Annotated in this window: 53 protein-coding genes and 2 pseudogenes (1 of these 55 running past the window's edge); 28 read left to right on the top strand and 27 right to left on the bottom strand. The window is 55.5% G+C overall.

The window, feature by feature from the left end:
• Nucleotides 1-13 precede the first annotated feature (13 nt).
• From ABLV76_RS12620 to ABLV76_RS12610, 3 genes are all read left to right on the top strand, one after another.
• A complete protein-coding gene (locus tag ABLV76_RS12620; RefSeq protein ID WP_004204497.1) occupies nt 14-235 on the top strand; it encodes a hypothetical protein in 222 nt (73 codons plus the stop codon).
• A 127-nt stretch (nt 236-362) separates the two neighbouring features.
• Nucleotides 363-959: an NAD(P)H:quinone oxidoreductase gene (gene wrbA / locus ABLV76_RS12615; protein WP_002898704.1), complete on the top strand. Its 597-nt coding sequence runs from the start codon at nt 363-365 to the stop codon at nt 957-959.
• Between the two features lie 20 nt (nt 960-979).
• Nucleotides 980-1,207 (top strand): YccJ family protein, encoded by a 228-nt coding sequence (locus tag ABLV76_RS12610; RefSeq protein WP_008805934.1) that lies wholly within the window; start codon nt 980-982, stop codon nt 1,205-1,207.
• Between the two features lie 65 nt (nt 1,208-1,272).
• Here the strand turns inward: ABLV76_RS12610 and agp are convergent, their stop codons facing one another.
• On the bottom strand, nt 1,273-2,520 hold the full coding sequence (agp, locus tag ABLV76_RS12605) for a bifunctional glucose-1-phosphatase/inositol phosphatase (RefSeq protein WP_023317888.1): 1,248 nt from the start codon (nt 2,518-2,520) through the stop codon (nt 1,273-1,275).
• A 152-nt stretch (nt 2,521-2,672) separates the two neighbouring features.
• Here agp and ABLV76_RS12600 point away from each other — a divergent pair, with 152 nt between their 5' ends.
• Both ABLV76_RS12600 and ABLV76_RS12595 read left to right on the top strand, forming a co-directional pair.
• A complete protein-coding gene (locus ABLV76_RS12600) occupies nt 2,673-3,122 on the top strand; it encodes a helix-turn-helix domain-containing protein (protein ID WP_064794430.1) in 450 nt (149 codons plus the stop codon).
• Between the two features lie 115 nt (nt 3,123-3,237).
• Nucleotides 3,238-4,026 (top strand): SDR family oxidoreductase, encoded by a 789-nt coding sequence (locus ABLV76_RS12595; RefSeq protein WP_282861525.1) that lies wholly within the window; start codon nt 3,238-3,240, stop codon nt 4,024-4,026.
• Nucleotides 4,027-4,045: 19 nt separating this feature from the next.
• On the opposite strand, the gene ABLV76_RS12590 is transcribed toward ABLV76_RS12595, so the two are convergent.
• A complete protein-coding gene (locus tag ABLV76_RS12590; RefSeq protein WP_004201478.1) occupies nt 4,046-4,267 on the bottom strand; it encodes a hypothetical protein in 222 nt (73 codons plus the stop codon).
• 256 nt (nt 4,268-4,523) lie between these two features.
• On the opposite strand from ABLV76_RS12590, the gene ABLV76_RS12585 reads away from it, so the two are divergent.
• Nucleotides 4,524-4,646, top strand: a complete 123-nt coding sequence (locus ABLV76_RS12585) for a small membrane protein (RefSeq protein WP_002898600.1) — start codon at nt 4,524-4,526, stop codon at nt 4,644-4,646.
• 118 nt (nt 4,647-4,764) lie between these two features.
• Here ABLV76_RS12585 and ABLV76_RS12580 read toward each other — a convergent pair whose 3' ends face one another.
• Both ABLV76_RS12580 and ABLV76_RS12575 read right to left on the bottom strand, forming a co-directional pair.
• Nucleotides 4,765-6,156, bottom strand: coding sequence for an APC family permease (locus ABLV76_RS12580; RefSeq protein WP_023289089.1), 1,392 nt, complete (start codon nt 6,154-6,156; stop codon nt 4,765-4,767).
• A gap of 353 nt (nt 6,157-6,509) precedes the next feature.
• Nucleotides 6,510-7,931: a glutamine synthetase family protein gene (locus tag ABLV76_RS12575; RefSeq protein ID WP_002898595.1), complete on the bottom strand. Its 1,422-nt coding sequence runs from the start codon at nt 7,929-7,931 to the stop codon at nt 6,510-6,512.
• Nucleotides 7,932-8,156: 225 nt separating this feature from the next.
• Between ABLV76_RS12575 and puuD the strand changes: the two genes are divergently transcribed.
• The 4 genes from puuD to ABLV76_RS12555 all read left to right on the top strand — a co-directional run bounded on the left by puuD (nt 8,157) and on the right by ABLV76_RS12555 (nt 12,584).
• Nucleotides 8,157-8,909, top strand: a complete 753-nt coding sequence (gene puuD, locus ABLV76_RS12570) for a gamma-glutamyl-gamma-aminobutyrate hydrolase (RefSeq protein WP_025999163.1) — start codon at nt 8,157-8,159, stop codon at nt 8,907-8,909.
• Nucleotides 8,910-8,934: 25 nt separating this feature from the next.
• Entirely contained in the window at nt 8,935-9,492 is a 558-nt protein-coding gene (gene puuR / locus ABLV76_RS12565; RefSeq protein ID WP_002898590.1) for an HTH-type transcriptional regulator PuuR, read from the top strand.
• A gap of 321 nt (nt 9,493-9,813) precedes the next feature.
• Nucleotides 9,814-11,301, top strand: a complete 1,488-nt coding sequence (gene puuC / locus ABLV76_RS12560) for an aldehyde dehydrogenase PuuC (RefSeq protein WP_119620808.1) — start codon at nt 9,814-9,816, stop codon at nt 11,299-11,301.
• 2 nt (nt 11,302-11,303) lie between these two features.
• Nucleotides 11,304-12,584, top strand: a complete 1,281-nt coding sequence (locus tag ABLV76_RS12555) for an FAD-binding oxidoreductase (protein ID WP_004201473.1) — start codon at nt 11,304-11,306, stop codon at nt 12,582-12,584.
• Here ABLV76_RS12555 and ABLV76_RS12550 read toward each other — a convergent pair.
• On the bottom strand, nt 12,581-13,543 hold the full coding sequence (locus tag ABLV76_RS12550) for a LysR substrate-binding domain-containing protein (RefSeq protein WP_008805923.1): 963 nt from the start codon (nt 13,541-13,543) through the stop codon (nt 12,581-12,583). The two genes, ABLV76_RS12555 and ABLV76_RS12550, sit on opposite strands and share 4 nt — an antisense overlap.
• 82 nt (nt 13,544-13,625) lie before the next feature.
• Between ABLV76_RS12550 and ABLV76_RS12545 the strand changes: the two genes are divergently transcribed.
• From ABLV76_RS12545 to ABLV76_RS12525, 5 genes are all read left to right on the top strand, one after another.
• Nucleotides 13,626-14,711, top strand: a complete 1,086-nt coding sequence (locus ABLV76_RS12545) for a tartrate dehydrogenase (RefSeq protein ID WP_194007464.1) — start codon at nt 13,626-13,628, stop codon at nt 14,709-14,711.
• 522 nt (nt 14,712-15,233) lie between these two features.
• Complete coding sequence (locus ABLV76_RS12540) at nt 15,234-16,841, top strand: BCCT family transporter (RefSeq protein WP_004201469.1); 1,608 nt, start codon at nt 15,234-15,236, stop codon at nt 16,839-16,841.
• A gap of 36 nt (nt 16,842-16,877) precedes the next feature.
• The gene (gene yeaW / locus ABLV76_RS12535; protein WP_004201468.1) at nt 16,878-18,002 is read left to right on the top strand and encodes a carnitine monooxygenase, oxygenase subunit YeaW; all 1,125 of its coding nucleotides are present in this window, start codon (nt 16,878-16,880) and stop codon (nt 18,000-18,002) included.
• Between the two features lie 18 nt (nt 18,003-18,020).
• Nucleotides 18,021-19,469, top strand: a complete 1,449-nt coding sequence (locus tag ABLV76_RS12530) for an NAD-dependent succinate-semialdehyde dehydrogenase (protein WP_004201467.1) — start codon at nt 18,021-18,023, stop codon at nt 19,467-19,469.
• Nucleotides 19,470-19,525: 56 nt separating this feature from the next.
• The gene (locus ABLV76_RS12525) at nt 19,526-20,491 is read left to right on the top strand and encodes a PDR/VanB family oxidoreductase (protein WP_004201466.1); all 966 of its coding nucleotides are present in this window, start codon (nt 19,526-19,528) and stop codon (nt 20,489-20,491) included.
• A 37-nt stretch (nt 20,492-20,528) separates the two neighbouring features.
• Here the strand turns inward: ABLV76_RS12525 and ptsP are convergent, their stop codons facing one another.
• Nucleotides 20,529-23,030 carry a phosphoenolpyruvate--protein phosphotransferase gene (ptsP, locus tag ABLV76_RS12520; protein WP_114505849.1) on the bottom strand — a complete coding sequence of 834 codons (2,502 nt, stop codon included), beginning with the start codon at nt 23,028-23,030 and terminating at the stop codon, nt 20,529-20,531.
• 309 nt (nt 23,031-23,339) lie between these two features.
• Here ptsP and ABLV76_RS12515 point away from each other — a divergent pair, with 309 nt between their 5' ends.
• The 5 genes from ABLV76_RS12515 to ABLV76_RS12495 are packed head-to-tail and all read left to right on the top strand — an operon-like array spanning nt 23,340 to nt 28,303.
• Nucleotides 23,340-24,416, top strand: a complete 1,077-nt coding sequence (locus ABLV76_RS12515) for a PTS fructose transporter subunit EIIC (RefSeq protein ID WP_023317881.1) — start codon at nt 23,340-23,342, stop codon at nt 24,414-24,416.
• Between the two features lie 20 nt (nt 24,417-24,436).
• On the top strand, nt 24,437-24,757 hold the full coding sequence (locus ABLV76_RS12510; protein WP_004201463.1) for a PTS fructose-like transporter subunit IIB: 321 nt from the start codon (nt 24,437-24,439) through the stop codon (nt 24,755-24,757).
• A gap of 50 nt (nt 24,758-24,807) precedes the next feature.
• Nucleotides 24,808-27,105 carry a formate C-acetyltransferase gene (locus ABLV76_RS12505; RefSeq protein WP_348878339.1) on the top strand — a complete coding sequence of 766 codons (2,298 nt, stop codon included), beginning with the start codon at nt 24,808-24,810 and terminating at the stop codon, nt 27,103-27,105.
• Nucleotides 27,071-27,946, top strand: coding sequence for a [formate-C-acetyltransferase]-activating enzyme (locus ABLV76_RS12500; RefSeq protein WP_131080935.1), 876 nt, complete (start codon nt 27,071-27,073; stop codon nt 27,944-27,946). The genes ABLV76_RS12505 and ABLV76_RS12500 overlap by 35 nt, the downstream gene beginning before the upstream one ends.
• Before the next feature lie 15 nt (nt 27,947-27,961).
• On the top strand, nt 27,962-28,303 hold the full coding sequence (locus ABLV76_RS12495) for a PTS fructose-like transporter subunit IIB (RefSeq protein WP_004201460.1): 342 nt from the start codon (nt 27,962-27,964) through the stop codon (nt 28,301-28,303).
• Nucleotides 28,304-28,316: 13 nt separating this feature from the next.
• Here the strand turns inward: ABLV76_RS12495 and ABLV76_RS12490 are convergent, their stop codons facing one another.
• On the bottom strand, nt 28,317-29,084 hold the full coding sequence (locus ABLV76_RS12490; RefSeq protein ID WP_064150356.1) for a phytanoyl-CoA dioxygenase family protein: 768 nt from the start codon (nt 29,082-29,084) through the stop codon (nt 28,317-28,319).
• Between the two features lie 261 nt (nt 29,085-29,345).
• Between ABLV76_RS12490 and ABLV76_RS12485 the strand changes: the two genes are divergently transcribed.
• Nucleotides 29,346-30,179, top strand: coding sequence for an AraC family transcriptional regulator (locus tag ABLV76_RS12485; RefSeq protein ID WP_023317878.1), 834 nt, complete (start codon nt 29,346-29,348; stop codon nt 30,177-30,179).
• Nucleotides 30,180-30,196: 17 nt separating this feature from the next.
• On the opposite strand, the gene ABLV76_RS12480 is transcribed toward ABLV76_RS12485, so the two are convergent.
• From ABLV76_RS12480 to ABLV76_RS12465, 4 genes are all read right to left on the bottom strand, one after another.
• Nucleotides 30,197-31,096, bottom strand: coding sequence for a GGDEF domain-containing protein (locus ABLV76_RS12480; protein WP_348878338.1), 900 nt, complete (start codon nt 31,094-31,096; stop codon nt 30,197-30,199).
• 244 nt (nt 31,097-31,340) lie between these two features.
• A complete protein-coding gene (locus ABLV76_RS12475; RefSeq protein ID WP_004201455.1) occupies nt 31,341-32,369 on the bottom strand; it encodes an ABC transporter ATP-binding protein in 1,029 nt (342 codons plus the stop codon).
• A gap of 1 nt (nt 32,370) precedes the next feature.
• Complete coding sequence (locus ABLV76_RS12470) at nt 32,371-33,945, bottom strand: iron ABC transporter permease (RefSeq protein ID WP_023317876.1); 1,575 nt, start codon at nt 33,943-33,945, stop codon at nt 32,371-32,373.
• Between the two features lie 21 nt (nt 33,946-33,966).
• A complete protein-coding gene (locus tag ABLV76_RS12465; RefSeq protein ID WP_023317875.1) occupies nt 33,967-34,983 on the bottom strand; it encodes an iron ABC transporter substrate-binding protein in 1,017 nt (338 codons plus the stop codon).
• Nucleotides 34,984-35,383: 400 nt separating this feature from the next.
• On the opposite strand from ABLV76_RS12465, the pseudogene ABLV76_RS12460 reads away from it, so the two are divergent.
• Both ABLV76_RS12460 and ABLV76_RS12455 read left to right on the top strand, forming a co-directional pair.
• Nucleotides 35,384-35,998 (top strand): annotated as a pseudogene (locus tag ABLV76_RS12460) (CSS-motif domain-containing protein); the annotation flags it as partial.
• Between the two features lie 93 nt (nt 35,999-36,091).
• Nucleotides 36,092-36,919, top strand: coding sequence for a cyclic diguanylate phosphodiesterase (locus ABLV76_RS12455; protein ID WP_170923573.1), 828 nt, complete (start codon nt 36,092-36,094; stop codon nt 36,917-36,919).
• A 43-nt stretch (nt 36,920-36,962) separates the two neighbouring features.
• Here ABLV76_RS12455 and ABLV76_RS12450 read toward each other — a convergent pair whose 3' ends face one another.
• Nucleotides 36,963-37,304: an STAS domain-containing protein gene (locus tag ABLV76_RS12450; RefSeq protein ID WP_004201450.1), complete on the bottom strand. Its 342-nt coding sequence runs from the start codon at nt 37,302-37,304 to the stop codon at nt 36,963-36,965.
• Between the two features lie 64 nt (nt 37,305-37,368).
• A complete protein-coding gene (locus ABLV76_RS12445) occupies nt 37,369-39,795 on the bottom strand; it encodes a glycogen/starch/alpha-glucan phosphorylase (RefSeq protein WP_348878337.1) in 2,427 nt (808 codons plus the stop codon).
• A 553-nt stretch (nt 39,796-40,348) separates the two neighbouring features.
• On the opposite strand from ABLV76_RS12445, the gene ABLV76_RS12440 reads away from it, so the two are divergent.
• Nucleotides 40,349-40,624, top strand: a complete 276-nt coding sequence (locus ABLV76_RS12440) for a hypothetical protein (RefSeq protein ID WP_004141496.1) — start codon at nt 40,349-40,351, stop codon at nt 40,622-40,624.
• Here the strand turns inward: ABLV76_RS12440 and ABLV76_RS12435 are convergent.
• The 9 genes and pseudogenes from ABLV76_RS12435 to ABLV76_RS12395 all read right to left on the bottom strand — a co-directional run.
• Nucleotides 40,598-40,790, bottom strand: a pseudogene (locus tag ABLV76_RS12435) (DNA-invertase); the annotation flags it as partial. The gene ABLV76_RS12440 and the pseudogene ABLV76_RS12435 overlap by 27 nt on opposite strands.
• Nucleotides 40,791-41,051: 261 nt before the next feature.
• Nucleotides 41,052-41,333, bottom strand: coding sequence for a right-handed parallel beta-helix repeat-containing protein (locus ABLV76_RS12430; protein ID WP_142669384.1), 282 nt, complete (start codon nt 41,331-41,333; stop codon nt 41,052-41,054).
• Between the two features lie 29 nt (nt 41,334-41,362).
• A complete protein-coding gene (locus ABLV76_RS12425; RefSeq protein WP_110243599.1) occupies nt 41,363-41,788 on the bottom strand; it encodes a hypothetical protein in 426 nt (141 codons plus the stop codon).
• A gap of 308 nt (nt 41,789-42,096) precedes the next feature.
• Nucleotides 42,097-42,390, bottom strand: coding sequence for a hypothetical protein (locus tag ABLV76_RS12420; RefSeq protein WP_348878336.1), 294 nt, complete (start codon nt 42,388-42,390; stop codon nt 42,097-42,099).
• Between the two features lie 10 nt (nt 42,391-42,400).
• Nucleotides 42,401-45,139, bottom strand: a complete 2,739-nt coding sequence (locus tag ABLV76_RS12415; RefSeq protein WP_348878335.1) for a hypothetical protein — start codon at nt 45,137-45,139, stop codon at nt 42,401-42,403.
• An 88-nt stretch (nt 45,140-45,227) separates the two neighbouring features.
• Nucleotides 45,228-45,380 (bottom strand): DUF1378 family protein, encoded by a 153-nt coding sequence (locus ABLV76_RS12410; protein ID WP_004199504.1) that lies wholly within the window; start codon nt 45,378-45,380, stop codon nt 45,228-45,230.
• Nucleotides 45,377-45,907 carry a hypothetical protein gene (locus ABLV76_RS12405; RefSeq protein WP_009308366.1) on the bottom strand — a complete coding sequence of 177 codons (531 nt, stop codon included), beginning with the start codon at nt 45,905-45,907 and terminating at the stop codon, nt 45,377-45,379. Before ABLV76_RS12405 ends, ABLV76_RS12410 begins: the two co-directional genes overlap by 4 nt.
• Nucleotides 45,904-46,443, bottom strand: coding sequence for a lysozyme (locus tag ABLV76_RS12400; protein ID WP_110243662.1), 540 nt, complete (start codon nt 46,441-46,443; stop codon nt 45,904-45,906). The genes ABLV76_RS12405 and ABLV76_RS12400 overlap by 4 nt, the downstream gene beginning before the upstream one ends.
• Before the next feature lies 1 nt (nt 46,444).
• Entirely contained in the window at nt 46,445-46,660 is a 216-nt protein-coding gene (locus ABLV76_RS12395; RefSeq protein ID WP_004199490.1) for a phage holin, read from the bottom strand.
• A 165-nt stretch (nt 46,661-46,825) separates the two neighbouring features.
• Between ABLV76_RS12395 and ABLV76_RS12390 the strand changes: the two genes are divergently transcribed.
• The 4 genes from ABLV76_RS12390 to ABLV76_RS12375 all read left to right on the top strand — a co-directional run bounded on the left by ABLV76_RS12390 (nt 46,826) and on the right by ABLV76_RS12375 (nt 48,216).
• Entirely contained in the window at nt 46,826-46,957 is a 132-nt protein-coding gene (locus tag ABLV76_RS12390; protein ID WP_023343144.1) for a hypothetical protein, read from the top strand.
• Between the two features lie 32 nt (nt 46,958-46,989).
• Nucleotides 46,990-47,142, top strand: a complete 153-nt coding sequence (locus ABLV76_RS12385) for a transmembrane anchored protein (RefSeq protein ID WP_071786703.1) — start codon at nt 46,990-46,992, stop codon at nt 47,140-47,142.
• A 144-nt stretch (nt 47,143-47,286) separates the two neighbouring features.
• A complete protein-coding gene (locus tag ABLV76_RS12380; RefSeq protein WP_009308364.1) occupies nt 47,287-47,940 on the top strand; it encodes a hypothetical protein in 654 nt (217 codons plus the stop codon).
• 63 nt (nt 47,941-48,003) lie between these two features.
• Nucleotides 48,004-48,216, top strand: coding sequence for a hypothetical protein (locus tag ABLV76_RS12375; RefSeq protein ID WP_032451348.1), 213 nt, complete (start codon nt 48,004-48,006; stop codon nt 48,214-48,216).
• On the opposite strand, the gene ABLV76_RS12370 is transcribed toward ABLV76_RS12375, so the two are convergent.
• The 5 genes from ABLV76_RS12370 to ABLV76_RS12350 all read right to left on the bottom strand — a co-directional run.
• A complete protein-coding gene (locus tag ABLV76_RS12370; protein WP_110243663.1) occupies nt 48,217-51,141 on the bottom strand; it encodes a hypothetical protein in 2,925 nt (974 codons plus the stop codon). It abuts the gene before it with no gap.
• Entirely contained in the window at nt 51,141-52,847 is a 1,707-nt protein-coding gene (locus tag ABLV76_RS12365) for a hypothetical protein (RefSeq protein WP_226649875.1), read from the bottom strand. The genes ABLV76_RS12370 and ABLV76_RS12365 overlap by 1 nt, the downstream gene beginning before the upstream one ends.
• Nucleotides 52,831-55,545 carry a transglycosylase SLT domain-containing protein gene (locus ABLV76_RS12360; RefSeq protein WP_100729759.1) on the bottom strand — a complete coding sequence of 905 codons (2,715 nt, stop codon included), beginning with the start codon at nt 55,543-55,545 and terminating at the stop codon, nt 52,831-52,833. Before ABLV76_RS12360 ends, ABLV76_RS12365 begins: the two co-directional genes overlap by 17 nt.
• Complete coding sequence (locus ABLV76_RS12355) at nt 55,546-55,917, bottom strand: hypothetical protein (protein ID WP_100729760.1); 372 nt, start codon at nt 55,915-55,917, stop codon at nt 55,546-55,548.
• Nucleotides 55,918-56,028: 111 nt separating this feature from the next.
• On the bottom strand, nt 56,029-56,480 hold the 3' portion of the coding sequence (locus ABLV76_RS12350) for a hypothetical protein (protein WP_110243664.1). It continues 46 nt past the right edge of the window; only the last 452 of its 498 coding nucleotides appear in the window; its start codon lies beyond the right edge, outside the window; its stop codon occupies nt 56,029-56,031.

Genomic DNA, 56,480 nt, shown 5'->3' with positions numbered 1-56,480 from the left:
ATAAGGTTAGTGAATGACTGCCGCTGACGATGGCAAATGTCACATTCAGAAACAAAGCCTGGCGAAAAAAATCCCCTCGCGCCGCCTGATGGCGCTAACCTGCTCTGCTGCCGAAGAAAAAATAGTCAGCAAAAAATGTATCCTGATGCTACATCCTCGCCGCACCGGCCAGTATAACGGAGGCATCGCTTCCCGCTTCTCAGCCGCTCAGGCCGCGCTGCGCAAGGAAAAGTAAATAATGTTTTGTCATTTTGTTATAAATCAAATAAATGCCCGTTGGATTTGCACTCTTCGGCAGAGGCTTTATCTTTAAAGGTACCAGCTATTTGGCTGGCTTATAATGCAACCGAGGAGTGATGGAAATGGCTAAAATTCTGGTGCTTTATTATTCCATGTATGGACACATTGAAACCATGGCTCACGCCGTCGCCGATGGGGCGAACCGGGTGGACGGCGTTGAGGTGGTTGTGAAGCGCGTGCCGGAAACCATGCAGGCAGAAGCGTTTGCCAAAGCAGGCGGGAAAACGCAAAACGCGCCTGTCGCCACGCCGCAGGAGCTGGCTGAGTATGACGCCATCATCTTTGGTACCCCGACTCGTTTCGGCAATATGTCCGGACAAATGCGCACCTTCCTCGATCAGACCGGCGGCCTGTGGGCATCCGGCGCGCTGTACGGTAAGATCGCCAGCGTATTCAGCTCAACCGGCACCGGTGGCGGCCAGGAACAAACCATTACCTCCACCTGGACGACGCTGGCCCACCACGGGATGATCATCGTCCCAATCGGCTACGGCGCACAGGAGCTGTTCGACATCTCCCAGGTCCGCGGCGGGACGCCTTATGGCGCCACCACTATTGCCGGCGGCGACGGCTCGCGTCAGCCAAGCGAGGAAGAGTTAGCCATCGCCCGCTATCAGGGTGAACATGTCGCCAAACTGGCCGTTAAACTGCACGGCTAATCTTCCGCAGGAGGAGCACTATGCCAACTCAAGAAGCAAAAGCACATCGCGTCGGCGAATGGGCAAGTTTACGTAACACCTCGCCGGAGATCGCCGAGGCGATTTTCGAAGTTGCCCACTACGATGAAAAACTGGCTGAGCAAATTTGGGAGGAAGGCAGCGACGAAGTGCTGGCGCTGGCCTTTGCCAAAACCGATAAAGATGCGCTGTTCTGGGGTGAACAGACGATTGAGCGTAAAAACGTATAGGGTGTTTATCCCTGCTGAGTCTCACCCTAACCTGCTAAAAACCCGGATTGCTCCGGGTTTTTTCATTATTTCGCCGCCTCGTTGATCACCTTTTTAAAGGTCTCCAGCGGGCAGAATCCCTGGTCATCGACCGGGCAGCCGTTAAGCGCCAGCGTGACCCGCTGCGGCGGGGTCTGTAACGTCAACGGGTCGGCATTACGCAGCTGCTCAGTGCTCTGATAGACATACTCAATCTTCATCAGATCGCGGTTGCTGCCGCTGTCGTGCCAGCGCTGAAACAGCAGTTTGCCGCCGATAGGCGTGCGCTCGTACTGGCCAGGAAGTTGATAGGGCTTAAAGTCCAGCGCCGTCAGCAGTGAGGCGATATTCGAGTCGTGTCCCACCAGCAGGGTGACTTTCGCCTTGCTGGCTCCCTCGCCCACCAGCGCGTTATCGATATATTTAACCAGCGGTTTGGCCACATTTTGCGCCACTGCCGTCGAGGTAAACAGACTATCCTGGTAGCCGTTTTTCAGCTTCGACAGCACCTGCCACTGCTTATCGCTGGTGATCTCCCCCCACGCCACCTGATCTTTCGGGAAGCCTTCATAGTATTGCAGGGTGAAGGCGTCCACCAGCGAGTTGCCCACCTTCAGCGGCCCGGATACCCCCGGCTCCTGCTGATAACCGGCGCTAAAGGTATCTTTACCCTCGCTCAGGGAACAGACCTGCTTCTCTTTGCAGGAGGGCGAGTTGCGGTAATCGATCATTGTCTCCAGCAGCTTGTAGCTCTCGGTCAACTGCATCCCCTGGCGCTCTTTTTCCATCGCCTGCAGCGCTTTCTCGCGAAACGCCGGGGAGTCGTCGGTGATAACCGGGTTGAAGGTCGGGTCCATGGTGCCCATCTGCGGCTGATGATGCACCGCAATGCCGCAGCCCGGGAACGCGCCGGTGATAAAGAACTGCGCAGTGGCGACGGTGCGCTGCAGGCTGTTAGCGTAGGCGTAAACGGCGTTTTCCGGCGGGCACTCCCCGCTGGTCACCAGCTTCTGTTGCGCCAGCCATTCGCGCATATAGTGGCCCATATACACCTCCAGCACGCCTCCCTTGGTGGTCAGCTGGCCGCCCGGCACATCCCACTGCGGCCAGGCTTTGGCGGTGGACTGCTCCAGCACGCTGCCGTTATTGGCCAGCGGCGCGCGAAGGTTATGACGACTCATGATCAGCACCTGCTGCAGCTGATACCCCTCTGGGGCGGCCGTGTCCTGCGCCTGGGCGCCAGCGGATAACATGACCGCGCCGGCTACGGCGGCGGCGAGTAGACGTATTTTCATCCCTTCATCCTTAGTCATTTATTATCATCGGGTTAATTGTGACGGATTTAGGCCATTTTTCCTGGCATTCGCTCGCAAACTTAGACCGGAGCCGAAAATTTCCTCTGCCGGCCAAATAGTTTTATAATGAAACAACTAACCTGGAGGCTTTCGTGAAACGTACCCGTCTGGAAAACAGCTGCTGTCCTGTCGCCCGCTCCCTCGACGTTATCGGCGACTGGTGGTCGCTGCTTATCGTCCGTGATGCCCTCCGCGGGGTACGCCGTTTTAGCGAATTCCAGAAAAACCTCGGCATTGCCAAAAATATGCTCGCCGGGCGGCTGAAAATGCTGGTGGATGAAGGCATCCTGCGCCTGCAGCCGGCCTCCGACGGCAGCGCCTGGCAGGAGTATGTCCTGACCGATAAGGGCCGCGCCCTGCAGACCGTGCTGGTCGCCCTCTCCCAGTGGGCGGACGACTATCTGTTCGACCCGGACGAACCGGCGACGCGGCTCATTGACCGCCAGCAGCGCCAGCCCCTGCGTAAGCTGGTCCTGCAGGCGGCGGATGGCCGTGAGCTGGCCCCGACGGATATCACCATCGCCGTTCCGCTGAACGACTAAACGCGGCCCGCGGCAGGCAGAAATAAAAAAAGCCCGGCAAAATAGTTGCATTATTAAACCAAGTATCTCATGCTGAATTTGGTTTAATCATGCAACCTTTTAAGAGGCAATACTCATGTCCCAGTCATCGCACACTGCTTTTATCACCGGCGCTTCCTCAGGTATCGGCGCGATCTATGCCGAACGACTTGCCGCCCGCGGCTACGATCTGATCCTCGCCGCCCGTCGTGAAGATCGGCTGCAGGCGCTCGCCGGGCAACTGCAGGCACGCTACGCCATCCGGGCCAGCATCCTCAAGGCCGACCTGAGCGAGGAGCAAGGCATTGAAGCCGTGGAGCAGCGTCTGCAGCAGGATCCCGCCGTTGACCTGTTCATCAACAACGCCGGGACGGCAAAAATGGCGGGCTTTCTCGCCAGCACGTCGCGCGAGCACCAGGCGATTCATACGCTCAACACCACCGCGCTTCTGCGCCTGAGCTATGCCGCGCTGGCCGCTTTCACTCCCCGGGGCCGCGGAACGCTGATCAATATTGCCTCTATTCTTGCGCTGCATACGCTGCCGGGCAGCGCGGTCTACAGCGCCAGCAAAGCCTGGGTGTTGAGCTTTACCCGTGGCCTGCAGGATGAGTTCGCCGACAGCGGCGTGCGTATTCAGGCGGTATTGCCGGCGGCGACCGCCACCGATCTGTGGCCGACCTCCGGCGTGGCGCTCGACGCCCTGCCCACCGGTACGGTAATGACCACCGAGGATCTGGTTGACGCCGCTCTCAAGGGACTCGAAATGGGGGAAAAGGTCACCTTACCGCCGGTGCATGATCTGGGACTGTGGGAGGCTTTCGAGCAGACGCGACTGGCGCTGTTTACCAGCGCGCGAACCGGGCAACCGGCGCCGCGGTATCGCTAATTCGCCCCGGCGGCGGGCATTATTCCGGCAGCGGAACCGCCGCCAGGGTACAGATCGCCTCGTGCTCCCCGCCGCGGCGATCGGTGATCACTACCTTATCGCCCGCTTTTTTGCCTTCACAGGGTTTCAGGACCTGCTCCACGATCCGCTCGCGGCTCGCCTGACGTTCATTTTCAGCCTGACTGGCGAAGGCCGTCAGCGCCAGCGCCACGCCCAGCAGGCTGAGGGTTGTCTTATACATGTCTTACTCTCAGATCATTCTTATTCGCGGTCAGCGTAACCCGTTGCTGGCCGCACTTCTGTAAAATCACTTAACGGAGTGTTACGCCATTTCAGCTGAAAGCCAGGCTGTCACATTCCTGCGGGAAATATTTTATCACAACCCCGACAGCAGTTATTCTCGCGATGAGGCGTCATCTTTCAGACATATCCCGATGTTATCTTCACACAGAGCCCTGTATCTTTTTCCCTTTCTAAACAGAATATTAGGTTGGTCTATGTCGGGTCTTATTCTCTTTATCGTCGCGGTGGCGCTGCTGGGCGTCGCCATCTACAGCCTGGTGTCGTACCTCAAAGAGCGGCGCGCCAGTCAGTTACCTGTCCATAAAAAGAAGAAATAATACCTTCCGTTCTCCGCCGTTTTCTGCTGATTGCTTTACCATCCTGTACTGTCCCTTACCGAACCAAAAACAAAGGCAGGCCTGCGGGCCTGCCTTCGTTCGGTTTCAGCGTCAGGTTCTAGGACTCCCAGGCCTGCTCCGCCTTGGCGGCATCGAACTGCGGCGGCGGTTTACGGAAGCGTCGGGTCAGATAAGCCAGATACAGCAGACCAAGCGCCGCCCACACCAGGCCGAGCGTCAGGGAAGTGGCCTCGAGGTTGATCCACAGCACCCCTACCGTCAACGCCCCGACCATCGGCAGCAGCAGATAGTGCAGTCGATCCTTCCAGGTTTTGTTGTACCCCTTGCGACGCCAGAAGTGGTTGAACACCGACAGGTTAACGAAGGTGAAGGCCACCAGCGCGCCGAAGTTAATTAACGCGGTGGCGGTCACCAGGTCGAAGAACAGCGCCGACAGCGCGACGATACCCACCATAATCACGTTCAACGCCGGGGTGCGCCATTTCGGATGCACATAGCCGAAAATGCGCTCCGGGAAGACGTTATCGCGACCCATCACGTACAGCAGACGGGAGACGCTGGCATGGGACGCCAGGCCGGACGCCAGGGTGTTAACAAAGGTGGTGCAGAGGAATATTGACTGGAACAGCTTACCGCCCACGTACAGCGCAATCTCCGGCAGCGCGGCGTCCGGGTCTTTAAAGCGATGAATATCCGGGAAAAACAGCTGCATAAAGAACGACGCGACGATGAAAATAATGCCGCCGTACATCGCGGTGAGAAAAATAGCCTTCGGGATCACCCGCGCGGCGTCAGGCGTCTCTTCCGACAGTGTGGTCACGGCGTCGAAGCCGAGAAACGAGAAGCAGACGATGGTCGCCCCGGTAATAATCGGGATCAGATGCGCATTCTGACTGATAAACGGCTGCAGCGACCAGACGGTCCCTACCCCCTCGCCTTTGTGCAGCCCCTGAACCACCAGAATGACGAATACCACCATAATCGAGATCTGCACCAGCACGAACAGGGTGTTGAAGTTCGCCACCAGATTAACGCTTTTCAGGTTTGCGGCGGTCAGAATGGCGACAAAGGTCACCACCCACACCCATGGCGGCACCTCAGGGAACAGCGCCGAGAGATAGATCTTCGCCAACAGGACGTTGATCATCGGCAGGAACAGATAATCCAGTAGCGAGGACCAGCCGACCATAAAGCCGACGTGCGGACTGATGGATTTTTGCGCGTAGGTGTAGGCGGAGCCGGCTTCCGGGAACTGGCGCACCAGTTTGCCGTAGCTGATGGCGGTGAACAGCACGCCAGCCAGCGCCAGCAAATACGACGCCGGGACGTGGCCGTTGCTGATACCGGAGACGATGCCGAAGGTATCAAACACCGTCATCGGCGTCAGATAGGCCAGCCCCATCATCACCACTTGCCAGAGTTTGAGGGATTTACGCAGACGCGGTCTGCCCGCCTGAGCGGCGTTATGCGCAGGAAGATTAATAGCCATCGCCCATTCCCCCCTTGCGGATAACAGTTTGCGGACACAACGTTCGCGTGACAAACCTGCTTAGCAAGGGGATAAGGCATAAATAAAAGGGTAAGACGGACCGGTGAGCGGTTGCTGGCTGGCATCCAATGCGGCCTGAGCGGCCTCCCTCTCCCTGCGGATATTTGAACATCTGCATCATCTCATTTCCTCGTCACACACTGTGTCGTTAACTGAAGCCCCGTTGCCGCCTGCGCTCCTTAACGCGACATCCGGGAAATGGCTGGGCTCCCAGCAAAAAGGACGACCAGGCTCCGCTCAGGCCGTATGATGCTACTCATGACTCAACTCATGCGCCCCTTGCGGGGCGACCATCAGGCGTTTTTCAACATCCACTCAATTTCAGTTTCTGTGATAAGACGCTCAAACTGCAGTAATTCATCATGCTTGCAGGCATGGAAAACGTGGCAGAAACGCTCGCCGAGACGCTCACGCAGGTGATCGTTCTGCATAAACTCCCACAGCGCATCGCTCTGGCGGATCGGGAACGGCAGACCCTCTTGTTCCAGGCCGTTACCTTCCACCTCTTCCTGCAAAGGCAGCTGAGGGTTATCCAGCCCGTGCAGAATGCCGGCGAAAATCGCCGCCATCACCAGATACGGGTTGGCGTCCGCCCCCGCCACGCGATACTCCACGCGGTGGTTCTGCCGCTCGCCGCATGGGATCCGCAGCGCCACGGTACGGTTGTTATGCCCCCAGGAAGCCTGCGTCGGGACATACATCCCTGGCTGGAAGCGGCGATACGAGTTCACGTTCGGCGCCAGCAGCGCCATCGAGGCCGGCATCAGATCGATCATCCCGGCCAGCGCGCGTTTAAGCAGCGCGGAGTCTTCCCCGTCGCCGTCCACCAGCACGTTTTCCCCTTTATTGTTCAGCATGCTGATGTGGATATGCATTCCGCTGCCCGCATGCTCTTCATAAGGCTTAGCCATAAAAGTGGCGTGCATCTTATGCTTCTCCGCCATTAAACGCACGAGACGTTTTAACGCCAGCGCATCATCGCAGGCGTCCAGCACGTTATCGGTATGGTGGAGGTTGATTTCAAACTGGCCCGGCGAGGCTTCGGCCACCGCGCCGTCGGCGGGGATCAGCTGCAGTTTCGCCAGCTCGTCGATGTCGTTGAGCACGTCGGCAAAGTGGTTCAGGTTATCGACCGAGTAGACCTGGCTTTGGGTGTTGCGATCGTCGGTGCCCGGCGCGCACGGCGGCTGCAGGTAGCCTTCGGCATCGCGTTTGCGGTCCAGTAAATAGAACTCCAGCTCTACCGCTACCACGGGGAACAGCCCGCGCTGGCGCAACTGCTGCCAGAGGCGGTTGAGTACGTTCCGCGGCTCAACGTCAAAGGGAGCGCCATCTTCATCAACCATGGTCAACTGTACCTGGGCTATCGACTGCGGATCGGCCGCTGAAGGCGTTAAGGTGCCGGGCACCGGAATGCAGCTGCGATCCGGCTCGCCCATCTCCTGGCCCAGACCGGCCTCTTCCACGACGTTGCCGAGAATATCCATCGCAAACACCGAAGCCGGGAAATAACAGCCTTTCTCCAGCTTGCTCAGGCCGGCAACCGGGATGCGCTTGCCGCGGAAGCAGCCGTTCAGGTCAGTGAGGAGGACATCGACATATTGGGTATCAGGGTAGGTTTCGAGGTAGCGCTTCACTTCTTTCGCGAACGCGCTGACCCGTCTCTCTTCCGTTTGCTGAACAAAATTCTCAACTTCTACGATATTGGTTTCCATGATTCACCGCCGTTGGTTTGGTTTCGGTCCTGCACTCAGACCGTTAAATATAATGTCCACCCCATCGACTGTGTATGCAAATAAATTGTTTGTCAAATGTTAAATTAAGTTTGCAAAGGGCTATTTCCACTGCTAGATTGAGAAAATATTGAACGATATGGCCGTTAAACCCGCTATAGCGGTCATAATTTAGTCCACTTTGTGAGGGCGATCATGGAAAATATAATGTACAAGCCAGTTATTGGCGTCGTGATGTGTAGAAACAGGCTTAAGGGTCACCAGACCCAAACCTTGCAAGAAAAGTACCTGAATGCAATTGTTAACGCCGGCGGACTGCCGATCGCCCTGCCACATGCGCTGGCAGAGCCGGATCTGCTGAACGCGTTAGTCGATAAACTGGATGGGATATACCTGCCAGGCAGCCCCAGTAACGTGCAGCCGCACCTTTATGGTGAAAACGGCGATGAGCCTGACGCCGACCCCGGGCGTGATCTTCTGAGCATGGCGCTGATTAACGCCGCACTCGAAAGGCGCATCCCCATTTTCGCCATCTGTCGTGGACTGCAGGAACTGGTTGTCGCCACCGGTGGGACTCTGTATCGTCGTCTGTTCGAGCAGCCTGAGCTGCTGGAGCATCGCGAAGATCCTGAACTGCCCGTCGAGCAGCAGTATGCGCCGTCCCATCAGGTTGAGGTTCAGGAAGGAGGATTGCTGTCGCAATTGATACCGGGCTGCAACACGTTTTGGGTAAACTCGCTACATGGGCAAGGGGCAAAAACCCTCAGTCCGCAGCTGCGCGTGGAGGCGCGAGCGCCGGATGGACTGGTGGAAGCGGTCAGCGTGAACGATCACCCTTTCGCGCTGGGCGTACAGTGGCATCCTGAATGGAACAGTAGCGAATACGCCCTGTCGCGTATGTTGTTTGATGGTTTTATCACCGCCTGTCAGGGCCATCATGCTGAAAAGCGGCGGCGCTGACCACTACCGTTAAGGAAATGCAAATATGAGCGATGACGGACTGGCGCCAGGGAAACGTCTGTCAGAGATCCGCCAACAGCTGGGTCTTTCGCAGCGTCGTGCCGCCGAACTGTCTGGGTTAACACATAGTGCCATCAGCACCATAGAGCAGGACAAAGTCAGTCCTGCCATCAGTACGCTGCAAAAGCTGCTGAAAGTCTATGGGCTGTCGCTCTCGGAATTCTTTTCTGAACCCGAAAAGCCGGACGAACCCCAGGTGGTCATTAATCAGGATGACCTTATCGAAATGGGCAGTCAGGGCGTTTCCATGAAGCTGGTTCATAACGGAAATCCGAACCGTACGCTGGCGATGATTTTTGAAACTTACCAGCCTGGAACCACGACCGGGGAGAGGATCAAGCATCAGGGTGAGGAGATAGGCACCATACTGGAGGGTGAGATTGTGCTGACGATTAACGGTCAGTCGTACCACCTGGTGGCTGGACAGAGCTATGCCATTAATACCGGCATCCCGCACAGCTTCAGCAACACCTCGGCAGGCATCTGCCGCATCATCAGTGCCCACACCCCCACCACATTCTGAATATTTAGCCTGAACGAGCTTCAGGCTTTCTTCAGACCTGCGGCGGCGGAAATTTTATTTTCGTCGCCGCGAAAAACTCGCAGTCATAACGTTGGTGCCGGAAGGGAATCTTATTTCCTGCTGGCCCTGAAATAATTAACGCCGTGAATGGCGACTCACCCCTGAATTATTCGGCATGCAGACAACCTGTCGAAATTTAGGGTGATAAAACGGTATTCAACTCCGGGGATACACTATGCCCTGCGCCTGGCGCAGCGCCCCCGTGCAGCCTGAAAACGCCGATGTGATTAATTTGCCGATAATGTTTTTTAAGGAGTCATGATGAATTTTCAGCACCTGGCTTACTGGCAGGAAAAAGCGAAAAGCCTGGCCATTGAAACACGATTATTTATTAACGGCGAATATTGCGCCGCGGTCGATAATACCACCTTTGAAACCATTGACCCTGCCGCGCAGCACACGTTAGCCCATGTCGCTCGCGGCAAAAAAGCCGACGTTGAGCTGGCGGTGAAGGCCGCGCGTCGGGTCTTTGATAACGGCGACTGGTCACAGGCCGCTCCCACGCAGCGTAAAGCGGTTCTCACACGCTTTGCCGACCTGATGGAGGCCCACTGCGAAGAGCTGGCGCTGCTGGAAACGCTGGACACCGGCAAGCCGATTCGCCACAGCCTGCGCGACGATATTCCCGGCGCCGCCCGCGCCATCCGCTGGTATGCCGAAGCGCTGGATAAAGTCTATGGCGAAGTGGCTCCTACCGGCAGCAACGAACTGGCGATGATCGTCCGCGAACCGATTGGCGTCATCGCCGCGGTGGTGCCGTGGAACTTCCCGCTGCTGCTGGCCTGCTGGAAGCTCGGCCCGGCGCTGGCGGCGGGCAACAGCGTGATCCTTAAGCCCTCGGAAAAATCGCCGCTGACCGCTTTGCGCCTCGCCGGGCTGGCGAAAGAGGCGGGCCTGCCGGACGGCGTGCTGAACGTGGTCAGCGGCTTTGGTCACGAAGCCGGACAGGCGCTGGCCCTGCATCCTGACGTGGAGGTCATTACCTTTACCGGCTCCACCCGCACCGGCAAACAGCTGCTGAAAGACGCCGGCGACAGCAATATGAAGCGCGTGTGGCTGGAAGCGGGCGGCAAGAGCGCCAACATCGTCTTCGCCGACTGCCCTGATCTGCAAAAAGCGGTCAGCGCCACCGCCGGCGGCATCTTCTACAACCAGGGGCAGGTGTGCATCGCCGGCACCCGCCTGCTGCTGGAGGAGAGCATCGCCGACGAGTTCCTGGCACGACTGAAAACCGAAGCGCAACGCTGGCAGCCGGGCAACCCGCTCGACCCAAACACCACCATGGGCATGCTGATTGACAACACCCATGCCGACAGCGTGCACAGTTTTATTCGCGGCGGCGAAAGCAAAAGCACGCTGTTCCTCGACGGGCGGAAAAATCCGTGGCCTGCCGCCGTCGGCCCGACCATTTTTGTTGACGTCGACCCGGCCTCCTCCCTCAGCCGGGAAGAGATCTTCGGCCCGGTGCTGGTGGTGACTCGCTTCAAAAGCGAAGACGAGGCGCTGCGGCTTGCCAACGACAGCGACTACGGCCTCGGCGCGGCGGTATGGACCCGCGATCTCTCACGCGCCCACCGCATGAGCCGCCGCCTGAAGGCCGGTTCGGTCTTCGTCAACAACTATAACGATGGTGATATGACCGTCCCCTTCGGCGGTTACAAACAGAGCGGCAACGGACGCGATAAGTCGCTGCACGCGCTGGAAAAATTCACCGAACTGAAAACCATCTGGATTGCCCTGGAGTCTTAATCATGACCGAACATACCACCAGCTATTACGCCGCCAGCGCCAACAAATATGAACCCTTTCCGACGCTGGACGAATCGATAAGCTGCGACGTCTGCGTCGTCGGCGGCGGCTACACCGGCCTCTCCTCTGCCCTGCATCTGGCCGAAATGGGCTACGACGTGGTGGTGCTGGAAGGGGCGCGCATCGGCTTCGGCGCCAGCGGCCGCAATGGCGGTCAGCTGGTTAACTCCTACAGCCGCGATATCGACGTGATTGAAAAAAACTACGGCCCGGATGCCGCTAAAATGCTCGGTAGCATGATGTTCGAAGGCGGCGATATTATTCGTGAACGTATCCAGCGCTACCAGATCCAGTGCGATTATCGCCCGGGCGGCCTGTTCGTGGCGATGAATCACAAACAGCTGGAGACGCTGGAAGAACAGAAAGCCAACTGGGAGCGCTACGGCAACACGCAGCTGGAGCTGCTGGACAGAGAGGCGATTCGTCGCGAAGTGGACAGCGACCGCTACGTCGGCGCCCTGCTCGACCACAGCGGCGGCCATATTCATCCGCTCAACCTCGCCATCGGCGAAGCGGACGCCATTCGCCTGAACGGCGGCCGGGTCTATGAGCAGTCGCCGGTCACCCGCATTCAGCACTCCACTCCGGCAGTGGTCAGCACCGCCCGCGGCCAGGTCACTGCCCGCTATGTGATCGTCGCCGGCAACGCCTATCTCGGCGACAAACTGGAGCCGGAGCTGGCGAAGCGCAGCATGCCTTGCGGCACCCAGGTGGTCACCACCGCTCCGCTGTCGGAGGAGGTCGCTCGCTCGCTGATCCCGAAAAACTACTGTGTGGAAGACTGTAACTATCTGTTGGATTACTACCGCCTCACCGGCGACAACCGCCTGCTGTATGGCGGCGGCGTGGTCTACGGCGCCCGCGACCCGGACGATGTGGAACGGCTGATTATGCCGAAGCTGCTGAAAACCTTCCCGCAGCTGAAAGGGGTGAAAATCGACTACCGCTGGACCGGCAACTTCCTGTTGACCCTCTCAAGGATGCCGCAGTTTGGTCGCCTCGATACCAACATCTACTACATGCAGGGCTACAGCGGGCATGGGGTCACCTGTACCCACCTCGCCGGACGGTTGATTTCGGAACTGCTGCGCGGTGACGCTGAGCGTTTCGACGCCTTTGCCAAACTGCCGCACTACCCGTTCCCGGGCGGCCGCAGCCTGCGCATTCCCTTCACCGCCATGGGCGCCGCCTACTACAGTCTGCGCGACCGCCTGGGGGTTTAATCGCCTCTGCCGACGGCGCTGGCCGTCGGCTCATGCTGCGGATAGTGCTGCTGAAAGTAGTGGCGCAGAAACTCCACAGTGGTGCGAATTTTAGCCGACGTCGCCAGCCGGGAGACATAGACTGCCCAGACGTTGGCAGGCTGAAAGAATTCCGGCAGCACATGCACCAGATGCCCGCTGGCGATATTCTCCCGGACGTCCCACCATGAACGTAACGCAATCCCCTGCCCGTCCAGACACCACTGATGCACAATTTCACCATGGTTGGACGACAGCGGCCCGGTCACTTTGATGGCATGCTGCCCCTCTTTGCTGTGCAACTGCCAGATGCCAAACGGATGATCGCGTTCTTTAATCACCAGGCAGGGTAAGGCGGCCAGATCGCTCAGCTGTTTCGGCGGTGGATGGCGGGCAAGGAATTGCGGCGAGGCGCAGAGCACGCGGTGGTTGGCCGCCAGCTGGCGGGCAATCAGATTCGGCGCGATATCATCGCCCACGCGAATATCGAGATCCACCCCTTCATTGACTAAATCCACCAGCCGGTCCTGGACATCGAAACGCAGTTCCAGCTGCGGGTACTGAAGGGCCAGCGCCGACAGCGCCGGGGCCACCACTCGGCGACCAAAGCCGAAGCTACTGATAATACGCAGCGTTCCCTGCGGCACCTGGCGCACGTCGGAAAGCTCGTCCATCATCTCATCGACATCCTGCAAAATGCGCTGCGCCCATTCGTAGATCCGCTCCCCCTCCTCGGTAATGGTGACCCGGCGGGTGGTCCGGTGCAACAACACCACATTCAGGGTTTGCTCCAGCAGCGAAACCCGCTTGCTGACGAACGCCGGTGATACGCCAAGCTCTTCGGCGGCGGCGGCGAACCCGGCCCGGCGAGCGACCAGCATAAAGACGCGTAAATCATTTAGCAGCGGCAGATTATTCATGATCTGTGTTTTATGTTTCACCAGTTAGCGTGATTAATTATGAACCAGTCAATTATAGGATAGGCAGGTGGTCAAACATCATCGCTAAAAAGTGAGAACCGGAATGAAAAAAAACTATCGTATTGCCGCCATCCCGGGTGACGGAATTGGCAAAGAAGTTCTGCCTGAAGGGATTCGCGTGCTGCAAGCCGCCGCACAGCGGTGGGATCTGTCATTGAGCTTCGAGCAGATGGAGTGGGCAAGCTGCGAATATTATGCCCATCACGGCAAGATGATGCCGGACGACTGGCGCGAGCAGCTGCAGGGCTTCGATGCCATCTACTTCGGCGCCGTCGGCTGGCCAGATACCGTTCCCGACCACATTTCGCTGTGGGGGTCGCTGCTGAAGTTCCGCCGTGAGTTTGACCAATACGTCAACCTGCGTCCGGTGCGTCTGTTCCCCGGCGTCCCCTGCCCGCTGGCGGGCAAAAAGGCCGGCGATATCGATTTTTACGTGGTGCGCGAAAATACCGAAGGCGAATATTCCGCCCTCGGCGGGCGCGCCAATGAAGGCACCGAGCATGAAGTGGTGATTCAGGAGTCGGTCTTTACCCGCCGCGGCGTGGACCGGATCCTGCGCTACGCCTTCGAACTGGCGCAAAGCCGCCCACGCAAAACGCTGACCTCCGCAACCAAATCCAACGGTCTGGCGATCAGCATGCCCTACTGGGATGAGCGGGTGGAAGAGATGGCCAAAAACTATCCGGATGTTCGCTGGGACAAGCAGCATATCGATATCCTGTGCGCCCGCTTCGTGCTGCAGCCGGAGCGGTTTGACGTGGTCGTCGGCTCCAATCTGTTCGGTGATATTCTCTCCGATCTCGGCCCGGCCTGTACCGGCACCATCGGTATTGCGCCATCGGCGAATCTCAACCCGGAGCGCACCTTCCCGTCGCTGTTCGAACCGGTTCACGGGTCGGCGCCGGATATCTATGGTAAAAATATCGCCAACCCGATCGCCACCGTGTGGGCCGGGGCGATGATGCTCGATTTCCTCGGCAACGGCGATGAGCGCTATCACGACGCGCACAACGGCATTCTGGCGGCGATTGAGCAGGTGATTGCCAGCGGGCCGAAAACCCCGGATATGAAAGGCAGCGCGTCAACGCAACAGGTCAGCGACGCTATCTGCAAAGCCATTTTGGCGTAATTACCCAAGCCGCTCCCCGGTCGCGCGGCGCTTACCGGGGCTACAAAAGGCACGATAATGTAAAAACACGGCCCTCAGCCCGCATCCCTGCGGGCTGCCCCGACCTGCCGGGAACGTCTCAGCGATGTTGAGGCCGCCAACACCGGCAGTTTCAGCAACAATGGTGAATACATTAAAGGCAGGCCGCACGGACCGTAGCCCGGGTAAGGCGCAGCCGCTACCCGGGAAGACCTGCGCCAACTTCCCTCTCTTTTCGCTATGCAGAATCCCCCACGATTGACAAGTGGACCGCATCACAGCGGCAAACTTTATTAATTCCTGAAAAGACAGAACCTGCGCCAATTCACCTTTTATTATTTCCGTTCCGTGTTTTATTGCTTCACGAAACGGCCAATTGTTTAATTCATGTAACGAAGAAATAATCCGATTGTTAATAGCTTTTGCTACGAACCTTGACCCTACAGCGTGATAACAACGACAGGCTAAAGCCACCGACGGGCAATCATGCCCAGGAGATCACCCATGTTGAGCAACGTAAAGAAAAAAGATGTGCCGCTGATTGCCATCAGCCTGGCGGCCATTGTTTTCATCGCCGCTACATTAAGTCTCTTCCCGCAGCAAACCGCGCAGGCGGCTGATTCGATTTTTAACGGCGTGACCCGCCTGCTGGGTTCCACGGTACAGGTACTGGTGCTGCTGGCGCTGGGACTGGTGCTCTATCTGGCGACCAGCAAATACGGCAATATCCGTCTCGGCGAAGGTAAAGTCGAATACAGTACCCTCTCATGGCTGTTTATGTTTATCTGCGCCGGGCTCGGCTCCTCCACGCTGTACTGGGGCGTTGCCGAATGGGCTTATTACTACCAGACCCCGGGCCTGAACATTGCCCCGCAATCGCCGAAAGCGCTGGAATACAGCATCCCTTATTCTTTCTTCCACTGGGGGGTTAGCGCCTGGGCGACCTACACTCTCGCCTCGCTGATCATGGCCTATCACTTCCACGTGCGGAAAAATAAAGGCCTCAGCCTCTCCGGGATCATTTCAGCGATCACCGGAGTGAGTCCGCAGGGCTTCTGGGGCCGTCTGGTCGATCTGATGTTCCTGATCGCTACCGTCGGCGCGTTAACCATTTCGCTGGTGGTCACTGCCGCTACCTTCACCCGCGGCCTGTCAGCGCTGACCGGGCTGCCGGATAACTTCACCGTGCAGGCGTTTGTGATCCTGCTCTCCGGCGGTATTTTCTGCATGAGTTCGTGGATTGGCATCAACAACGGCCTGCAGCGCCTGAGCAAAATGGTCGGCTGGGGGGCATTTCTGCTGCCGTTGGTGGTATTACTGGTTGGCCCGACCGAATTCATCACCAATAACATCATTAACGCCGTCGGCCTGACGACTCAGAACTTCCTGCAGATGAGCCTGTTTACCGATCCCCTCGGCGACGGCGCCTTTACCCGCAACTGGACCGTCTTCTACTGGCTGTGGTGGATCTCCTATACCCCGGGCGTGGCGATGTTCGTCACCCGCGTCTCCCGCGGGCGCAAAATCAAAGAGGTGATATGGGGACTGCTCCTTGGTAGCACCGCCGGCTGCTGGTTCTTCTTTGGGGTGATGGAAAGCTACGCCATGCACCAGTTCGTTAACGGCGTGATTAACGTACCGCAGGTGATGCAGACTCTTGGCGGCGAAACCGCCGTCCAGCAGGTCCTGATGTCGCTGCCGGCAGGTAAGCTGTTCCTCGCCGCCTATCTGTTCGTGATGATTGTTTTCCTCGCCTCGCACATGGATGCGGTGGCCTACACCATGGCGGCGACCAGCACCCGCAACCTGCGCGAAGGCGACGATCCGGATCGCGGCATGCGCCTGTTCTGGTGCGTGGTAATCACCCTCATCCCGCTATCGATTCTGTTTACCGGCGCTTCGCTTGAGACCATGAAAACCACCGTGGTGCTGACCGCCCTACCATTCCTGGCCATTTTACTGATTAAAACCGGCGGCTTCGTGCGCTGGCTAAAACAGGACTACGCCCACGTGCCGGTCAATCAGATAGAAACCCATACGCCCGAGCCAATGATTAAAGCCGAGACGCTACCGGTTGGCACGGTACTCAAAGGCGACGGCCAGTCGCTGTAAAACCTCTTACTGACAATAATCACAAGGTGACCTTACATGAGCAATTTGAGCCCTGACTTTACTCTGCCGATTAACTTTTGCGCCAATCCGCAGGATGCCTGGACCATTCCGGCCCGTTTTTATACCGACAGCCAGGCGTTTGAACACGAGAAAGAGCGCATCTTCGCCAATAGCTGGATTTGCGTCGCCCACGGCAGCGAGGTCGCCCGGCCGAACGACTACATCACCCGGGAGATCATTGGCGAAAATATCGTTATCGTCCGCGGCCGCGACAACATTCTGCGCGCTTTCTATAACGTCTGCCCGCACCGCGGCCACCAGCTGCTGAGCGGTGAAGGTAAAGCCAAAAACGTGATTACCTGCCCCTATCACGCCTGGGCCTTCAAGCTTGACGGCAATCTCGCCCACGCCCGCAACTGCGAAAACGTGGCGAATTTCGATAGCGAAAAGGCGCAGCTGGTGCCGGTTCGCCTGGAAGAGTATGCCGGCTTTGTGTTTATCAATATGAACCCGCAAGCAGAGAGCGTGGAAACGCAGCTGCCGGGCCTGCAGGACAAAGTGTTGGAAGCCTGCCCGGACGTGCATGATCTGAAACTGGCGGCGCGCTTTACCACTCTCACCCCGGCGAACTGGAAAAATATCGTCGATAACTATCTGGAATGTTACCACTGCGGCCCGGCGCACCCGGGCTTCTCGGATTCCGTACAGGTTGACCGTTACTGGCACACCATGCACGGCAAATGGACGCTGCAGTATGGCTTCGCCAAGCCGTCCGAGCAGTCGTTTAAATTCGAAGAAGGTACCGACGCCGCGTTCCACGGTTTCTGGCTGTGGCCGTGCACCATGTTCAACGTGACGCCGATCAAGGGCATGATGACCGTGATCTATGAATTCCCGGTGGATGAAGAGACCACTCTGCAGAATTACGACATCTATTTCACCAACGAAGAGCTGACTGACGATCAGAAAGCGCTGATTGAGTGGTATCGCGACGTGTTCCGCCCGGAAGATTTACGCCTGGTGGAAAGCGTGCAGAAGGGGCTGAAGTCCCGCGGCTATCGCGGCCAGGGGCGCATTATGGCGGATAACAGCGGCAGCGGTATCTCCGAGCACGGTATCGCGCATTTCCACAATCTGGTGGCCCAGGTGTTCCAGCCGTAATCGTTGAAGGAGTTGGCTATGTCCGTGTTTCACTCAGATCTGTTTCGCCAGCAGGCGCTGATTGCCGGAAGCTGGCGCGACGCCGCCGACGGCACGACGCTTGCCGTCAGCAACCCTTCCACCGGCGCGACGCTCGGCCAGATCCCCAATATGGGTCGGGCGGAAGCGCAGCAGGCGGTGGATGCCGCCGCTGCCGCGCTGCCGGCATGGCGCGCGCTTACCGCCGCCCAGCGCGCCGCGTTATTGAAGAACTGGCACCGCCTGATCCTCGAAAACAAGACCGCGCTGGCGCAGATAATGACCGCCGAGCAGGGCAAGCCGCTGGCGGAAGCGGAAGGCGAAATCGCCTATGCCGCCTCATTTATCGAGTGGTTTGCCGAACAAGGGAAACGTGCCAACGGCGAGATAATCCCCTCCCCCGGCGCCGATAAACGCCTGATGGTGATCCGCCAGGGAGTGGGGGTCTGCGCGGCGATCACCCCGTGGAACTTCCCGGCGGCGATGATCACCCGTAAGGCCGGCCCGGCGCTGGCCGCGGGTTGTACGATGGTGATAAAGCCCGCCAACGAAACGCCGTTTACCGCGCTGGCGATGGCGGAACTGGCGAATCAGGCCGGGATCCCGCAGGGCGTTATTAACGTTGTCACCGGACAGTCGCGTGAGATTGGCGCGGTGTTCACCGGCGATGAACGGGTGCGTAAGCTCTCCTTTACCGGCTCGACCGAAGTTGGCCGCGTGCTGATGCGCCAGTGCGCGGAATCCATCAAAAAGCTCTCTTTAGAGCTCGGGGGTAACGCGCCGTTTATCGTCTTTGATGACGCCGATATCGATAAAGCGGTCGAGGGAGCGCTGATCGCCAAGTTCCGCAACGCCGGGCAAACCTGCGTCTGCGTCAATCGCTTCTATATTCATCGCGCCGTCTACGACCAATTCTGCGATAAATTCGTCGCCCGCGTCGCCGCCCTGAAAGTGGGCGATGGCAGCGAGTCCGATGTCCAGATTGGCCCGCTGATCAACGCCGACGCCGGGCGCAAAGTCCAGTCCCTGCTCGACGACGCCCTGAGCCGCGGCGCCACGCTGTTAACCGGCGGTAAAGCGCACCCACTGGGCGGTAATTTCTTCACCCCTACGGTGATCGGCGACGTACAACCGGGGTCACTGCTGCTGCAGGAAGAGATTTTCGGCCCGGTGGCGGCGCTGGTGAAATTTGACGATGAGCAGCAGGTCATCGAGCAGGCGAATAACACCATCTACGGTCTCGCCTCCTATTTTTACAGCAACGATGCCGCCCGTATCTGGCGCGTCTCCGAGCAGCTGGAATACGGCATGGTCGGCATCAATACCGGACTGATTTCCAACGAAGTCGCGCCATTTGGCGGGGTGAAACAGTCGGGTCTTGGCCGCGAAGGCTCGGAACACGGAATCGAAGATTACCTGGAGATGAAGTATCTCTGCCAGGGGTTATAAATGTATTCTCCCGGCGGCGGCTCTGGCCACGCCGGGATTTTTGATGGAGTTCAGCGATGTCTGATTATCAAATGTTTGAGACGATCGTTCGCGATGTTGAACAGATCACCGCCCAGGTGAAGCGTTTTACGCTGGTGTCGTCGACCGGCGCCCCGCTGCCGGGATTCAGCGGCGGTAGCCATATTATCGTCCAGATGCAGGATGGCGAGCAGCGCTACAGCAATGCTTATTCGCTGATGAGCTCGCCGCTGGATACCACCAGCTGGCAGATTGCGGTGCGTCTTGAGTCGCCTTCCAAAGGCGGCTCGCGCTTTATGCACCAGCAGGTGCGCCCGGGCGATACCCTGACGGTGTCCACGCCCAACAACCTGTTCGCCATCGAACCACAGGCGCGAAAACATCTGCTGATCGCCGGCGGTATCGGCATTACGCCATTCTTGTCGCATATTCCGGAACTGGAACAACAGCAGGCCGACTGGCAGCTGCACTACTGTTTCCACGACGCCGACAATAATGCTTTCGTCGATGCGCTCAGCGCCGCGCCGTGGCGCGATCGGGTCAATATTCATGTATCAGCGCTCGGCAGCCGTCTCGACCTGCCGCGCCTGTTCGCCGACCTCGAGCCCGGAACCCACGTGTATACCTGCGGCCCGGCGGCGCTTAACGAGGCGGTGAAAGCCGCCGCCGAACGCCATCAGGTGCCCGCCAGTCAACTGCACTTTGAGCAGTTTATCGTTGAGGATAAAGGCGGAGAGGCGTTTACCCTGGTGCTGGCGCGTTCCGGACGCGAATTTACCGTACCGCAGGACATGACCATTTTGCAGGTTATTGAGAATAACAAAGCGGCGAAGGTGGAATGTCTGTGCCGCGAAGGGGTGTGCGGCACCTGCGAAACGATGATTCTGGAAGGGGAAGCGGACCACCGCGATCAGTATTACAGCGAGGAAGAGAAAGCCAGCCAACAGAGTATGCTGATCTGCTGCTCGCGCGCCAAAGGCGGCCGGTTAGTGCTGGATTTATAACTCGCTCTCCGGCCAGCGCCGCTGGCCGGAGAGACAATTACAGTTCCAGCTCGCGGCGCAGCAGTTGCGCGATATCTTCGCGGCTCTGCGCGGAGACCAGAGCTTGACGGAACTCCGCATGCATAATGCGCCGCGCCAGCCGCGAGAAGATGCGCATATGCTGGTCGCCCGCCGAGTGCTTGTTTAGCGTCAGCATAATCACAAACTGCGCCTCTTCATCGCCCCACATCACCGGCTGCGCCAGCCGGGCGACGCTGATGGTCGACTGCTCAATATGCTCGGATTTACTGTGCGGTATGGCGAAGCTAAAGCCAAGCCCGGTGGAGAACACCGCCTCACGGGCCCACAGGTCAGCCTCCAGCTTGCGTGGGTAGCGGCAGCGACCGGCCAGCAGCAGGTTATCCGTCATCCCCTTCAGCACTTCTTCCTTACTACGCCAGTCGCTGTTGAGCGTAATGCACTCGGCGCTCACCAGCGGCACCTCCTGCTGGCGCATACGGAACTGGGCCAGCAGATGCTCCACCTCCAGCGAGGTACGGCACTGCATCGCCTGATTCAGCAGCTGACGGCAGGCGCGGCTGTCCAGCTGCGCCAGACGCGCTTTGGTCGCCGGGATCGCCGGCGCGCTCATACTCAGTTCATCCAGACCGAGACCGACCAGCAGCGGCAGCACCGAACCTTTGGCCCCCAGCTCGCCGCACAAGCCGATCCATTTCCCCTGCCGGTGCGCCGCCTGCACGGCATAGTCCAGCGCACGCAGGAAGGCCGGGTTGAGACTGTTGTAATGGCGCGTCACTTTCGCGTTATCGCGGTCGACCGCCAGCAGATACTGCGTTAAGTCATTGCTGCCGATGCTAAAGAAGTCCACCTCTTCGCAGCACTGATCGATGATGAACATCACCGACGGCACCTCCAGCATGATGCCCAGCGGGATTTTTTCATCAAACGGGATCTGTTCAACGCGCAGCGACTGTTTGGCCTCCGCCAGCCGCTCTTTCACCCACAGGATCTCTTCCATGGAGGAAATCATCGGGATCATGATCTTCAGCGCGCCGTGCGCCGAGGCGCGTAGAATCGCCCGCAGCTGAGTATGAAACAGCGCCTGGTACTCTTCATAGATGCGCACCGCGCGGTAGCCGAGGAAGGGGTTATTTTCCGCAGGAATGTTGAGATAGGCCACCGGCTTATCACCGCCGATATCCATAGTCCGCACAATAATGCTGCGCCCGGCGGCAGGCTCCAGCGCCTGACAGAAGATGTTGTAAAGCTCATCTTCCGATGGCGCGCCGGGCCGGTCCATATACAGCATCTCTGTGCGGAACAGGCCAACCGACTGCGCACCATTGTTGAATGCCGCCACCGCCTCTACCGAATGGGCGATGTTCGCCGCGATCTCGACGCGGATACCGTCTTCCGTCTGCCCTGGCTTATCCAGCCATACCTGCTGCTGTTGCTGGATCTGCGCCTGAACCCACGCCTCCTGCTGATAGTAGCGCGCCACCGCCGGACTCGGATCCACCACCAGCAGTCCGGCGGTGCCGTCGATCTGCACCTGGGTACCCTCCCACGGCAACAGTGCGTCGAGGTCAACCCCCACCAGGGTCGGAATATTGAACGAGCGGGCGAGGATCACGGTGTGCGACGTGGTGCCGCCGCCGCGCAGCAGCAGCCCTTTGAGATGCGCTTTATCCAGTTCGAGAAACTGGCTGGGGGTCAGCTCGTCGGCAAGGCAAATGGCGGCCTCCCGCAGCTGGCCCGGGGGCGGAAAGCGGGCTTCGCCATAGATATGTTGCAACAGCTGGAAGCAGACATCGCGCACATCGAGCACCCGCTCCTGTAGATAAGTGTTGCCGGAGTCGCGGAACCGTGCGCAGAAGTGGTCGCTGGTGGCGACAATCGCCTGCGCGCAGCTGAGGCCGGTAAGAATGCCGTCGAGCAGGTGCTGGCGCAGCGAGGCATCCGTCGCCAGCGAGCGGTGGGCATCGAGGATTGCGCTGGCGGTGCCGTCGTTGTCCAGCAGCCGCAGCTCAATATCTTTTACCAGCAGGCGCAGGCCATTATCCAGCGCCGCCTGCTCCTGTTCAGGAGCGACGGCGCCCGGCAGTTCCCCCAGCGCATGCAGATCGCGGGATTTCAGGTGTATTAGCCTGCCCCCCGCGCTGCCGGCGCACACCGGGCGGGCATGAAACAGCGTCGGGTTCAGCCGCGAGAGCGACGCAGGCACCGGCTGGATCTCCAGCGCATGCGCAGCGGGCAGCGGCGCGTCGCACTGCGGGAATTCATTTTCGATAAAGGCGCTTAAGGCGGCGAACGCGTCGGCTTCATCTTCGCCATGAATGACCAGCTGGCAGGCGTCGCCCTTCAGGGTATTGCTGCCGATGATCGCCAGCGCGCTCTTGGCATTTCCGCTGGTCTCGCGGCGCAGATTGCGCCACTCAATCGCCGATGAAAAACGGTTACACAGCGTTTCGACCAGACTGGCCGGACGCGCATGCACGCCGTTTGGCAAATCACATGTAAATTCAATGACCAGAGCCATCGTCTTCCTCCTGAGCAATCCATTATTTACCCAAAAGGTAATGAATGAAGGGGCCGGGGACTAGGTGATAAAACTGGCAATTACTGGACTATTGTACACACGATACTTTTTTATGCCCGCCATCACAATTCCATCCATTTAGCGCCCATCCTTCCTGCCATCACTAAGATTTGAGGTGGATCGCAATTCCTTTCTAACCTTACAAATGTCCAGTAAATGCACTTTTTCTCTACTGTTTTATGCGGCGACCTTTTTCTAATGTTGAGCCATCAATACTGTCACGGGCCCTACAGCGCTCAGGAGCAAACAATGAACGAACTGGTGCAAATACTAAAAAATACCCGCCAGCATCTGATGACCGGCGTGTCACACATGATCCCCTTTGTGGTCTCCGGTGGGATCCTGCTGGCGGTGTCCGTCATGTTGTATGGCAAAGGCGCAGTTCCCGATGCCGCCACCGATCCCAACCTGAAGAAGCTGTTTGACATCGGCGTCGCCGGGCTGACGCTGATGGTCCCTTTTCTCGCCGCCTACATCGGGTACTCCATCGCCGACCGCGCCGCGCTGGCGCCCTGCGCCATCGGCGCCTGGGTGGGCAACAGCTTCGGCGCCGGCTTCTTCGGCGCGCTGATCGCCGGCATGATCGGCGGCCTGGTGGTCTACTACCTGAAAAAAATACCGGTCCACAAGGTGCTGCGCTCGGTGATGCCGATTTTCATTATTCCCATCATCGGCACCTTTATTACCGCCGGGATCATGATGTGGGGGCTCGGCGAACCGGTGGGCGCGCTAACCGCTAACCTGACCGGCTGGCTGCAGGGTATGCGTGAAGGCAGCATCGTGGTGCTGGCCATCATTATGGGCCTGATGCTGGCCTTTGATATGGGCGGCCCGGTGAACAAAGTGGCCTACGCCTTCATGTTGATCTGCGTCTCGCAGGGGGTCTACAGCGTGGTGGCTATCGCCGCCGTCGGCATCGCCGTGCCGCCGCTGGGGATGGGGTTGGCGACGCTGATCGGCCGTAAATATTTCACCGCCGAAGAGCGGGAAACCGGCAAAGCGGCGCTGGTGATGGGCTGCGTCGGGGTCACTGAAGGGGCGATTCCCTTTGCCGCTGCCGACCCGCTGCGCGTTATTCCGGCCAATATGATTGGCGCTGCCAGCGGCTGCGTCACCGCGGCGCTGTTGGGGGCCCAGTGTTACGCCGGCTGGGGCGGGCTCATCGTGCTGCCGGTGGTCCAGGGCAAACTTGGCTTTATCGCCGCGCTGTTGGTCGGTGCCTGCGTCAGCGCCGCCTGCGTCATTGTGCTGAAAGCGCTGGCTAAAAAGAAATCGTCTGACGCTAAAGCCGACGACGAATTAGATCTTGATTTCGAAATTAACTAACAGACTGGAAGGAACAGATTATGACCCACATTATCGCTGTCACCGCCTGCCCGTCGGGCGTGGCTCACACCTACATGGCCGCCGAGTCGCTGGAAAGCGCCGCCAAAGCCAAAGGCTGGCAGGTTAAAGTCGAAACCCAGGGCTCAATCGGCATTGAAAACGAACTGACCGCCGAAGAGATCGCCGCCGCCGATATGGTCATCCTGACCAAAGATATCGGTATCAAATTCGAAGAGCGTTTTGCCGGGAAAACTATCGTGCGCGTCAATATCAGCGATGCGGTCAAGCGCGCCGACGCCATCATGAACAAGATAGACAGCCATCTTTCTCAGCGTACCTGAAGCCTTACAAGGGGCGCCCTCGCGCCCTTCGCCACCACATGGAGTTTGTCATGACGAATCGTACTCAACGCCTGAAAGCCAGCCTGTTCGCCCAGCCGCGCGAAATCTCCCTGGAGCGCGCTCTGCTGTATACCGCCAGTCATCAGCAAACGGAGGGCGAACCGGTGATTATTCGCCGGGCGAAGGCCACCGCCTGGATCCTCGATAAGGTAGACATTTCGATTCGTGATGATGAACTGATTGCCGGCAACCGGACCATCAAACCGCGGGCAGGCATTATGTCGCCGGAGATGGATCCCTACTGGCTGCTCAACGAACTCGACGCCTTTCCGACCCGGCCGCAGGACCGCTTCGCGATAAGCGAAGAAGATAAGCAAATATACCGCGAAACGCTGTTCCCCTACTGGGAAAAGCGCTCAATGAAGGATTTTATCAACGGCCAGATGACCGACGAGGTCAAGGCCGCCGTCAGCACCCAGATATTCAGCGTGAACCAGACCGATAAGGGCCAGGGCCATATCATCATCGACTATCCGCGTCTGCTCAATCATGGCCTCGGGGCGCTGGTGGCGGAGCTAAAAGCCCACTGCGAGCAGCAACCCGGGAACCACTTTTATCAGGCGGTGCTGACCCTGCTGGAAGCCTCCCGGCGCCATATTCTGCGCTACGCCGCGCTGGCCGAGGAGATGGCTGGGCACTGTCAGGACCCGCAGCGTCAGCAGGAGCTGTTAACCATCGCCGCTATTTCGCGCCACAACGCGGAGCACCGGCCAACGGACTTCCCCCAGGCCTGCCAGCTGTTCTGGTATATGAACATCATTCTGCAGTACGAATCCAACGCCAGCTCAATTTCACTGGGGCGTTTTGATCAGTATATGCTGCCGTTTTATCAGGCGTCGCTGAATGAGGGTCAGGATCCGGCGTATCTCAGGGAGCTCCTGGAGTCGCTGTGGGTGAAATGCAACGATATCGTGCTGCTGCGCTCCTCGAGCAGCGCGCGCTATTTCGCTGGTTTTCCCACCGGCTACACTGCCCTGCTCGGCGGACTGACGGAAACCGGGCGCAGCGCGGTCAATGCGCTGTCGTTTTTATGCCTTGATGCCTATCAGAACGTGCAATTGCCGCAGCCGAATCTTGGCGTGCGGGTCAACGAGCTGATTGACCGCCCGTTCCTGCGTAAAACCGCTGAAACCATCCGCCTGGGCACCGGCATTCCACAGATTTTCAACGACGAGGTGGTGGTCCCCGCCTTCCTCAATCGCGGCGTGTCGCTGGAAGACGCCCGCGACTACGCGGTGGTCGGCTGCGTCGAGTTGTCGATCCCTGGCCGCACCTACGGCCTGCATGATATCGCCATGTTCAACTTGCTGAAGGTTATGGAACTGGTCCTGCAGGAAAATGAAGGGCAACCTGATGTCAGCTGGGAAGGACTTATCAGTCAGATCCGTGACAAAATTCGTTATTACATCAAGCTGATGGTCGAGGGCAGCAATATCTGCGATATCGGCCATCGCGACTGGGCGCCGGTCCCCCTGCTCTCCTCGTTCATTGAAGATTGCGTCCTGCACGGCAAAGATATCACCGCCGGCGGCGCGCGCTATAACTTTTCCGGCGTCCAGGGCATCGGGATCGCCAACCTGAGCGATTCACTGCACGCCCTGAAGGGGATGGTTTTCGATCAGCAGCGTCTCAGTTTTGACCAACTGATGGCGGTCCTGAAGGCCAACTTCCGCACGCCGGAGGGGGAAAAGATCCGCGCCCGGTTGATTAACCGTTTTGAGAAGTACGGTAACGACATCGACGAAGTCGATAATATTAGCGCCGATCTGCTGCGCTTTTACTGCAAAGAGGTGGAGCAGTACCTGAACCCGCGCGGCGGCCATTTTACTCCCGGCTCCTATACCGTCTCGGCGCATGTGCCGCTGGGCTCGGTGGTGGGGGCTACCCCGGACGGGCGGCTGGCCGGCGAACAACTGGCGGACGGCGGCCTGTCGCCGATGGTCGGTCAGGATGCTCAGGGGCCGACGGCGGTGCTGAAATCGGTCAGCAAGCTGGATAACTATCTGCTGTCGAACGGTACGCTGCTTAACGTCAAATTCACCCCGGCAACGCTGGCCGGCGACGGCGGGCTGAACAAGCTGGCAGACTTTTTACAGGCTTTCTGCAAGCTCAAGCTGCAGCATATTCAGTTTAACGTGGTCAATGCCGACACCCTGCGTGAAGCGCAGCAGCGGCCGCAGGACTTTGCCGGCCTGGTGGTGCGCGTCGCGGGCTACAGCGCCTTCTTTGTTGAGCTGTCGAAGGAGATTCAGGATGACATCATCCGCCGCACCGCGCATCAGCTGTGAGGTGATCGAGACGCGCGCCGATCGGGCGCGTATTTTTAACCTGCAGCGCTACTCGCTCAACGATGGTCAGGGGATCCGCACGGTGGTCTTTTTCAAAGGCTGCCCCCACACCTGCCCGTGGTGCGCCAACCCGGAGTCAATGTCGCCGAAGATCCAGACCCTGCGCCGGCAGAGCAAATGTCTGGGCTGCGCCCGCTGTCTGCAGGACGTCGCCGAGTGTCCCTCCGGGGCATGGGAGCAGATCGGTCGCGACGTGACGCTGGAGAACCTCCTTCAGGAGGTGCTCAAAGATGAAGTCTTCTTCCGCGCCTCCGGCGGCGGTGTCACCCTCTCCGGCGGGGAGGTGCTCATGCAGGCCGGGTTTGCCGCCCGTTTTCTTCAGCGCCTGCGCCAGTGGGGGATCCGCACCGCCATCGAGACCGCCGGCGACGGCGCCTTTGACCGTTTGCTGCCGGTGGCTGAATCCAGCGACGAAGTGCTGTTTGATTTTAAAATCATGGATCCTGAGCTGGCGCGGTCGCTGCTGCGAATGAATCAGCCGCGGGTACTGGACAATTTTCGCCAGCTGGCGACAAGAAACATCAATCTGATCCCGCGAGTGCCGCTGATCCCGGGTTACACCATGAGCGTGGATAATTTTCGCCAGATACTGGCGTTTCTCGCGCCGTTCGCGCTAAAAGAAATGCACCTGTTGCCGTTTCATCAATATGGCGAGCCAAAATACCGTCTGCTGGGCAAACCCTGGACGCTGGCCAGCGTGAAAGCGCCTGGCGAAGCGGACATTCAACCTTATCGGATAATGGCCGAAGCGGCCGGATTCCACGTCACTATCGGCGGTTAACGCCAGGAGGATGTTATGGACTTCAATATTGTCGCCGTCACCGCCTGCGTCAGCGGGGTGGCGCACACCTATATGGCTGCCGAACGACTGGAAAAGGTCGGTCATCATGAAAAATGGCACCTGAAGGTGGAAACCCAGGGCGCGCTCGGCGTTGAAAATCGCATTACCGCAGAAGATATCGCCCGCGCCGAAGTGGTGCTGCTGGTGACGGATATCGAAATTGACGACGCCCAGCGCTTTAGCGGCCTGCGGACGATTAAAACCAGCATCAAGAGCTTCCTGCTGCAGCCGCAGCAGATCGTCGAGGCCGTGAAAAGCATCATGAAAAAGCCGGTCGTCTATGTAGAACTTCCCTGACCGGCGACGAGTCTTACTCTACATCCAGCAGCCACTTTTGCGCTGGCGTCAGGCGGCTTGCCGTTTCCGGCGTCAGCCAGCGCCGCTGGTCCTGCTGCGGCGTATCCGCGCGATCGATATATAACCCATGCAGCACGCGTCGTCGGCTACCCTCACGATTACGGGTACCGCCGTGCCAGGCGTGGGCGTTGTAGATCATCACGCTGCCGGCCGGCGCAGCAAACACAATCTCGTCTGGGTGGGCCTGTTCCGGGTCGTCCAAGACTTCTTCCGGCAACTCCGGCCGCAGGTGGGTTCCAGGGATAATCCGCGGCGCGCCGTTAGCGGCGCTTAAATCGTCTATCGCCCAGATGGTATTCACCAGGTGGACTTTGGGAAAATCCGGGCGCGGCTTTTTCCAGTCGGCGTGCAGCGGCTGGTGACCGCCGTTATACAGCGCCTCACGCGCATTAAGGCTGGAGACTTTAAAATCACCGTTGAAGATATAGCGGCAGGCGGAGAGGATCAGCGGGTGGGACCAGACTTTCTCCCAGATAACCCCCTTATTCACCAGGTTGGCGATCCGCGTCGCAGTCGCTTCCTGATGGTGTTCCATCGCCAGATTGTCGCCTTCACGCTCAACCAGGGTATCAATTAGCCGGCGCATTTCGCTCAGCCACTGGGCGTCAACGACGTTATGCACGACGGTGTAGCCGAGGGTGTCGAGTTCATGTTTCATTTGCGCACTAAGCACCTGACTGGCGCCTAACGCATCGAGAAAACTAGCCGATGGTGAGTTCATTTTGCGTTCCTTTTTAACGTTTCGATAACACAAACAAACTCTACTGGTCCATCCGCGGCATGACAGGAGGCGAGCGCTACGAAAAACTGGACATACGTACGCGAGCCACCGAAGTGTGATGGGCATCAACAATCGCCTCTCCGGCGATGCATGCGCGGCGCCTGGCAGGGAATTCGCTGCGCAAATTGACGAAACAAACGCTGTCTGGGGATAAAAAATAGATTACCATCAACAGGATAATGCGCATGCTGAGGGCAAAGAATGATTGAAGATCTGCCAGATATTCTGCATCGGTTAATCAGTCAAAAAGATCATTTACAGGTGAGATTTCCTGAGCCGGATATCTCCGTCCCTGCCCTCGCCCTCAACGTGCCGTTTCCGCGTCTGGAAATAGTGCTGGAGGGCCAGCTCAGTGAACAGGGGCTGCCACTGGCCGCCTCGACGTTAACCACTTTACAGGTGCTGTACGTGCAGGCGGGAAAATGGACGCTGCCGCAGTGGACCGGCCCGGCCACCACCCTGAGTATTCTGTTTGGTCGACAGAAGCTGGGGTTCAGTATTCAGCGCTGGGACGGGAAAAGCCTGCACACGGAAAAGCAAAGCGTTGCCCGCCTTGGACCGCGCGTGGGCTCTTACCTGTTGCTGAGCCTGAACGAAGTCAGCCTGCAGCCCGATCCGCTGACCGCGCGGTTGGTGGTCGCCGCGCTGCTGAGTCACTGTCGCGAACAGCTGGTTGGGCTGGAAATGCGCGTCAGTCGCAGCCGGGATCTGTTTCTCGCCGTTCAGGACTACCTCGAGGAAAATCTTAGCCTGCCGCTGACGCGGGAATCGGTGGCCAGACGTTTTCACATCACGCCCAACTATCTTTCGCATATTTTTCAGAAATCAGGCTCGGTGGGATTTAACGAATATCTGACCCGGGTGCGTCTGGAAAAGGCAAAACAGCTGCTGCGCGGCTACGACCTGAAGGTGAAAGAGATCGCCCATAACTGCGGCTTTGTCGACAGCAACTATTTTTGCCGGGTCTTCAAACGCTACACCGAGCGTTCGCCGTCAGAGTATCGGCGACACTGCCGCAGCGCGCAGCAGACCTAACCTGCCGTGTCGGAATATTACGCCCACTCCACGCGCCCACGCCCGTTGTGCTTGGCCTTGTACAGTGCCTCGTCGACTTTGCGGATAAACGTCTCCTGCGCTTCACCCGGCCGCCAGGTTCCCACGCCAATGCTGATCGACAGCGGCGCCTGATGATTGATCAGGATGGTGCGGGCATTGTCGAGGATCGACTGCGCCAGGGCGTGCAGTTCAGGCTCCGACAGGCCATCGACGATAATGGCAAACTCTTCCCCACCAATACGCGCCGGCAGGACCTGCTCGCTGGTCAGTTTCGCCAGCTGTTTCCCCAGGGGAAATAACACTTCATCCCCCACCAGGTGGCCCCAGGTATCATTGATTTTCTTGAAAAAATCGATATCCAGAATCATGAGCCCCAGCGCATGCCCGGACTTTTCGCGAATGGTATCGATGAAAAAACGGCGATTGGGCAACTGAGTGAGCTCGTCCTTCAGTGATTGCGAGCGCGCATCAACGTACAACAGGTTGATGCGCTCAATAATTTTGTAGACGCCCACCACGGTCAGCAGCATCCCGGAGAGGCGCAGCAGATCTTCGCAGTAATAACCCATCCAGCGCGGCTGAACCACTATCTCATCCATCACATCGAACGTGCCGCCAGCAATCCACAGCAGCAGCCCATAGCGCACCCAGTTGACGGCGATATGGCTCATCCGCACCTTTGCTGAGCTCCACAGCATAAACACCAGAAACAGCAGCGCCAGCAAATCGATATAGAGCCCGGGGTTGGCCAGGATCTCACGCCACGTGCCGATCGGCGGCGACACCAGCGCACAGCCGACAGCGACGGCGACGATGACCAGCAGCGCAGGCAGCAACGTACCCCGCGCCAAAGCGGACGGAATGGAGCGATTCGCAGGAGTATGGCATTCAGGCATAACGATGTCTCACGGTAACAACAGGGCCGATCGCGGGACAGGATAGCAGTTAAGCGCAGCGGGACGAATGAAAAAGCGACGCGCCGACAAAACGGCGGTGAGGTAGACTGACCCCGCGGAATTGTTCCAACGTACTACCACTCCATGGCGACGAGGTCAGTGGCGCGGATACTATCGGCTAAATCCGCCAGTTGATTAGCTTTCCGTGCGGCGCCACCGATATCCGGCGGCGCCTGCTCAGAGATTAGCCGCTGAACACGCGCGCCTTGCCGCTGACCGTCAGTCGCACCGTCGCGCCTGGCTGCCACGCCGGCTGGCTTACGGTTCGCAGAACAATCGGCCGATCGTGCCCGGACATCGACAGCGTCAGCGTGGAGAGCTGGCCGGAGAAATCAACATCGCGGATGGTGGCGGTACTTTCCTGTGGTCCGCTCACGCTGACGCTCAGCTGCTCCGGACGCAACATCACCTTACCTTCACCAGCAGGATGCGCTGCGTCTGTCGCCAGGTCGCCCAGCGCGCAGCTGGCCCGCCCGGGGCTCAGCCGTGCGGGGAGGATCAGGGCATCGCCGAGAAACAACGCTGTCTCTTCGTCCACCGGCTGCGAGTAAACCGCCAGCGGGGTACCCACCTGGGCGAAACGTCCCTGGCGCATCACCGCCACCTGTGTGGCGAACGACAGCGCTTCGGTCTGGTCATGAGTCACCAGAATCGAGGCGATGCCGGTCTCCGCCAGCAGATCGGCGGTCGCTTTGCGTGTGCTGGCGCGCAGTCCGGTGTCCAGGGCAGAAAAGGGCTCATCGAGCAGCATCAGCGCCGGCTGCTGGGCCAGGGCGCGAGCCAGGGCCACACGCTGCTGCTGGCCGCCGGAGATCTCATGCGGCCAGTGGCGCGCCAGGCTATGGTCAAGGGCGACCATCTCCATCAGTGCGCCCACCCGGCGACGTTTTTCCTCGCGGCTGGCGTCCAGCCCCCAGGCGATATTGTCCGCGACATTGAGGTGAGGAAATAGCGCCCCCTCCTGCGGAACGTAGCCGATCCGTCGCTGGTGGGCAGGAACAAACACGCCCTCGGCAAACAGAGGCGCGCCGTGCATCACGATGCGTCCGCTGTCGGGCGTTTCGAAACCGGCAAGGATGCGCAGCAGCGTGGTTTTTCCCGAACCCGACGGACCCACAATTGCCGTCCGGCTACCCGGAGCCACCTGAAGATGAATATTATCGAGGACCTGCGCATCGGCGAAGGATTTCGAAACAGAAGACAATTCCAGCATGTTACAACCCTGCCATTTTTTTCGACTGCATATAGAGAACCGCCGTCAGCGGCAGCGAAATGATGATCATCAACAGCGCGTAGGGCGCCGCCGCCACATAGTCGATCTCGCTGGTTAACGCCCAGAAGCCGGTCGACAACGTGCGGGTGCCTAACGGCGAGAGCAGCAGCGTGGCGGTAAGCTCATTGCTGACGCCAAGGAACACCAGCGCGGCGCCGGCGGCCGCCCCCGGGGCGGCAAGTCGCATGGTGATACTCCACAGGGCGCGGGCCGGGCTGCGTCCGAGACTGCGGGCGACGTTTTCCAGCTCCACCGGCGCCTGGGCGATACCGGCGCGCAGGTTAATCAGCGCCCGCGGCATAAACATTAACAAATAGGCCAGAAACAGCGTCACTTCGGTCTGGTACACCGGACGGGCATAGTGGATGGTGACGGTGACCAGCGCCAGCGCGGTCACAATGCCGGGCAGCGAGCTGGTGATGTAATTACACCCCTCCAGCAGGCGGAACAGCGGACGCGGATAGCGCACGCCGAGCCAGGCGATGGGGATCGCGCAGACCGTCGTCAGCAGCGCCCCGCCCGCCCCCAGCAACAGAGTCTGGCGCAGGGAATGCCACAGATCGGCATGTAGCCAGTTATCGATACCGCCCAGCCACAGCCAGCGCCCCAGGACCAGCAACGGCACCCCCATCGCCAGCAGCACCAGCAGCAGAAGCAGCAGCTGCGCGCCGAAGGCGGCCCCTTTCCCCAGCACCAGGCGCTTCTGCTCGCGCGCCGCCCCGGCGCCGATACGCGCATAGCGCGCTTTACCACGCGAAGCGCTCTCCAGCAGCAGGATCGCCAGACAGCACAGAGCCAGCACGCCCGCCAGCATATTGGCGGCCGGACCGCTGAAGGTCGACTGGAACTGATCGTAAATGGCGGTAGTGAAAGTATCGAAGCGGATCATCACATACAGACCATATTCCGCCAGCAGATGCAGGGCCACCAGCAGCGCACCGCCGCAGACGGCCAGCCGCAGCTGCGGAAGCACCACCCGGAAAAACACTTTCCACGGCGGCGTGCCCAGCGACGCGGCGACATCCTCAAGGGTGGGATCGAGTCGGCGCAGCACGGCCGCCACCGGCATATAGATAAACGGATAGTAGGCCAGCACCGAGAGAAACACCCCAGCGCCCAGGCCATGCAGCGAGGGCACAGCGCTGATCCAGGCGTAGCTCTGGACAAAGGCCGGAATGGCCAGCGGGGCTACCGCCAGCGCCGACCACAGCTGCCGCCCGGCAAGCGCGGTACGTTCCGTCAGCCAGGCCAGCGTCACGCCAAGCACAATGCTGATGGGGACAGTCAGCACCGTCAGCCACAGGGTATTGCTGAGCAGTTCGCCTACCCGCGGGCGAAAGACCAGCGCTTTGATTGTCGGCCAGCCGGTATCGAATCCGACCGCCACCACAAACCCTAACGGCAACAGCGCCAGCAATGAAAACAGGAGCGCTAAGGCAACCATCGGAAATGCAGGACGCCTGCGCTCAGGCAGGCGTCCTGTTTTCTTTCCGAGCGACAGACTCAGAACAGACATAGCAACATCACTTCCTCAGGATCAGAGCAGGCCAGCCTGCGTCATCAGTTCAATGACCTTTTTACTGTTCAGCGAGGAAGGTTCCACCTTCGGGGCATCCAGATCTTTCAGCGGGGTCAGTTTCGGGTTAGAGGCCGCGTCTACCCCCACCGCATATTCGAAGGCGTTATTGGTGCGCAGCGCATCCTGTCCCTGCTTACCGGTGATCCATTTAATAAAGGCCTGCGCCTGTGCTTTATGTTTGCTGGAGGCCAGCACGCCGCCGCCGGAAATGCTGACGAAGGCCCCCGGATCCTGGTGTTTGAAGTAATACAGTTGGGTGTTTTTGCTGTTCTCGCCGGTTTTTGACTGGTCAACGAAGCGATAGTAATGATAGATCACTCCGCCGTCGATCTGCCCGGCGTTGACCGCTTTCATCACCGTGCTGTTGCCTTTATAGGCGACAAAGTTGGTTTTCATCGCCTTCAGCCAGTCGAGGGTCGCCTGCTCACCCTTCAGCGCCAGCATCGCGCTGACGATAGCCTGGAAATCAGCCCCCGATGGCGAAGCCGCCCAGCGGCCCTTCCACTCCGGTTTTGCCAGATCCATCAGCGAGTGCGGCAGCTGCGCCTCGCTGATTTTTGCCGGGTTATAGACGAACACGGTGCTACGCGCGGCGATGCCAATCCAGCGACCGTGCTGAGGGCGATATTGTGCCGGAACCTGCTGCAGGGTGGCCGCATCCAGCGGGGCAAAAAGTTTGGCGTTATCAACCAGCACCATCGACGGTGAGTTCTCGGTCAGAAACACATCAGCTGGCGACGCGGCGCCTTCCTGAACCAGCTGATTACCCAGCTCGCTGTCATCGCCATTGCGCAGCGTGACTTTAATACCAGTCTCTTTCGTAAATCCATCCACCCACGACTTCACCAGATTTTCGTGTTGGGCGTTGTAGACCACAATCCCGTCCTGACCGTCAGCCGCCATCCCCTGCGGCGCCAGAAACAGAGAAGCGGCAACCAGCGCTGCCGTACAGAGGGGCGATAAGCGAGATTTCATGAACGCATCCTTAATGAACCAGGGAAATTAATGGTAAATAGCCTGAGCGGAGAGGATTAAATCACAGCAAAAAAAGAATGATAATGAAAACAATTATCATAAACTTAAAAAAGCAAAAAATAGCGCAAGCACGCCACTACGGACTGGAAAATGCTAATAACCAGCCGGCCCAGAAAAATATATTAAGAAAACATTAATTTTTTATTTTTATTACCGGCAGAAGAGGTACGTAGCGTCAACGCGATATAACCGGCCTTTGTCGGCAGGTATTGTGATAGCGATCATATTTTTATGATGCACCGTCATCGCGGAAGTTATCTCCCTTCTACGATCATAGAAAAGCCTTTACTGCCAGAGAGATGGTTCACTTTATGCACAAACACCATTGCATGCCCAACAAATGAAAGAGATAAAGCGACGAAACGCATGGATTGCCTTTTCCCTGGCGCTGGTGGTATTTCTGGCTGGCGTGTTCGTAATAAACTGGCAACTGTGGCATTCCGATCAGGCCTCGCATGTCGCCACCGCCCGTCAGGCGGCAAAGAAAATCGCCGTTATTCTGGATGAGGCCCGCGCAGCAACGATGACGGCGATGAACGTTAGCCGCGGCGGTTGCTCCGTGCAGGGCCAGTTTCAGCTCGGGACCGAGGCCGCCCTGCAGCCGCATCTGCGCACAATTGTGCTGGTAAAACAGGGCCAGGTGTGGTGCTCGTCGCTGCCGGGCAATCGGGTACTGATGCTCCATCCTGAGTCTTTACCCGATGAGCCACTGCAGCTGATGCCCGCCAGAATGATGGTGAATAAGCGGCCAGTGCTGATCTATCACACTCGTTCGGCGCAGGTAAGAGTCATTGTCAGCATCAGCGATATCCATTTGCGCGATGCCTTGTATAGCGATGAGGATAACGGCGGGCTGGCGCTTTTGGTTCACAATCAAATGATTGCCAGATATGGCGATGTGAAGCCACTCAACGCTGGTCCGAACCAGGATATTTTTAGCTCACCAGACTATCCATTTCACATTGCCTATCCTGAGTCGCCTTTTTTTAGCCCCAGCCGCTTATTTCATAATGGGTCCGGGCTGCTGATTTTTATTTTCTCTGTTTCGTTGCTGTTTTATTTTCTGTTGCGCAAATACCTCAATGTCTATACCTCAGAAGAGGAGAGGCTGCGCTACGCCATCGCTCAGGGCGCTATCGTTCCCTACTATCAACCGCTGGTGAACGGGAAAACCGGAGAGATCTATGGCGTGGAAATCCTTGCCCGCTGGCCAAACACCACGGCGCAGTGGCGTTCGCCCGCTGAATTTATTCCGCTGGCCGAGCGTACCGGCTTGATTATCCCACTCACTTGTAGCCTGATGGCGCAGGTCGCCGCCCAGATGAGGCCGATCTTCAGTAAGCTGCCGGACGGGTTTCATATCGGCGTCAATATCAGCGCATCACATATCAACGCCCCGTCGTTTATCGATGACTGCCTGCACTTTCAGCGCGGCTTTGAGGGCACAGCGGTGAAGCTGATGCTGGAGATCACCGAACAGGAGCCGCTGTTGCTCAACGAGGCGGTTGTCGACAAGCTCAACGCATTACACTCCCGCGGGTTTTCCATCGCGCTGGACGACTTTGGCACCGGCTATTCCGGGCTTTCCTATCTGCATGAGCTGGTTTTCGACTATATCAAAATCGATCAGAGTTTTGTCGGCCGGGTGACTGACGAGGCGCCGTCAAGCAAACTGCTGGACTGCGTGATAGAGATGGCGCGGACGCTGTCACTGCGCATCATTGCCGAGGGCGTCGAAACTCAGGCTCAGCTTGAGTATCTCAATCGCCAGAATATTCATCTGTTGCAGGGCTACTTTTTCTGGAAGCCGATGCCCTACGTCGCGCTGGTGATGCTTCTGCTGAGCAAACCAAAGGCGCGGATTATCGAAGAATGAACGGGCGATCGATAATCCGCGGCCTTCCAGGCCTGCCTGAGCGTCATTTCGCAGTCAACAGGTTCAGTGCATCCTGACGAGTCTCTTTAATCGAAAAGACGCGATCCATGCGGGTGAGCTTGAACAGGTTTTGGATTGTCCCATTGACCGAGCAGAGCACCAGCTCTCCCTGCCCACTGACGCTCTTGAGAATGGATACCAGGGCGCCCAGGCAGCTACTGTCGATGAAATCGACGTGGCTCAGGTCCAGCACCAGGTTTTTCGTCTGACCGTCAAGAGCCTCAAGAACCTGCTGCTTAAACGCTGATGCGACGGAAGCATCCAGCCGGCGAACCAGGGGGACAATGACCTTGACGCCCTGCTCAGTATGTAATTCAACGTTCATGTTCATCCTCAATGTTGGCTGATAACCGTCGACGCGTCCCTGCTCTGTTCGGCATGTGTTCTCTTTAGCACCTGATACCCCAAATATCCCTGGCGTAGCCGCGGATGGTTCGGTCGCTGGAAAATTCCCCCATCCGGCAAATATTGAGCAAGGCCCGGCGGTGCCACTGATCCGGCTGTTCAAAATCGGCCATTGCCTGCCGTTGCACCAGACAATAACTGTCGAAATCCAGCAGATGGCAGTAATGATCGGCCCCTGTCAGCATCTGATGCAGCGGCGCAAACAGCTCGCGATCGGCTGAAAACAGCCCGGACACCAGGCTATCGACAACACGCGCGATAGCCGGGTTGTCATGATAGAACCCATGATGCCGCCCAAGGCGTCGGCTCTCTTCAATCTCTTCCGCCACCGCGCCAAACAGATAAAAATTCTCGCTCCCCACCGCCTCGCGGATTTCGATGTTCGCCCCATCATAGGTGCCAATAGTTAACGCCCCGTTCATGGCAAACTTCATATTGCTGGTGCCGGACGCCTCGGTGCCGGCGGTGGAAATTTGCTCAGAGAGATCCGTGGCGGGAATGATTTTCTCCGCCAGCGAGACTTTATAATCTTCGAGGAATACCACTTTAAGCTGCCCGGCAACCTGCGGGTCACTGTTAATTTTTCGGGCAACGGTATTAATCAACTGAATAATCAGCTTTGCCATCCGATAGCCTGGCGCCGCTTTACCCGCAAACAGATGCACCTTTGGCGCGATAGTGCGCCCGTTCTCTTTGATATCCAGATACAGCGCGATCACGTGCAGAATATTGAGCAACTGGCGCTTGTATTCATGAATACGTTTGACCTGACAGTCAAACATCGCCAGCGGATCCAGCGCGATGCCGTAGCGTTGAGCCACCAGCTCGCTGAGTGCGGTTTTATTGGCAAATTTTATGGCCCGGATACGCTCAATCACGGCTGGCTCGCTGGCCAACTCCTCCAGGCGGGAAAGCAGGGGTAAATCAGTTGGCCACCCTTCCCCCAGTTGTTGCTGTAAAAATTCTGCCAGGCCCGGGTTAGCCTGCTGCACCCAGCGACGCGGCGTGACGCCGTTGGTCTGATTAATGAATTTCTCCGGGGTCATAAAATAGAAGTCGGGCACCAACTGTTTTTTGACCAGTTCCGAATGCAGCCACGCTACTCCGTTAACGCGGTGGCTACCGACAATGGCCAGATTAGCCATGCGAATTTGCTTATCGTGATGCTCGTCAATTAAAGACAGTGAAGATAACAGATGAGGTTTATCCGGCCAGCGCCGGGCCACCTCTTTAAGGAAACGATGGTTAATCTCAAAGATAATCTGCAAATGACGCGGCAGTAGTTTCTCAAACAACGACACCGGCCAGGTCTCCAGCGCTTCCGGCATCAGCGTATGATTGGTATAGGCGCAGGTATTTTGCGTTATCTCCCACGCCTGCTCCCATGGCAGTCGGTATCCATCGACCAGGATCCGCATCAGCTCCACCACCGCTAATGCCGGATGGGTGTCATTAAGCTGTATAGCCACATGCTGCGCTAGCAAAGTAATGTCGTCATTAACCTCGGCATAGTCACGAAAAATATCCCGTAGCGTACAGGCCACCAAAAAATACTCCTGCGTCAGACGCAGCTCTTTTCCGGTCAGGACCTCATCGGAAGGATAGAGTATTTTTGAAATATTCTCCGAGGCGATTTTCTCACTTACTGCCTTAATATAATCCCCGCGATTAAAAATATGGATATTAAAGGAGTCAGAGGCCACCGCGCTGTAAAGGCGCAGCGTGTTAGTTGATGTATCCCGGTAGCCGGAAACAAAATAATCATGGGGAATACCGATGATGGTTTTCCAACCGAGCCACATCGGATTGTAGTTGCCATCAATATCTTCGCTGTGCTCAATATACCCCCCCAGCGGGATCAGAATTTGCTGAGCGTGATGCTCCACCAGCCATGGGGAATGCATGGAGTGCCAGTCATCAGGATGCTCGACCTGCTGATCGTTTTGAAAGGACTGGCGAAAAAGCCCATATTCGTATTTGATGCCATGCCCGGATGCAGCAATATCAAGGGTGGCCATCGAGTCGATAAAGCAAGCGGCTAAACGGCCTAACCCGCCGTTACCCAGCGCGGCGTCAGGCTCCTCGTCAAGGATCAGTTCAAGATCAAACCCCAGGTCATTGACCACCAGGCGCATCTCGTCCAGTAAATTCATATTCACCAGGTTATTACGCAGCGACTGGCCGAGTAAAAATTCCATCGACAGGTAGTAAACGCGCTTTTTTCGCTCTTCGCGCTGCCGCGCCTGGCTCGTCAGAAAATGGTCCTGCTGAAAATGACGAATGGCTAGCGCCACCGCGTTAAAAATATCGCCATTTGTCGCTTTATTTAAGCTAACACACAGCGTGTATTTTAATTTCTGTTCAACCAACGCCCGTAATGCTTTGATATCTTGCGGGTTAATGACAGGCATGCTGACCTCACTGGTCTCTGTTTCTGCGAAAGCACCATGGCAGGTAAATCATCGTTTTCCAAGTATAGACGAAGATATTTTGCACCAGGTTTTTTATTCCTGAGCACCATTTCCGTTTATAATGTGAGACTGAATAATTAAAATAACAACAATTTGAAATGGATTAATCGTCACATTTTCACCAGCGATAACGCTGCAGGCAGGGTGGGTTTGCGCAGTCGTGACGTGAAGATGACGCGCCGTCAGAACGGCCAGGGGAAAAGTAAAAAGGGGTTACCTTTCGGTAACCCCTTCTTTTATATGGCGGAAGCGCAGAGATTCGAACTCTGGAACCCTTTCGGGTCGCCGGTTTTCAAGACCAAATCAAATTGCTTTATAATCAGTATGTTATGCTACATTCATAGAATAAAGTCGTTATTTGACACCGCTAAAAATCAATCAGTTACACTTAATGCATGGGCTTTATTCTTTCAACTTTTAAGGGATCTCCCTTGACTTTCTTACGGTTTCAAGAGTAAAAAAACTGTACATAAAAACAGTATTGTTGACCAAAATGATCAACAGAGAATCCAACGCATCGAGCATTCCAGAACTGACTGGCTTTAACGTCAGCCATTCGGCTTTAACCCGTCAGGTGTTCCTCAATGCTACTTTTACTGACAATATGGCTTCAGTACCTCACTGGCCACTGAAAGAGTTTCCTGACCTGTTTTGTTGCATCTCCAGGGATAGGGCGGAAGCCTTGCTCCATCAACTCCAGAGAGCGATCGATTATCTGGATGCTGGGATGGATTCGCCCTCGCTATTTCTTATCGACGATGACCTCTGATGCTGGGCAATAGCGATAGATGGTTTTCACATCGACACCAATCACCGCGTAAACCTGCTGCCTAGTAGCGCCGTTCTCCAGCATTCTGCGACACCGTGGTCATTACCCGGCGGCGGCCGCCCACTCTCCCCTGCTCCCTCGCAGCGGCCAAACCGGCTCGGGTACGTATAGAACAGGCTCCATTACACTTCAATCTGCTCCCTCATCATATAGAAGAGAAAGGTCGCTAAGACTGGATATTTTTTATCGTTTTGACTTTATATTAATAGCTTCATATCACACGGTTTAGCCGATTATATTATTTTATAATTAATCAGATACGAAGGCGAATTTATAAAAAACTGCATTATGCAGTACAGATAAAACCATATGCATTAAGCGAAAATTCACTAAACTTTATAATCCGATAATTAAGAAGCACCACATCTTACTTTTGATAAAAAAAACTACATCTTATAAGATATGATAGTTCTTTTTCCTTGGTGAAAATGACTTGTTCAGATCCTCCATGAATATAGCGTCTTGGAATGTCTCTCTCTGTGTTAACTTCAAATTTATAATTTTCAACTTTATTATTATATGAGCGCTCTAATTTAAAGCCATATGGCGAGCCAGTCACTTCTATGTTTTTAAATTTCATCCCTTTGCTATTTTTAACGTGAATAGCGAATGTGCCGCATGGTTTTGAAAAACAATTAAAAGGCTCCATATTATTATCACCATTAGATTAAAAAAAGATTATTGAAGATGTTCAAAACTAGACTTTACATGCTCCCATACCATCTCAAGTGTAGGTAATAACTCTTGTTTTATCTGACCCCAAACAGAGAGCGTCAGTGATAACTTCTTTAACTTACGCTCTAACTCACCGCCATCAACTAAGGAATTCACAGTATTAATACAATCTTCTTTATATGAGTTCCCGCTCATATCATTAATTGTTTCGTCATTAATCCTTTGCAAGTCTTCAAGAGCATCCTGCAATTTACTCCCGTCTGCCACAACCTCTATGTTGTACCCATCAAATTTATTTAAAAATGTCCCATTAAGAACTATTCCTCTAAGATCATCTCCCTTACTGCCATGAATTTTTATTTTACCGTTTGAGAACTCATTCCCCTCACCACCATTTACTTCAACACCTACAACTCGCGTTTTTTTCATTTTTTCTCTCCAATTATAATCATCAAGCTATCAATTATCACACAAAAAAAAGAATGTCAATAAAAATTTTACAAATAACTGATTTTTATGGTTTAACTATTGATATTGATGATACAGCACAAATCTTTAGAGTAAGGATCCACAATAAATAACCACAAACAAATGTAATACAAATCAGACTGGCACCTAAAAATATATCAGCAAATTCCCAGCTGCACTTAATTACTCATATTTTGCATTCATTTTTGGAGCGATTATATAGATATTGGCTATTGCCACCATAACTTTTTTATTTTAACGAGACCCATTTATGCCGATTCAGCCATAGCGCCAGCATATTTTTCGCTGGCGAGAATGGCAGTTTCAGCCTGAGCAAACAGGCCAGTTCCGTTCATTGAATACGGGAACTGGAACACGTCAGCCTGTGTTGGAGTCTGTCCGTTGACCGAGGCGTTAATGGTAGCGTGCGCCGTCCCCTCATCGATCACCTGGATAAGTGTGATGGTATATATCACCTCTGCTTCAACCTGCTGTGTACCCATGGCAAGGCCGTTATCTCCGGTCATTGTGACGTTAAACATTCTGTTCATTTTGAATGACATGACTTCCTCCTCAGGATGATTGGCGGCACTCGCCTGTCGCGGCATTAACACACACAAAGGTGTAAACTCTTCCTGCAGCAAGATCGAGGTTCGCTCCATTTATTAACCTCAGGACAGAGCTATTTACCAGCGTGACAGAGCCTTGCCCACGATGAACGGTGAACGGAACTCCCACCGGGGCATCAAATGCGGTAATGCTAATACTGCCTGCGGTATCTGTCGGGCCAAGAGCAATCAGGCTATACCCCCACACGTTAGGAACAGTGCTGCCGTAGGCCGTTTTAAACGTATAGTTCGCGTTGAGGTGGTTATTTTTTCCACCCGTCGCCAGCTGATAGAAAGGCTGACCTTCTTTGATACTGACGGCCATGACCGTAGCGCCAACCCCTTTAAAGTTAAATAGTGGACCCGCCAGCTTGGCATTAGGATTGGGTTCCAGCGTGGCTCGTTTGACTATCGCGCCTGAGCTGAGGGCAATCAGCCCGCTGTTCACAACGGTTGCCGTCCCGTTTTTGTTCGTCACCTGCGTATCCACGACCACAGAGCCGTCGAATGACTCGGAGTCGCCGAGATGAATCGGATAGTCATCTGTTCCATTACTCGGAAGAACTTTTTTAAACATCGAGTTAGTGTGGTTGTTACGCGAGTTAATCGCATTATTCCCGTGATACCAGCGGATGCCCTGGTATTTATCGCTCGCATTAACGTTTCTGGCTTCCCATTCACAATCGGTAAACCCGACGTCAATACCCTCATTCCAGAAGAAATACGCCAGGGTGGTATGGCCGGTTACAAACATAAATTGAGAGAATTTAACCTCCCATGCTGCATAATTCAGTTTCACCACGTTTTCCAGGCTGTCTTCCGCGCGCTCGCATTCAATTTTTCCGCCAATAAAATGCACGTTCCTGGTGTAATTCATGCGCAGGGTTTCCTGACAGAATTCCATGTGGAACTGATAGAAATTGAGGTTGTTGCTGTTATCACTTGCACGACTGCCAATTTCCAGCGCAGGAGTCACCCCTGAAACGCCAGAATACATAATTCTGAGACTGCGAATTTCACAGTCCCAGAATTCATTAAACCGGTTACCCGCAAAACCAATAGACGTCACTCCGTCAATACCACCATGACCACCAGTGTACTGAATGACCAGACCAAGCCGACTGGAGCGAGGGGTAAACGTTGTTGGTGCTGGGTCTGTTTTACCGGCTGGCGTGGCGTTTTTAAAAAACTGCTCGGCGACCAGTGTCAGGTTGTCCAGTTTAACGCCTGTCACCCTGCCTTCTACTTTGTCCCGGCCGGTTGATTCATCGGTCGTAAATTTACCTGACACAGTGAAGGCTGGTTTGGTTGAATCTCCGTCACGGAACATCAGTACCGTGCCTTTACCGCCGTACTGGTTTGCTGTTGCGCCTTTTGCTCCCTGGATATGCACGCTGGACTGAGTAATTTCCACGTAATCAATCCATATTACATCCCCGCAAAGCGCTATTTTCTTTCCATATCCCTCGGAAATTGTGGCGTTAATATCGCTGTTCCACGCCAGCATATTTCTCAGAATCTGCCCGTTGGCTACCGGATCCTGCGAAATCCCCAGTCCGTAGCGATGCGCCAGCAGGTCACCGTCCAGAGAGTTAACCCATACGCCGCTGGCGCCGGTAGGGTCTGCCAGTGGTGCCCGGCAGAGCATAGGATACTTGGTCACCATATCCCTGTGATCGCCAGAAACGAACTTCCACCACGACGCACCTCCGTCATTTTCAGTCAGTGCGCCCTTACAAATTAGGCGTGCGCCGTTGGCCGGGAAAATTTGTTTCAAGCCATCAATGCTGGCTGGAGCACCTATCCAGATGAACCCTTCGCTTGAACCCAGGTTTGAGCGAAGAGTCGCATCGGTAACGTCGATCCACTTACCCTTTCCTGTACCGCCAGCCGTCGCCGGCGTGCTACCAGGTAAAACGACCTTAGGCATTACGCCATCCCACCGCCAGTATTCGTCCGTGGATTCCCACAGAAGAACCTCAAAACGTTGAGTGAGTAGCGATCCCTGCTCAAACGAACCTATGGCCGGAACGTATCCCCATAGCCCCGTTCCTGCAGGGTCCTGCAATTTAGGCTGACCAGCACCGTCAAAACCCAACCCCTTCCAGGCGCGGTCTTGGGCCGATGGTAGCTGGCTTATATAGGAGTCAGGGACACGCAGCGAACGATTAAAGTTGCTGGTTATCTGCTGCTGCAGATCGATATCACGACTATCGACGTAGCTTTTTGTTGCGGCATCCTGCGCCAGTGAAGGATCACGCAGGTTACGAATACGGTTATTGAGCGCGTCATAATAGTTAGCGAAGATATTTGGCTTTTTCAGAGCCAAAGAGTCCCACCACCAACCGAATTTTTGGATAAGCATAGTCAGCTTATCAAGCGCGCGTTCATGGCTTGTCGCAGGAAACTTACCGGTCGCCAGATAACTGGTTAACTGGGTCGCATCGGGATCACGATAAATCAGTAGCGTAGCGCCACTGTGTGCGGAGAGCAAAGTCAGCTGACCGCCATTCTTATCGCCGGTGCCATTCAGATAATAATCAACGTCAATTGTCAGCGTAGTTTTGTTAAAGTCGTCACCGTTCTGTGTATACAGTTCCGCGACAATATGCCCGTTTTCAATGAAGTAGAAAGGGATGCTAAAAGGGCCAGTGCTGGTTGATAGCTGATACTCAACCGATGAAGTGTCGTTCTCGACCATCATCTACTCCAAAACAGTTCGACATGGTGGCATTGTCAGAATCGTTTTGAAGCTGGGCAAAAGTAAGGCCGCAATATGCGGCCCTGAGGGGTTATTTCTCGGTGGTTTCCGATGCTTTGGCTGCGACAGCATCATCAAATTTTTTCTGGAAGTAGGCCCGGATTGACTTGTAACCGCCCGCTACCAGATATAGAGCCGATACCACTACGCTGAAGTAAAGTAAGCCCATTTGCACGTTCGTCATTTTGTCTCCTGTCTTTTCTGTTCAATCTGGCGAATACCAGCCAGCTGGTTATTTGCTTTTTCAATGGCAGCAAGTAATGGGGTTATCCATAAAACAGCCTGGCAATATGTCAGTTCGCCGGCGGTAATGGTGCCAGTACTGGGCTTGTCAGATCCGTCGGTATAGGCGTGCACTGCGCTGGAACGTAAACTGTTCGTGTATTCGAGCAACCCACCAGAAACGTCAGCAGGAACAGGCATATCACACGTTTTTTCGCGCTTGAGAATCGTTCGATATTCAATGGTTTTTTCCTCTGTACCGGCATCTACTGCCCTGTTTTTTTCCTGGACATCGCCGCTTATAGTTTGAAAAGCAGCGATATTATCCGCCTGTATTTGGATAACCCTTGCCTGCAGCGTCACCTGACTTTCAGCCGTTTCAGCTCTGCTGGATGCCGAGCTATATCGATAGCCCAGCCCTGCGGCGATTGTGAGCCCGATGATAAGAAGAAGCATAATAACTGCCGCGGCGATGGATTCTGGTTTCACTTATCGATCCCCCAACACGTCAAGGCGCTTTCCTGGTCACGTCGCTCAACCTGACCGTAGCAACCTTTCTTCTGGCCTTTGGTGAGGCGGCAGTCACGGCCACCATCAAAGATCCAACGACGAATCTCAGAGCACGCCCCTTTACGGTCGCCCGCATTAAGCTTGCGGTAGAACGTGCTGGGGAAACATTTCCCCGGTCCGATGTTGTACGGACAGAAGCTGGCGATACCAACTTTCTGTGGTGCCGTCAGCGGAACCCTGATGTTCTGGTCAACCCACGCCAGCGCCTTGTTACGCTCAATAGCGTTTACCTGATCGCATTTGGCCTGCGTCAACTTCATACCCTTCGTTACTGGCTTGCCGTCAATGCGGGTTGCCCCCCGACAAATCGTCCAGACACTAGATCCGTCAAGGTATGCAGTAAGACTGTTGCCCTCTTTCTCGTTCAGGAACTGATCCATGAGCGTTGGCGCGGATGCACCGGCGGCAATTAGCGCCAGCATGGCTGCACTGAGCTTTGCTTTGGTCGAAGCCATATTATTCTTCCGAGAACTTGCCGCGGCGATACGCGAGCCATTTGAAGTAGATATTTACGAGAAAGGTCAAAGCGGTGAACACCAAGCTGCCAATGACGCCAATAGCTGCCCACTGGCCGGGGGTGTATGAATCAAGCAGCTGCGAAAACCAATACGTAGCGCTGACTGTTGACGTCCCGTAGGTGATGACCTCGGAAACTCTGTGTGTCATTTTCATCGTTCCTTACCTCCCGGCCGGGATGGCTGATTTAAGTGGCAAGGAAGATTTTGATAGGGCCTCTCACACTGGGCAAAAGCTGATCATTTTTCAGGATTCATGAAATGAAACAGGTGCTATAGTGGTTTTGGGATTATCCCTATGGCAATGATTAAGGAATGACGAATGAAAAAAATAATTACTCTGTTACTGGTTGCGGTGTTTGGTGTGATGTCAGTGTCGGCGATGGCTTGCCCGAAAGGCACCCATCCGCATGGAGGAACGGGCTCCCATCATAAAGGTGGTACCTGCTCTTAATCAGGTTTCAGAAACTACACACAAGGAAAAACATGAAAAAATTATTCGCTGTGTTATTTGTTATGCTCTCTTTGGGATCTGTAACGCAAGCGTACGCCGGAAACTGCCAGCATCCTGACGATACCGCTGCTGACGGTTCACGTTGTGGTGGTCGTTCGGCTGACTCTCGCCCGGGCGGGCAGTAATGATAAAGCCCACCATGCGGTGGGCTTATTTATGCCGCAGTACATTTCACCACGCAGCACACCACTGTTTAAATATCAGGGTTTTATCTTGTCAAATGTCAGATTATGTTTCTACCTATCACGAATTTTTAAGAGCATTACCATATGGAAATTTTTTGGGTTGTGGTGGGCGTTGTGGTTGTGATTTTGTACCTCATCAACCAGAACAAAACCAGAGTGACAAACAGAACTGAGATAACCAGAGATCGCAAGATAAAAACGGATGACGGCGAAATCAGCATACGTGAACGACAGGTTATAGACAGTGTATCAACCCAATACACTAAACCAAATACAGTGAACGTCGCACAGCCGGATTATGACAACGCGGTGATATCTGATTACTACAAACAACTAGCTAAGCAAAAAGCTATTGAGTCTCTAAGGCAAAACCAAACACAGCCTGTTGCATCAAGCAGACCTGTGGAGAAGATAGTCAACCCATTGCCAAGAGTTGAGCAGAAACAAATCACACCTAAAACCGAATCTGCGCCGGTGGAACACAGAAAAGTGTGTACCAGATGCAGTCGCAATCTACCGATGGATAAGTTCAGAAAGTCGAGCAAGTCCCATCATGATGGTTACACCACATGGTGCGCCCATTGTCTTGATGGCCCCAAAAACACTAGGCACACCAAATGGTGTCCAATTTGCGAGATCCGCCGCAAACGAACCAGTTACTATAAGAATGCTAACAATGCGGACGGATTGATGTCATGGTGTAAAAGTTGCTGGGATTCTTATCGAGGAAGAAGTTAAGCCCACCTAAGTGGGCTGATTATCTGTTATATTAAAAAGATACTTCTGTAATGGTGGATAATAATGAACCGTGAGTACAGCCAGGTAATATATCTCGCGATCGGTATTGCTATAGCAATCAGCTTTGTTACCGTTCTGAATGATGGGTTTTCACTGCTGAACATTCTGTGTGGCCCTTTTGCAGTAATCGGAACTGTTGCAGGATTATGTATCGCTTGGTATTCCACTATCGGCATCAATAAAATCCTGCAAAAATTTGGGTTCAGGGATTACTGATTATCGTGCCAACATAAACTGCGAAGGCGGGATAATAAAGTCGTTTCCCTGCTCTTCCTTCACGCGCTGCTGGTAGCGTTGCAAAGATCCAGGCGACATCCATTCCCGCATCTGGTTCAGGATCAGGAAGTCCATCACCGGGCGCACCACATGCAGGTTCATGTACGGCGTGTGGTTTATCGCAAAGTTGAAGTAATCAGCGGCTTTTGCATCCCCCTGTTTCGTCAGTCCAAAAAGATTAACCAGTTGTGCTGCATCTGATGCAAACGGACCAGCCAGCGACGTCGCCGGGGTATTTCCGAACCGGTTGTACTCCCCAAATAGGAAATCCCCCAGAATACCCAGCCCACCGCCCTGCGCCATGGCTGCTGTCCATGTACTGACATTGTCGGCAGGGCGCGGGGTCTGGCCCCTAAGCATCAGCTTCGTCTGCATGGAGAGATAACCGAACGCCGTCGCCCACAGGAAAAGCTGAGCAATGCCCATCAGCTCACCGTTTCCATTACGCATCGCCCGGATCAGAGCGTTATTGCGAAAGGTATTATTCTGGCTTAGTGAACCAAAATCATAACCACGCCCGTAGAGCTCTCGACCGATCGCGTTCTGCATAAAGCTGGCTGTAAAAGATTTAAACTGCCATGCAAATCGCAGCATTTCGCCATAGGCAGTGCCTCGCTGCATACCCTGCTTCATGATCGACATTGTGCGTGCATCCGGTTCGTTCAGAGCTACGCCAACGCGATCGAGTATATAACCGCGCACCTTATCGGAGAGAAGCTCGCGAGCGTATTCTACTGAACGATCATTGATTTTTATCCCGCGGTTGGTGAGGTAATTCTCTATATCTGTTCGAGGTATATCTGCTACTCCGTCAGGAGTCATGTAGGCGTTACCGTCCGCTGCGTGCAGTTTCATTTTGCTGAGCGCTGCCCACTCGTTTTCTTCAATGCCATGCATCGATAGAACCCGGCGCAGTTCTTCCGGCACATCACGGAATGATTTTCCGGCGTGCGCTCCCATCCATTCAGAAACCATCATGCCGGTACTGTAGCGGCTGCTATTCGTCCACCAGCTTTGAAGGTTCAACCGGAAATAATTGCGCATCGCGCGGTTAACTCTACCAGGCATCGAATTGTCAGCGCTGAAGCGATAAATTAGCTCATCTTTCATCGCATCAGCATGTAACCCGATCGATTTAAGAACCTGCTGACGCTCCGCATTTTTCCAGCGTGTTAGCTGGACTTTATTGGCCGTAGCTTCCCAGACAGAGCCCAACATATTTCGTCCCTGATAGCGCATCTCCATAGCCTGGGTAGCGATATCATTGAATGATGAAATCATTGAACCGCCGAGCTTCATCATGGTTTCTATCGCGCGGGTTGTTGCTGCGACCCTGGCGAGCGCGGCATTACCGGGAATGTTGGTTTGCCCGGTGATTTCCTTTAACTGATTGGTCAAAGATGTGTTTCGTTTCTGGCGGAATTTATTCAACGCATTATCATCTTTCGCGGCTTTGTAGCGCTGTTCGATCCGGTCGGCAAGCTCATTAAACATGTTTTCCGGATTGGTCCCCATACGCCGCATCAGTCCGGTAGTTTCAGCTGAATGAATAAGACCGCTCCCCACGGCTTCACGCAAGTTACCCACGCCAAATTTATCGTTGTAGCGGTACCACGACAGCCCGTCTTTGAAATGCAATACGCGTTCCTGGCTCGCCCGGCGCGCAACGTTGGTGCTACCGCCTTTAAAACCCGTCATCCAGTCCGGGCGGTCAGTACGTAAATGGACGCCGGAAGACAGCCCCACGTAAACGTTATGCAAAAAATCATCGATGACCGCCTGTGATGGCGACAGTCCGCCCGGCGTCGCCGGATCAAAACGCGGGATCCGCCCGGCGACGCTCACCCACTCGCCGCCGTCATTCCGGAAACCAACGATATCACCGAGATCGATATCCTGCCCGTTAGCCAGCAAATCACCATTGCGGAAATTCGCCCGCACCACCTGCCCGTTACCGCGCATGAGATCGACATTTTCGCTGACAATACCTTTGATATAAAAACGTCCATCAGCACGCTGCGCCAGCGCTCCCACGTTTTCAGGTTTCAGTGGTTTGGCCGGGCGGGCACGTCCGTAAATCTGGTCTTCCGTCATCACCGCCGCTTTTCGAACGGTCACGCCGTTTTGACCGTTAACGTCCAGACCTTCGAAAGTACGATGGTCAAGCTCCGGGAGGATGGCATCACGCCAGGCCTCAAAGCCTGCGGTGCGAATTTTATGGATATCGTGAGACTGGCGTGCAATATAACCGGGCCGTTTGCCAATCGACGCGCCAGCACGGTTTGCATCGATGCGGGCTTTTTCCTGCCACTTCTCCAGCACGCGGGCAATTTTGATTGCGTCTTCCGGAATATGCCCCACATCGAGGTTGTTTCCCAACCGCCACATAGCATCAGCAATATTCTGATCCAGTGAACCATTAGCAAAAACAGGTAAAACCCCCTGCGCTTCCAGATCATTGGCAAGACCGGAAATGTAGTGATCGCGCAGCTGGCGCATGTTATTAAACGCGCTGTCACGGGAACCGGCTACAGCCTCATTGCGCCCCACCATGATAGCGGACAAAGCGAGATCAGGGCGTCCACCGAAGGCATCAATACGCTGAAGGTTCTCATGCATCAGGCGAAGATTGATAACCCGGTTTCGCGCTTCGATGTGCTTCGCCAGCGCATCATCACGCGCCACTTCATCAGCAGCACGGAGAGCAGCTTCCTCCAGGGATAACCCCTGATTTTCTGCCCGTATACGCGCGACAGTAGAATCCATACGGGTAACCAGCTCCTGCATCTCATCCTCACCGAGCTGGCGCCCGGCCGCCGTGTTTACTGCCTGCTCGCAGGCTGTCAGAAATTCACCCTGTGCCATTAGATGGCTCTCCTCAACATACAGGCAGCAAATGCGCGTGCAGCCTGAGCAAAACTCATATCCCCGGCCCCAGCCTGAATTTCAGCAAGGTGGGCGTTTATTTCTGCCTGATTTTCCAGTCCATTAAAATGCGCCTGGGCCAGTTCCATTTCAGACTGCAGGTCTTCTTGCGCTGCCCGCAGTTCGTCGTCTCCGCGCTGCTGGATGGTTTGTTCTGCATCTGTGCTGGCTGCACGTGCGGCCGCATCAGAATGCCGCTGGTTATCAGCCTGCATCTTCAGGCGATTGAGTGCAGCGTTACGTTCCGCCGGATCTGCAAGACGGAAAAAATCCTCAATATCAGGATTGTAACCGTCTACTGCCTGGCGAATCGCAGACCTCAGTGCATTCTGGCGAACAAAGATATTCGCATCGCTGAAACGCTCAGACGCGGTTCTTACACCTCCAACCAGCGGAGAAACCTGCAACCCTTGTTTGATCTGCCCGGCCCTGGCTTCAATCAGACTTGCCAGATCATCCGGAATTTCCCCACGCTCAAGCTGGTGTAATTTGCCGCGTGAGATTTCTGCGTCCCGGTTGGCAGAAATTTCTTCGCGTAACCGTGCTGTCGATTCCTCAGTGTTTTGGCGGATTTGCTCAATATCTTTTCGCGCACGTGCTTCCGCCTGCTTGCGGCTCATGCGCTGGCCCTGATACTGTTTTGCCAGGTCACGGAATTGCTGATCTGACTGCTGCAACGAGACTTCATTTTCGGCAATCTGCCGGTTGATGTCGGCAATGCGGGGCGACTGCCCGTCAAGCTGCCCGGAGAGAGAATCACGATAGGGCTGAATAGTTTCGTTCCATGCACGCTGCCAGGCATAATCATCAAGGCCAGTGTTAATGGTTCGGGCCAAGTCAGCCTGAGCGTCGGCAAAACTGTCACGCAATACAGGAGTGTTGTCCGGAGTGAGCCCAGCGGCATTAACGATATCCGCCTGCCCTGCTGGCGCAGCGTCAGAAACCGCCTGCGGGTTATCCTGCTGTAAACGCTGCTGACGCCTGGCGGCTATTGAATCACGAATGGCACCGCCAAAGGCATGCAGTCCACCGCCGGCTATCGTGTTCATGAAGAAATTTTCCACTGCCTGGCCGAGGGTGTAATCATCACCTTCAGACGCTGATGCCAGGGCATTAATAGGTTCAGCAACCAGAGACTGGACGGCACCGGCGCTGGCACCCTGTACAAATCGCTGTGCAAATCGACCTGCAACGCTGGCCGCTCTCACCTCCCCAAGACCTGGAACAAACCCCAGAGCAAGGTTACCCGGATCCGTCATTGCGCCAGCCAGCCCCGCGGTAAAAATAAGAGGTGTTGCTACGCCGGAAGGCGCGGACTGCAATATTGCTCGCCGCTCCTGTGTCGCCCGGCTTGTCTCGGTTACATGGTCCAGATACGCCTGTGTTACACCCTGTTCGGGTATTTTGATATTTTTGATGCCCAGAGAGTCAAACTTTTGCTGAGCCGTCTGCTGATCTACTAAAGGAGATGTAGGATCATTAGCATAGGCCTCGGATTCAAAAAACCGACTTCCAGCGTTGGCTGGTCCTGAGCGCATTCCTTCAGAAAAAGCAGCCCCCAAAGCCTGACCAAATCCGCTTTCAAAGTTACTACCTGGCTGCTGCAGGCCTGAACCTCCGTCACCATCATCAACGAATATTGGCATTGGTGTCCCTCATTCCTTCAGAAAAGGATGGGCCGCTTTGTGACTGGCCGCCGTACGTTTCACGTAATCCCTGAAGATTCTGCGCTCGCGCATCTCTTTCAGTCCCTGGAGTATACGTCGTCTCCCGGGATGCGAATTTTTTAACGCTCTGCCACCAGGATGGGTCAGCTTTCGCCATTTTGTCGAGATCCGCAAAGCTAACGGTAATCGGATTTCCACTGGCGTCATTCTGTACGTTATTGCCCAGATACAGCACCAGACCGGTATCATCCGAGTTATTTACCCAGTGGGCGTTATTTTTTACCTCATAAAGCGTTTGTGATTTGGTGAATTCGTCGGGCGTTTTACTCCCGAAATTAAGAGGCTGAAGCTGATCTGCTGTCAGCTTATCTTTAAACAGGCTGGCACCGCGGGCGATGTAATCTGGTTGATAGCCAAGATAAGTTGGAACGCGATATGTATCGTTGACAGTGTATTGACTGGTGAACATATCGGCAGCAGCCTGCTTTGCCGCAGCACCTGCATCCATTCCACGTAATACGTTGATCATCGTCAGCCGCTGCCCCTGTTCGTCAAGCGTTGACCAGCTTCCTGCACCGCCGGGCTGCACAAGCATCGTCTGACGGAAACCTGCAGACGCATCGGCCCATTCTTGCATAACGGAGGTGTCTGACCCCTTTCCATTTTTTGCAACGACTGACTCTTTCAGGGCTGACGTTGGCGTGTTTCTTTCCTGCCACAACGGTACACTTGCCCGCGGATTTCCAGCTGATAATGCACCAACCAGAGGACCATTTTTACTTTGCCCCATAATCTGTCGGCCGACCGCCTGCGAATATGGCCCAAACGCGTTCAGCTGCTGCCTGATGGATTCAACCGTTGTTTCTTTGTTGTTGTTAAATCCTTCAGCCATAGCCTGCGCTATCGAGTCAGGAAGCACCTTCTGACTGCTGATACCGAATCGACTTTTCTCTGACTGCACCGAAGCAATAAATGACTGTGCCATAGCAGGATCGGCGGGGTTTTGTTGCCATGAGTTATATGCCTGCTGCACAAGTGGCGAGTTTTTCATAAACCACGCGCCGGGATCACTTTTGCGCTGTTGAGTTACCTGCTGCAACTGGGCGGTAGCTTTCTGGTATAAAGACAACTTGCGATCAAAGTCAGGGTCGTTAGGTTGCGGGTAAAGCGCCTGAACGCTCTGCTGCGCCATCGCGACGGGTTGGGTCATTATCGTGTTATATGTCGGCACCAGCGCTTTTGTCGCTTCATACTCATCATACTGGCGGTTGTATTGTTCAAGCTGCGGCGCTGTTGCTCCCTGCGGCAGATATGAGAGATATTCCTGGCGAGTGACGTCACGTGTGGGCATGATCCCGTTCTGCATCTGAGCCATATTATTTTGCATGGTGTCCTGCAGGTTCTGCATGCCGTATGCGCGCTGCCGGTTTACTTCAGCGGATACCTGACCTAAAAACTGGCTCTTCTGCTCCGGACTCGCATTCTGATACCAGGGCATTTTCTGGATCTGCGATATCTCAGCTTCCGGCGGCAAAGACTGAGCACGGCTTAAAACATTCATGGTGTAATTACGGGTTTCGCTAAAAGGTATCCCGGCAATAAACTGATCGCTGGAAATCTCCCCTTTATTGGGATCCCCTAAACGAAGGAGCGCCGGATTTTTTCCGGCTTTATTCGTACCGTTAATCCAGTCATCTACCGCACCCGGCCCGGCGTTATATGCAGCTACCGCGAGCGCCTGGTTACCTCCGTATTTTTTGGTAAGATCCTGGTGATATAGCTGACCTATTTGCATGTTGTAACTGGCGTCAGACATAAAGCGTTGTGGATCCCACTGCATGCCATGTTTTTTGGCCGTTTCTTCAGCTGTTGCTGGGAGGACCTGCGCTATCCCCATGGCGCCAGCCGGCGAGGTAAGCGTTTGACCATTGCCATTAAACTGCCGTCCGCCAGATTCCGCAGGGATCATCGCTGAGAAAACTTTGTCAGACGAAAGGTCACCAGGTGTGAAGGTGGTTGGTGATGTCAGTTGTTTGGTCCGCCAGTCAGCAATGTATGCCTGTGTGGCGTTCTGAGACATTTGCTGCTCAGTTTTACGAATTTCACCATCTATCAGCTCTTGCGACCAACCGTTAGATTGCCCATAAGAAGTGATATTGTCTTTCATTCTGGCTAAGGTAAGTTGATAGTTTGGCGTATCAGCACGGAACGTCTGAGCATCCGCAATAGCCATTTCCCGGTTGCCCTCATACTGCCCGCGCTTGAATGCCTGGTGCTGGTCAAGCTCATGTGTGTCGGTTGTGCTCTGGAGTTGAAGGCGAGTGATGGCAGCCTGTCTGTCCCACTCCTCCATACGGGACTGAGGGATATTTTGCCTGAGGGTGGCGGCGTAATCGTCAAACTGGGAAAGTGCTTGATCAGATGATCCATCGGCATTAATCCCCAATTTCTTTTGTTGTTCTTCTGCAAGGTTGTAACGGCTATACGTAAGCTTCAGGAGATTATCCTGTACAGAAGTATCATCCAGATGGGACTGGATTGATACCGCAGCTCTCGACGCTGCGTCGGACCCTTCGTCTAAAAACTGCTGATCAGTAGTAGAGTTGGGGAGGTTAACAGGACCCGCTCCGAGGCCCTGAGTCGTCACCTGACGGTTGTAAAAAGGAAGTTGTGGCATTTACGCTTCCTCTGGTTTTGTTTCAGTAAGCATAGTTGCGCCCATGTAATTTAATGAGCCGGGGGCTGCCCCATGTTCCTGCTGGAGCAGAGAATTACGTGTAGCAAGAAAATCCTTTGTCGCTTCTTCTGCTACCGGCGCGGTGGCTAGCAGTTTTTCCAAATCTTCCTGCTGCGCCTTTATTTCTTTCTGCTTTTCAATGCCCGCGTAGACATCCTTCAGCGCTATATCAAGCAGGCTACGCACCAGTTCGGGGATTGATGGCGCTGCGCCGTAGGGAGAACGCGCCCGCTCTTCACTCTGGATAATTTCCAGTGCTTCGCGTTGTGCGTAGGTTAAAAGGATAGGTTTGGTTTTGGTCAGCTGATTCATGGTCTTTCCTCCTGTTTGGGTTTCAGGAGGAAAGTACGTTGGGCGCTATTTACTGGGCAAATTTATTTCGTTTGGCTTTGGCTTGCGTGCTCAACTGGGCGAAACAGGTTGCTATGTCTTCTTCCCGTACTTCGCCCCGAGAAACGTTGACGCCACTGATGTACCTGCTCCCAAATAGCCCAGTAAGCCTGGTCGAGCAGCTTTAGACTGCTGACGCATTGCACCAGCCTCATTCTTCAGTGCATCAGACTGGAGAATGCCCTCGTTAGCTACCGCGTTCGCATCCTCCTGGATGTTAAGCGCGGTCTGCCGGCGCAGCAGCGCATTAGTGCCGCCAAAGCCGGTACCGCTCGCAGCAATACGCGCATCCTGCTCTCCCTGGAACTGGGCGCCACGACGGCGAATGAGCGCCGACTGCTGGCCTGCGTTTAAAATAGTCTGGTTTGCTTGCTGGTCGAGCAGCTGCGCGTTGGTGTTCAGGTTACTGGATTGCTGACGCGTGCTACTTAATGATGAGAATGCATTTAACGCAGAGCTTGAGGATTGCGCTATTGGTACTGCAT

Source organism: Klebsiella sp. GB_Kp047 (assembly GCF_040065235.1).
Lineage (GTDB): Bacteria > Pseudomonadota > Gammaproteobacteria > Enterobacterales > Enterobacteriaceae > Klebsiella > Klebsiella quasipneumoniae.
Note: the sequence above shows the minus strand (reverse complement) of the source record. Positions and strands in the feature narration are given on the sequence as shown.

What these genes read in the sequence shown, in the direction of transcription:
- ABLV76_RS12620 (WP_004204497.1), top strand. Translation starts at nt 14, where the DNA reads ATGACTGCCGCTGACGATGGCAAATGTCACATTCAGAAACAAAGCCTG.
- wrbA (WP_002898704.1), top strand. Translation starts at nt 363, where the DNA reads ATGGCTAAAATTCTGGTGCTTTATTATTCCATGTATGGACACATTGAA.
- ABLV76_RS12610 (WP_008805934.1), top strand. Translation starts at nt 980, where the DNA reads ATGCCAACTCAAGAAGCAAAAGCACATCGCGTCGGCGAATGGGCAAGT.
- agp (WP_023317888.1), bottom strand. Translation starts at nt 2,520, where the DNA reads ATGAAAATACGTCTACTCGCCGCCGCCGTAGCCGGCGCGGTCATGTTA.
- ABLV76_RS12595 (WP_282861525.1), top strand. Translation starts at nt 3,238, where the DNA reads ATGTCCCAGTCATCGCACACTGCTTTTATCACCGGCGCTTCCTCAGGT.
- ABLV76_RS12590 (WP_004201478.1), bottom strand. Translation starts at nt 4,267, where the DNA reads ATGTATAAGACAACCCTCAGCCTGCTGGGCGTGGCGCTGGCGCTGACG.
- ABLV76_RS12585 (WP_002898600.1), top strand. Translation starts at nt 4,524, where the DNA reads ATGTCGGGTCTTATTCTCTTTATCGTCGCGGTGGCGCTGCTGGGCGTC.
- ABLV76_RS12580 (WP_023289089.1), bottom strand. Translation starts at nt 6,156, where the DNA reads ATGGCTATTAATCTTCCTGCGCATAACGCCGCTCAGGCGGGCAGACCG.
- ABLV76_RS12575 (WP_002898595.1), bottom strand. Translation starts at nt 7,931, where the DNA reads ATGGAAACCAATATCGTAGAAGTTGAGAATTTTGTTCAGCAAACGGAA.
- puuD (WP_025999163.1), top strand. Translation starts at nt 8,157, where the DNA reads ATGTACAAGCCAGTTATTGGCGTCGTGATGTGTAGAAACAGGCTTAAG.
- puuR (WP_002898590.1), top strand. Translation starts at nt 8,935, where the DNA reads ATGAGCGATGACGGACTGGCGCCAGGGAAACGTCTGTCAGAGATCCGC.
- puuC (WP_119620808.1), top strand. Translation starts at nt 9,814, where the DNA reads ATGAATTTTCAGCACCTGGCTTACTGGCAGGAAAAAGCGAAAAGCCTG.
- ABLV76_RS12555 (WP_004201473.1), top strand. Translation starts at nt 11,304, where the DNA reads ATGACCGAACATACCACCAGCTATTACGCCGCCAGCGCCAACAAATAT.
- ABLV76_RS12545 (WP_194007464.1), top strand. Translation starts at nt 13,626, where the DNA reads ATGAAAAAAAACTATCGTATTGCCGCCATCCCGGGTGACGGAATTGGC.
- ABLV76_RS12540 (WP_004201469.1), top strand. Translation starts at nt 15,234, where the DNA reads ATGTTGAGCAACGTAAAGAAAAAAGATGTGCCGCTGATTGCCATCAGC.
- yeaW (WP_004201468.1), top strand. Translation starts at nt 16,878, where the DNA reads ATGAGCAATTTGAGCCCTGACTTTACTCTGCCGATTAACTTTTGCGCC.
- ABLV76_RS12530 (WP_004201467.1), top strand. Translation starts at nt 18,021, where the DNA reads ATGTCCGTGTTTCACTCAGATCTGTTTCGCCAGCAGGCGCTGATTGCC.
- ABLV76_RS12525 (WP_004201466.1), top strand. Translation starts at nt 19,526, where the DNA reads ATGTCTGATTATCAAATGTTTGAGACGATCGTTCGCGATGTTGAACAG.
- ptsP (WP_114505849.1), bottom strand. Translation starts at nt 23,030, where the DNA reads ATGGCTCTGGTCATTGAATTTACATGTGATTTGCCAAACGGCGTGCAT.
- ABLV76_RS12515 (WP_023317881.1), top strand. Translation starts at nt 23,340, where the DNA reads ATGAACGAACTGGTGCAAATACTAAAAAATACCCGCCAGCATCTGATG.
- ABLV76_RS12510 (WP_004201463.1), top strand. Translation starts at nt 24,437, where the DNA reads ATGACCCACATTATCGCTGTCACCGCCTGCCCGTCGGGCGTGGCTCAC.
- ABLV76_RS12505 (WP_348878339.1), top strand. Translation starts at nt 24,808, where the DNA reads ATGACGAATCGTACTCAACGCCTGAAAGCCAGCCTGTTCGCCCAGCCG.
- ABLV76_RS12500 (WP_131080935.1), top strand. Translation starts at nt 27,071, where the DNA reads ATGACATCATCCGCCGCACCGCGCATCAGCTGTGAGGTGATCGAGACG.
- ABLV76_RS12495 (WP_004201460.1), top strand. Translation starts at nt 27,962, where the DNA reads ATGGACTTCAATATTGTCGCCGTCACCGCCTGCGTCAGCGGGGTGGCG.
- ABLV76_RS12490 (WP_064150356.1), bottom strand. Translation starts at nt 29,084, where the DNA reads ATGAACTCACCATCGGCTAGTTTTCTCGATGCGTTAGGCGCCAGTCAG.
- ABLV76_RS12485 (WP_023317878.1), top strand. Translation starts at nt 29,346, where the DNA reads ATGATTGAAGATCTGCCAGATATTCTGCATCGGTTAATCAGTCAAAAA.
- ABLV76_RS12480 (WP_348878338.1), bottom strand. Translation starts at nt 31,096, where the DNA reads ATGCCTGAATGCCATACTCCTGCGAATCGCTCCATTCCGTCCGCTTTG.
- ABLV76_RS12475 (WP_004201455.1), bottom strand. Translation starts at nt 32,369, where the DNA reads ATGCTGGAATTGTCTTCTGTTTCGAAATCCTTCGCCGATGCGCAGGTC.
- ABLV76_RS12470 (WP_023317876.1), bottom strand. Translation starts at nt 33,945, where the DNA reads ATGTCTGTTCTGAGTCTGTCGCTCGGAAAGAAAACAGGACGCCTGCCT.
- ABLV76_RS12465 (WP_023317875.1), bottom strand. Translation starts at nt 34,983, where the DNA reads ATGAAATCTCGCTTATCGCCCCTCTGTACGGCAGCGCTGGTTGCCGCT.
- ABLV76_RS12450 (WP_004201450.1), bottom strand. Translation starts at nt 37,304, where the DNA reads ATGAACGTTGAATTACATACTGAGCAGGGCGTCAAGGTCATTGTCCCC.
- ABLV76_RS12445 (WP_348878337.1), bottom strand. Translation starts at nt 39,795, where the DNA reads ATGCCTGTCATTAACCCGCAAGATATCAAAGCATTACGGGCGTTGGTT.
- ABLV76_RS12440 (WP_004141496.1), top strand. Translation starts at nt 40,349, where the DNA reads ATGATCAACAGAGAATCCAACGCATCGAGCATTCCAGAACTGACTGGC.
- ABLV76_RS12430 (WP_142669384.1), bottom strand. Translation starts at nt 41,333, where the DNA reads ATGGAGCCTTTTAATTGTTTTTCAAAACCATGCGGCACATTCGCTATT.
- ABLV76_RS12425 (WP_110243599.1), bottom strand. Translation starts at nt 41,788, where the DNA reads ATGAAAAAAACGCGAGTTGTAGGTGTTGAAGTAAATGGTGGTGAGGGG.
- ABLV76_RS12420 (WP_348878336.1), bottom strand. Translation starts at nt 42,390, where the DNA reads ATGTCATTCAAAATGAACAGAATGTTTAACGTCACAATGACCGGAGAT.
- ABLV76_RS12415 (WP_348878335.1), bottom strand. Translation starts at nt 45,139, where the DNA reads ATGATGGTCGAGAACGACACTTCATCGGTTGAGTATCAGCTATCAACC.
- ABLV76_RS12410 (WP_004199504.1), bottom strand. Translation starts at nt 45,380, where the DNA reads ATGACGAACGTGCAAATGGGCTTACTTTACTTCAGCGTAGTGGTATCG.
- ABLV76_RS12400 (WP_110243662.1), bottom strand. Translation starts at nt 46,443, where the DNA reads ATGGCTTCGACCAAAGCAAAGCTCAGTGCAGCCATGCTGGCGCTAATT.
- ABLV76_RS12395 (WP_004199490.1), bottom strand. Translation starts at nt 46,660, where the DNA reads ATGAAAATGACACACAGAGTTTCCGAGGTCATCACCTACGGGACGTCA.
- ABLV76_RS12390 (WP_023343144.1), top strand. Translation starts at nt 46,826, where the DNA reads ATGAAAAAAATAATTACTCTGTTACTGGTTGCGGTGTTTGGTGTGATG.
- ABLV76_RS12385 (WP_071786703.1), top strand. Translation starts at nt 46,990, where the DNA reads ATGAAAAAATTATTCGCTGTGTTATTTGTTATGCTCTCTTTGGGATCT.
- ABLV76_RS12380 (WP_009308364.1), top strand. Translation starts at nt 47,287, where the DNA reads ATGGAAATTTTTTGGGTTGTGGTGGGCGTTGTGGTTGTGATTTTGTAC.
- ABLV76_RS12375 (WP_032451348.1), top strand. Translation starts at nt 48,004, where the DNA reads ATGAACCGTGAGTACAGCCAGGTAATATATCTCGCGATCGGTATTGCT.
- ABLV76_RS12370 (WP_110243663.1), bottom strand. Translation starts at nt 51,141, where the DNA reads ATGGCACAGGGTGAATTTCTGACAGCCTGCGAGCAGGCAGTAAACACG.
- ABLV76_RS12365 (WP_226649875.1), bottom strand. Translation starts at nt 52,847, where the DNA reads ATGCCAATATTCGTTGATGATGGTGACGGAGGTTCAGGCCTGCAGCAG.
- ABLV76_RS12360 (WP_100729759.1), bottom strand. Translation starts at nt 55,545, where the DNA reads ATGCCACAACTTCCTTTTTACAACCGTCAGGTGACGACTCAGGGCCTC.
- ABLV76_RS12355 (WP_100729760.1), bottom strand. Translation starts at nt 55,917, where the DNA reads ATGAATCAGCTGACCAAAACCAAACCTATCCTTTTAACCTACGCACAA.